The 50,821-nt window shown below is 40.6% G+C and carries 49 protein-coding genes, 1 tRNA gene and 1 pseudogene; 24 read left to right on the top strand and 27 right to left on the bottom strand.

All coding sequences use genetic code 11. The features are described 5' to 3' along the window. Positions 1-305 precede the first annotated feature (305 nt). A pseudogene (locus IQ236_RS28360) lies at positions 306-1,268 on the top strand (WD40 repeat domain-containing protein); the annotation flags it as partial. Further along, on the top strand, positions 1,248-2,630 hold the full coding sequence (locus IQ236_RS28355) for a WD40 repeat domain-containing protein (protein ID WP_456107206.1): 1,383 nt from the start codon (positions 1,248-1,250) through the stop codon (positions 2,628-2,630). The pseudogene IQ236_RS28360 and the gene IQ236_RS28355, both read left to right, overlap by 21 nt. A gap of 523 nt (positions 2,631-3,153) precedes the next feature. Here IQ236_RS28355 and IQ236_RS16175 read toward each other — a convergent pair. From IQ236_RS16175 to phaA, 5 genes are all read right to left on the bottom strand, one after another. Further along, a complete protein-coding gene (locus tag IQ236_RS16175; protein WP_193870248.1) occupies positions 3,154-3,879 on the bottom strand; it encodes a GDSL-type esterase/lipase family protein in 726 nt (241 codons plus the stop codon). Between the two features lie 382 nt (positions 3,880-4,261). Next, the gene (locus IQ236_RS16170) at positions 4,262-5,356 is read right to left on the bottom strand and encodes a class III poly(R)-hydroxyalkanoic acid synthase subunit PhaC (protein ID WP_193870247.1); all 1,095 of its coding nucleotides are present in this window, start codon (positions 5,354-5,356) and stop codon (positions 4,262-4,264) included. Positions 5,357-5,442: 86 nt separating this feature from the next. Further along, positions 5,443-6,435, bottom strand: coding sequence for a class III poly(R)-hydroxyalkanoic acid synthase subunit PhaE (gene phaE / locus IQ236_RS16165; RefSeq protein ID WP_190516701.1), 993 nt, complete (start codon positions 6,433-6,435; stop codon positions 5,443-5,445). Between the two features lie 144 nt (positions 6,436-6,579). After that, on the bottom strand, positions 6,580-7,302 hold the full coding sequence (gene phaB / locus IQ236_RS16160; protein ID WP_193870246.1) for an acetoacetyl-CoA reductase PhaB: 723 nt from the start codon (positions 7,300-7,302) through the stop codon (positions 6,580-6,582). A 45-nt stretch (positions 7,303-7,347) separates the two neighbouring features. After that, positions 7,348-8,538, bottom strand: a complete 1,191-nt coding sequence (phaA, locus tag IQ236_RS16155) for an acetyl-CoA acetyltransferase PhaA (protein ID WP_193870245.1) — start codon at positions 8,536-8,538, stop codon at positions 7,348-7,350. Positions 8,539-8,868: 330 nt separating this feature from the next. Here phaA and IQ236_RS16150 point away from each other — a divergent pair, with 330 nt between their 5' ends. Then, positions 8,869-9,081, top strand: a complete 213-nt coding sequence (locus tag IQ236_RS16150; RefSeq protein ID WP_193870244.1) for a hypothetical protein — start codon at positions 8,869-8,871, stop codon at positions 9,079-9,081. A gap of 112 nt (positions 9,082-9,193) precedes the next feature. On the opposite strand, the gene IQ236_RS16145 is transcribed toward IQ236_RS16150, so the two are convergent. Genes IQ236_RS16145 through IQ236_RS16120 form a run of 6 tightly spaced genes read right to left on the bottom strand, consistent with a single transcriptional unit; the run spans position 9,194 to position 12,225 of the window. Continuing rightward, positions 9,194-9,625 carry a heavy metal-responsive transcriptional regulator gene (locus IQ236_RS16145; protein WP_193870243.1) on the bottom strand — a complete coding sequence of 144 codons (432 nt, stop codon included), beginning with the start codon at positions 9,623-9,625 and terminating at the stop codon, positions 9,194-9,196. Between the two features lie 57 nt (positions 9,626-9,682). Then, on the bottom strand, positions 9,683-10,840 hold the full coding sequence (locus IQ236_RS16140; RefSeq protein WP_228041671.1) for an NB-ARC domain-containing protein: 1,158 nt from the start codon (positions 10,838-10,840) through the stop codon (positions 9,683-9,685). An 8-nt stretch (positions 10,841-10,848) separates the two neighbouring features. Further along, on the bottom strand, positions 10,849-11,211 hold the full coding sequence (locus IQ236_RS16135) for a type II toxin-antitoxin system PemK/MazF family toxin (RefSeq protein WP_193870242.1): 363 nt from the start codon (positions 11,209-11,211) through the stop codon (positions 10,849-10,851). Then, positions 11,201-11,680 carry a DUF433 domain-containing protein gene (locus tag IQ236_RS27795; RefSeq protein WP_228041670.1) on the bottom strand — a complete coding sequence of 160 codons (480 nt, stop codon included), beginning with the start codon at positions 11,678-11,680 and terminating at the stop codon, positions 11,201-11,203. Before IQ236_RS27795 ends, IQ236_RS16135 begins: the two co-directional genes overlap by 11 nt. An 18-nt stretch (positions 11,681-11,698) precedes the next feature. Then, positions 11,699-11,989 carry a type II toxin-antitoxin system VapC family toxin gene (locus tag IQ236_RS16125; RefSeq protein ID WP_193870241.1) on the bottom strand — a complete coding sequence of 97 codons (291 nt, stop codon included), beginning with the start codon at positions 11,987-11,989 and terminating at the stop codon, positions 11,699-11,701. Beyond that, complete coding sequence (locus IQ236_RS16120; protein WP_193870240.1) at positions 11,986-12,225, bottom strand: antitoxin family protein; 240 nt, start codon at positions 12,223-12,225, stop codon at positions 11,986-11,988. The genes IQ236_RS16125 and IQ236_RS16120 overlap by 4 nt, the downstream gene beginning before the upstream one ends. On the opposite strand from IQ236_RS16120, the gene IQ236_RS16115 reads away from it, so the two are divergent. Beyond that, on the top strand, positions 12,213-12,377 hold the full coding sequence (locus IQ236_RS16115) for an ammonium transporter (RefSeq protein WP_193870239.1): 165 nt from the start codon (positions 12,213-12,215) through the stop codon (positions 12,375-12,377). The two genes, IQ236_RS16120 and IQ236_RS16115, sit on opposite strands and share 13 nt — an antisense overlap. Positions 12,378-12,582: 205 nt before the next feature. Here IQ236_RS16115 and IQ236_RS16110 read toward each other — a convergent pair whose 3' ends face one another. Then, entirely contained in the window at positions 12,583-12,891 is a 309-nt protein-coding gene (locus IQ236_RS16110) for a hypothetical protein (protein ID WP_193870251.1), read from the bottom strand. A 339-nt stretch (positions 12,892-13,230) separates the two neighbouring features. After that, entirely contained in the window at positions 13,231-13,401 is a 171-nt protein-coding gene (locus IQ236_RS16105) for a hypothetical protein (RefSeq protein ID WP_186440269.1), read from the bottom strand. Positions 13,402-13,461: 60 nt separating this feature from the next. Here IQ236_RS16105 and IQ236_RS16100 point away from each other — a divergent pair, with 60 nt between their 5' ends. Next, positions 13,462-14,046, top strand: coding sequence for a DUF3611 family protein (locus IQ236_RS16100; RefSeq protein WP_190516705.1), 585 nt, complete (start codon positions 13,462-13,464; stop codon positions 14,044-14,046). Between the two features lie 83 nt (positions 14,047-14,129). On the opposite strand, the gene IQ236_RS16095 is transcribed toward IQ236_RS16100, so the two are convergent. Together IQ236_RS16095 and IQ236_RS16090 are read right to left on the bottom strand one after the other, a co-directional pair. Continuing rightward, positions 14,130-16,688 (bottom strand): glycoside hydrolase family 31 protein, encoded by a 2,559-nt coding sequence (locus IQ236_RS16095; RefSeq protein ID WP_193870238.1) that lies wholly within the window; start codon positions 16,686-16,688, stop codon positions 14,130-14,132. Positions 16,689-16,816: 128 nt separating this feature from the next. Then, a complete protein-coding gene (locus IQ236_RS16090) occupies positions 16,817-17,065 on the bottom strand; it encodes a hypothetical protein (protein ID WP_193870237.1) in 249 nt (82 codons plus the stop codon). A gap of 357 nt (positions 17,066-17,422) precedes the next feature. On the opposite strand from IQ236_RS16090, the gene IQ236_RS16085 reads away from it, so the two are divergent. Both IQ236_RS16085 and IQ236_RS16080 read left to right on the top strand, forming a co-directional pair. Further along, entirely contained in the window at positions 17,423-17,614 is a 192-nt protein-coding gene (locus IQ236_RS16085) for a hypothetical protein (RefSeq protein WP_190516709.1), read from the top strand. Next, a complete protein-coding gene (locus IQ236_RS16080) occupies positions 17,607-17,957 on the top strand; it encodes a type II toxin-antitoxin system PemK/MazF family toxin (RefSeq protein ID WP_193870236.1) in 351 nt (116 codons plus the stop codon). Before IQ236_RS16085 ends, IQ236_RS16080 begins: the two co-directional genes overlap by 8 nt. A 224-nt stretch (positions 17,958-18,181) precedes the next feature. Here IQ236_RS16080 and IQ236_RS16075 read toward each other — a convergent pair whose 3' ends face one another. Continuing rightward, positions 18,182-18,370 carry a hypothetical protein gene (locus IQ236_RS16075; RefSeq protein WP_193870235.1) on the bottom strand — a complete coding sequence of 63 codons (189 nt, stop codon included), beginning with the start codon at positions 18,368-18,370 and terminating at the stop codon, positions 18,182-18,184. A gap of 168 nt (positions 18,371-18,538) precedes the next feature. Here IQ236_RS16075 and IQ236_RS16070 point away from each other — a divergent pair, with 168 nt between their 5' ends. Both IQ236_RS16070 and rpsD read left to right on the top strand, forming a co-directional pair. Next, positions 18,539-21,772 (top strand): NACHT C-terminal alpha/beta 1 domain-containing protein, encoded by a 3,234-nt coding sequence (locus IQ236_RS16070; protein WP_193870234.1) that lies wholly within the window; start codon positions 18,539-18,541, stop codon positions 21,770-21,772. 136 nt (positions 21,773-21,908) lie between these two features. Further along, entirely contained in the window at positions 21,909-22,517 is a 609-nt protein-coding gene (gene rpsD / locus IQ236_RS16065) for a 30S ribosomal protein S4 (protein ID WP_072719552.1), read from the top strand. A 100-nt stretch (positions 22,518-22,617) separates the two neighbouring features. Here the strand turns inward: rpsD and moaA are convergent, their stop codons facing one another. From moaA to IQ236_RS16050, 3 genes are all read right to left on the bottom strand, one after another. Beyond that, on the bottom strand, positions 22,618-23,604 hold the full coding sequence (gene moaA / locus IQ236_RS16060; protein ID WP_193870233.1) for a GTP 3',8-cyclase MoaA: 987 nt from the start codon (positions 23,602-23,604) through the stop codon (positions 22,618-22,620). Positions 23,605-23,679: 75 nt separating this feature from the next. Continuing rightward, complete coding sequence (locus IQ236_RS16055; protein WP_193870232.1) at positions 23,680-24,162, bottom strand: DUF3368 domain-containing protein; 483 nt, start codon at positions 24,160-24,162, stop codon at positions 23,680-23,682. Beyond that, entirely contained in the window at positions 24,159-24,446 is a 288-nt protein-coding gene (locus IQ236_RS16050; RefSeq protein WP_228041669.1) for a UPF0175 family protein, read from the bottom strand. The genes IQ236_RS16055 and IQ236_RS16050 overlap by 4 nt, the downstream gene beginning before the upstream one ends. A gap of 153 nt (positions 24,447-24,599) precedes the next feature. On the opposite strand from IQ236_RS16050, the gene IQ236_RS16045 reads away from it, so the two are divergent. Both IQ236_RS16045 and IQ236_RS16040 read left to right on the top strand, forming a co-directional pair. Then, positions 24,600-25,589, top strand: coding sequence for an NAD-dependent epimerase/dehydratase family protein (locus tag IQ236_RS16045; protein ID WP_193870231.1), 990 nt, complete (start codon positions 24,600-24,602; stop codon positions 25,587-25,589). Positions 25,590-25,616: 27 nt separating this feature from the next. Then, complete coding sequence (locus IQ236_RS16040; protein ID WP_193870230.1) at positions 25,617-26,426, top strand: MBL fold metallo-hydrolase; 810 nt, start codon at positions 25,617-25,619, stop codon at positions 26,424-26,426. 21 nt (positions 26,427-26,447) lie between these two features. Here the strand turns inward: IQ236_RS16040 and IQ236_RS16035 are convergent, their stop codons facing one another. Then, positions 26,448-28,571 (bottom strand): PAS domain S-box protein, encoded by a 2,124-nt coding sequence (locus tag IQ236_RS16035; protein WP_322744205.1) that lies wholly within the window; start codon positions 28,569-28,571, stop codon positions 26,448-26,450. Between the two features lie 423 nt (positions 28,572-28,994). Further along, positions 28,995-30,491 (bottom strand): glycosyl hydrolase family 57, encoded by a 1,497-nt coding sequence (locus tag IQ236_RS16030; RefSeq protein ID WP_193870229.1) that lies wholly within the window; start codon positions 30,489-30,491, stop codon positions 28,995-28,997. A gap of 380 nt (positions 30,492-30,871) precedes the next feature. Between IQ236_RS16030 and IQ236_RS16025 the strand changes: the two genes are divergently transcribed. From IQ236_RS16025 to atpC, 8 genes are all read left to right on the top strand, one after another. Then, the gene (locus tag IQ236_RS16025; protein WP_193870228.1) at positions 30,872-32,860 is read left to right on the top strand and encodes an amylo-alpha-1,6-glucosidase; all 1,989 of its coding nucleotides are present in this window, start codon (positions 30,872-30,874) and stop codon (positions 32,858-32,860) included. Positions 32,861-33,064: 204 nt separating this feature from the next. Then, positions 33,065-33,793, top strand: a complete 729-nt coding sequence (locus tag IQ236_RS16020) for an HAD family hydrolase (RefSeq protein WP_193870227.1) — start codon at positions 33,065-33,067, stop codon at positions 33,791-33,793. A gap of 54 nt (positions 33,794-33,847) precedes the next feature. Continuing rightward, positions 33,848-33,920: transfer RNA gene (locus IQ236_RS16015), tRNA-Ala, on the top strand. Between the two features lie 114 nt (positions 33,921-34,034). Further along, positions 34,035-34,856 carry a septum site-determining protein MinC gene (gene minC, locus IQ236_RS16010; protein WP_193870226.1) on the top strand — a complete coding sequence of 274 codons (822 nt, stop codon included), beginning with the start codon at positions 34,035-34,037 and terminating at the stop codon, positions 34,854-34,856. 60 nt (positions 34,857-34,916) lie between these two features. After that, the gene (gene minD, locus IQ236_RS16005; protein ID WP_072719542.1) at positions 34,917-35,723 is read left to right on the top strand and encodes a septum site-determining protein MinD; all 807 of its coding nucleotides are present in this window, start codon (positions 34,917-34,919) and stop codon (positions 35,721-35,723) included. A gap of 58 nt (positions 35,724-35,781) precedes the next feature. Continuing rightward, positions 35,782-36,267 carry a cell division topological specificity factor MinE gene (gene minE / locus IQ236_RS16000; RefSeq protein WP_193870225.1) on the top strand — a complete coding sequence of 162 codons (486 nt, stop codon included), beginning with the start codon at positions 35,782-35,784 and terminating at the stop codon, positions 36,265-36,267. A 151-nt stretch (positions 36,268-36,418) separates the two neighbouring features. Next, positions 36,419-37,867 (top strand): F0F1 ATP synthase subunit beta, encoded by a 1,449-nt coding sequence (gene atpD / locus IQ236_RS15995; RefSeq protein ID WP_193870224.1) that lies wholly within the window; start codon positions 36,419-36,421, stop codon positions 37,865-37,867. A gap of 92 nt (positions 37,868-37,959) precedes the next feature. Further along, on the top strand, positions 37,960-38,373 hold the full coding sequence (atpC, locus tag IQ236_RS15990) for an ATP synthase F1 subunit epsilon (RefSeq protein ID WP_193870223.1): 414 nt from the start codon (positions 37,960-37,962) through the stop codon (positions 38,371-38,373). Between the two features lie 85 nt (positions 38,374-38,458). On the opposite strand, the gene IQ236_RS15985 is transcribed toward atpC, so the two are convergent. The 6 genes from IQ236_RS15985 to IQ236_RS15960 all read right to left on the bottom strand — a co-directional run bounded on the left by IQ236_RS15985 (position 38,459) and on the right by IQ236_RS15960 (position 45,456). Then, positions 38,459-38,806, bottom strand: coding sequence for a hypothetical protein (locus IQ236_RS15985; protein WP_193870222.1), 348 nt, complete (start codon positions 38,804-38,806; stop codon positions 38,459-38,461). 26 nt (positions 38,807-38,832) lie between these two features. Next, positions 38,833-39,195, bottom strand: coding sequence for a papain fold toxin domain-containing protein (locus IQ236_RS15980; protein ID WP_193870221.1), 363 nt, complete (start codon positions 39,193-39,195; stop codon positions 38,833-38,835). 198 nt (positions 39,196-39,393) lie between these two features. Continuing rightward, the gene (locus IQ236_RS15975; RefSeq protein ID WP_193870220.1) at positions 39,394-40,731 is read right to left on the bottom strand and encodes a serine/threonine-protein kinase; all 1,338 of its coding nucleotides are present in this window, start codon (positions 40,729-40,731) and stop codon (positions 39,394-39,396) included. Positions 40,732-41,268: 537 nt separating this feature from the next. Then, entirely contained in the window at positions 41,269-41,559 is a 291-nt protein-coding gene (locus tag IQ236_RS15970) for a DUF7734 family protein (protein WP_193870219.1), read from the bottom strand. A gap of 63 nt (positions 41,560-41,622) precedes the next feature. Then, the gene (locus IQ236_RS15965) at positions 41,623-44,226 is read right to left on the bottom strand and encodes an ATP-binding response regulator (protein ID WP_193870218.1); all 2,604 of its coding nucleotides are present in this window, start codon (positions 44,224-44,226) and stop codon (positions 41,623-41,625) included. Between the two features lie 312 nt (positions 44,227-44,538). Then, entirely contained in the window at positions 44,539-45,456 is a 918-nt protein-coding gene (locus IQ236_RS15960) for a histone deacetylase family protein (protein WP_193870217.1), read from the bottom strand. Between the two features lie 58 nt (positions 45,457-45,514). On the opposite strand from IQ236_RS15960, the gene IQ236_RS15955 reads away from it, so the two are divergent. From IQ236_RS15955 to IQ236_RS15935, 5 genes are all read left to right on the top strand, one after another. Further along, the gene (locus tag IQ236_RS15955) at positions 45,515-46,024 is read left to right on the top strand and encodes a hypothetical protein (protein WP_193870216.1); all 510 of its coding nucleotides are present in this window, start codon (positions 45,515-45,517) and stop codon (positions 46,022-46,024) included. A gap of 118 nt (positions 46,025-46,142) precedes the next feature. Beyond that, positions 46,143-46,754: a hypothetical protein gene (locus tag IQ236_RS15950; RefSeq protein WP_193870215.1), complete on the top strand. Its 612-nt coding sequence runs from the start codon at positions 46,143-46,145 to the stop codon at positions 46,752-46,754. 125 nt (positions 46,755-46,879) lie between these two features. Continuing rightward, positions 46,880-48,544, top strand: coding sequence for a glycosyltransferase (locus IQ236_RS15945; protein WP_193870214.1), 1,665 nt, complete (start codon positions 46,880-46,882; stop codon positions 48,542-48,544). Between the two features lie 10 nt (positions 48,545-48,554). Then, positions 48,555-49,709 carry an ATP-grasp domain-containing protein gene (locus IQ236_RS15940; protein ID WP_193870213.1) on the top strand — a complete coding sequence of 385 codons (1,155 nt, stop codon included), beginning with the start codon at positions 48,555-48,557 and terminating at the stop codon, positions 49,707-49,709. 48 nt (positions 49,710-49,757) lie between these two features. Next, entirely contained in the window at positions 49,758-50,660 is a 903-nt protein-coding gene (locus IQ236_RS15935; protein WP_190516755.1) for a succinate--CoA ligase subunit alpha, read from the top strand. The last annotated feature ends 161 nt before the right edge of the window (positions 50,661-50,821 follow it).

The raw sequence follows: 50,821 nt of genomic DNA, 5'->3' as shown, positions 1-50,821 counted from the left end.
TATAAGAGACAGCTAGGGGACTAGGGGATAAGGGAAGCAACAGGATTTTAGCGGGTGGTCAACTGTCAACAATTGTTGAAGATCGGGAGGAACCAGAAGCCTTTATTGATGTAATATTAGAATCCGGTTTGCTGTTACGAAGACGGGAGGAACCGGAAGATCGATATCAATTGCTGCATGATTATTTAGTCTTACCCATTCGCCAACGATATGCCTTGCAAGAACAACAGCGCCAGCAAGATATTCAGCAGCGTTTAAACCAAGTTCAAGCTGAAAAATATCAAGCCGAAGCCGCTTTAGAAAAAATGAGTCGAGAGCAATTGTTAAAACGCAATCAACTCTTACAACAGTTGTTAGGAGTTTCGATGGTCGTTGCTCTATTATTGGGTTTTACAACAAAAGTAGCAACTCATCAACAGCGACGGGCTGATCAACAAAAACAACTGGCAGATTTAGCGACCTTAACGGCTTCTTCTGAAGCGCTTTTCTTCTCACAATATAAGTTTGATGCCTTAATGGAAAGTTTAAGGGCGGCTCGACAATTTCAACAATTGAAAGCCACAACAGCGCTGAGTCCTGAACTGACCACCATGGAAACTCGAATTGCAGCCACATTACAGCAGGCGGTGTATGGTATTGGAGAACGCAACCGTTTAGAAGGACATCTGGATGTCGCCTGGGATGTCTCTTTTAGTCCCAATGGCAAAACCATGGCTTCTGGGAGCTTTGATAAAACCGTTAAATTGTGGACACCTGAAGGTCAACTTTTACAAACCTTAGTCGGTCATACCGCCAGTGTCACGAGCGTTAGTTTCAGTCCCGATAGTCAATTACTCGCCTCTGCATCCCAGGATGGAACCATTAAACTTTGGCCGTTAGAGGCGGGAATCACAAAAGTTAGGGGCCAGATCTCTGTTCCCCGGGTAACACTCCAAGGTCATCGCAAAAGCGTTTCCTCTGTCACCTTTTCACCGGATGGCCGTTTGATAGCTTCGGGATCTGAAGATCGTCAATTAAAATTATGGAGTCGAGACGGGAAATTATTACGAACCTTTGTGAATCGGGCGGCGTTAACGTCCGTGACGTTTAGCCCTGATGGTCAAGTTTTAGCCATCGCTCTTGCTAATGGCATGGTAACAATTTTGGAATTGGATGGAACAATTCTCTACAATTTAGACCATACCGAAGATCCGAAGGAAACGGTTTATAAAGTCCAATTTTCTCCGAATGGTAAATTTATAGCCACGGTGGGACAAGATCAAACCCTGAAACTGTGGAATCGTCGCGGTCAACTGTTGAAAACCTTAAAGGGAGATGGCTCCAGAGTTTATGGGGTTCATTTTTCCCCCGATAGCAAATTATTAGCGACTTCTAGTGACGATAAGAATATTTATTTATGGACAGTGGAAGGAACGTTATTAAAACAATGGCAAGGACATGGGGATAAAGTCACGAATGTTCGATTTTCTCCCGATGGCAAGATTTTAGCGTCTTCTAGTTATGACAAAACGGTGAAACTGTGGAATATTGATCGCATTCCTCTGAAAACCCTGACTGGACATCAACATCGAGTTTTAGGGGTAAGTTTTAGCCCCAATGGTGAGATATTTGCCTCAGCAAGTCAGGATAAAACCGTGAAGTTGTGGAGTCGTACAGGAGCTTTATTAACGACATTAACCGGACATCAAGATCGGGTGGCGACGGTGAGTTTTAGCCCGGATGGTGAACTGTTGGCGACGGCCAGCTATGACCATCGGGTGAAATTGTGGCAACTAGGTGCTGATGCCGAAACCCCCCAAACATCCTCTAGGCGGTTATTTCAGTTTGGGGGGTTCGGGGGAATTCCTGGGCTATTTCATCGCGGGACAACTGCCTTACCTGTTCAGAAAAAGCGGGTTTCCGTAGAATCCATTCAATTGCTCAACAGTTGGATTGCTCATGATGATAGCATTATGAGTGTTACCTTCAGCCCTGATGGGGAAACGATTGCCACAGCCAGTAAGGATAAAACGGTGAAATTGTGGAACCGCCAGGGGGAGTTATTACACACCTTAATGGGACATCATTTATGGGTTAATAGTGTTACGTTTAGCCCTGATGGTCGAGTGATTGTGACTTCTAGTGACGATGGAACGATTAAACTGTGGAATTCTCAGGGAACTTTGTTAAAAACCATTGCTGGCCATCAAGGTTTGATTCTCAGTGTCAGTTTTAGCCCTGATGGTCAAGTGATTGCGTCCGCCGGCTATGACAATACGGTTAAACTTTGGGATCGCAAGGGGAACTATCTCAAGACATTATTAAAGGGATCAAGTGATAGTGTTACCAGTGTAGTGTTTAGTCCTGATAGTCAGTTAATCGCTTCAGCCAGTTTCGATGGCACGGTTAAACTTTGGAGTCGTCAGGATGGCACATTACTCAAAACATTAGTCGGCCATCGGGATAGCGTCATGGGGATTAGCTTCAGTCCCGATGGTCAGGTTTTAGTGTCCGCCAGTCGGGATAAAACCTTAATTATGTGGAATCTCGATTTAGATAACCTGATTGATCGCGCTTGTGATTGGGTTTACGATTATCTGCGAACAAATCCTAAAGTTGGCAATAGCGATCGCTATCTGTGCCATCTATAGTGTTAGGGAACAGGGAACAGGGAACAGGGAACAGGGAACAGACGCGCCCTGTAGAGACGCGCCATGGCGCGTCTCTACTACAATTTTAATGCGTAGTGCTATACCCTTATATCTTCTTATAAAAGCAAGGAAAGTAATAGAAAGCCGAAGAATAGGAGGGCAGATTCAAAAAATACTTGAAATTCTAATTTGCTAGTCATGGTTCCAACTCCTGATGGGGGTTAGTCTGGTCTGGGAGTATCCCACGAACATTGCGTTTGTGGGAAATCCATCTATTTTTACTGTTTTGCTCACCGCCTTATCTTTAATCGGGTGTTAGTTGAGGAGAATTAACCCCATAGTGGAGTAGAAATAGAACGTTGTGACTCAGAAATTAAGTAGGTTTAATTTTAAATGACTTAATCTTCTGAAATCTAAACAACTTAGCTTTTCTCCTTACCTTATATTGTATATTTTTTTTTCACGTCTGTACCTTAAGTTTTCCCCCTATTTGCCCTTCTCTGATTAGTTTTATTAATCTGTATCAAGCGCTGGTTTCCCAAGAAGGCAGATAGGTGTGAAGACCAGACATAGGTTCCCAGTTAAGAATATCGTGTAATAAAGCTTGATAGCCTCGGATATTGGGATGAAGACCATCAGCACTTAAATGTAACCGTCGCCAATGTTCTCCTCGTTTCAACCACAGGTCAAAAATATCGAGATAAGGAATCTGACGTTGTTCACAAGCTAACTGGGTGGCTTGTTTGTAGCGATACTGGTCAGCGTGATTATAATAAAAACAATCGAGAAATGGCATCTTACTTTCATCCACAGGCACCATTCCCACAAATAAAACCGGACACAAATTGACGGCCTGATCTAACAAATGATTCATTTGGGTATGAAAGTGTTCAAAGTCTGTAAACTCCCGTCCATCTGCTCGTCCTAACCGGGGAGAATCATTCACCCCAACCGACAAAATCATTAATTCAGGCTGACGATTTCGGAATTCTCCTCGGTGACTCCATTCTTTTTCTAACCGTTGGGAAACCTGAGCCACACCATTTCCTCGCACCCCTAAATTATAGAGGGCATGACCGGGATGGTTGGGAGACATCCACAGGCGACGTAAGCGTTCTACCCAGCCACCCCCAACGGGATCACCAAATCCATAAATTAGACTGTCTCCGAGAGCAACAATCCTCATGGGAAGATGGGGGTGATAAGGCTTAGGAAAATGGGAAAAAGATTGAGGAGAAAGGGTTCGCATACAAGCCTTCTTTTGAGGTCACATTAAAACCGAGTTGTTAAATTTTAGCACCCTAAAATCCCTCACTAGCAGGCATAATGCCTGTTTTACGGGATTTAAAGTTGCTCCTTTTAACTTGAATTTAGTCTAGCCTTGTTTGAGTTAAAAAAAAAGTTCCTGATGAACCTTTAAGATTAGATTTTTTTATGTTTGCTTGCTGCCGATTCGACAAAGTGTTGTTCAAAGATAAACTCTGAATATTAATTAATAAAATAATGTTCTGATTTTGAACAATTTTATTGACAGTTCTTAATCTTTGAAAAAATATATTAAAAAAGGGGAACTGAACTTAAGGTTTTTTCAGTATCCCCAGGATATTGTTCTCTAAAAACGGCTTATTCCGCTAACTTCTGGCTTTTAACCAATTGGCAATTGTAGGGGGTAAATCCCGTTGCACTTTCCCACTCACATACATTCCAATATGTCCGACGGGGAAAGATTGGACGGTATAATCTTTACTACCCACATATTGTTTTAAGGCAATAGATGATGATGGATCTACTAAATGATCTTTCTCCGCATACAGATTTAAAACAGGCATATTCACCGCTTTTAAATTCACCTGTTTCTCCCCAATCACAACTTCACTTTTAATTAATTTATTGCCTTGGTAGAAATCTTTTAAAAACTGCCGATAAGCTTCTCCCGCTTGATCTGGACTATCAAAAATCCATTTTTCCATCCGCATAAAATTAAGCAATTTATCTTGACTGCTCATAATATCTGGTAAATCCAAATATTTTTGATATCCCAATTGCAACGGTTTAAGCATCAAAAATTCAAGATTGAGGAAATCCCCTGGAACATTCCCCATGGCATCAATCATTAAATCCACATCTAACGCATCAGAACCCAGGGTACAACCTCCCCGCATATTTAATAGGGTATTTTTCATTTTAAAATCAACGGGAGTCACCATCACAATTAAGTTCTTCACCTTGTCGGGGTGCATGGAACTATAACACAAACTAAAGGTTCCCCCTTGACAAATTCCTAACAGATTAATTTTGTCTAATTGATGGGTTTTGCAAATAAAATCGACACAGTTATCCAGATAACCATTTAAGTAGTCATCTAAGGTTAACCAGCGATCGGCGCGAGTCGGATATCCCCAGTCTAGTAAATAAACATCTAATCCCAATTTTAACAAATTAGCAACTAAGGATCGATCTTCCTGTAAGTCAACCATAAACGGACGGTTAACTAAGGCATAAACAATTAAAACCGGAATTTGAAAGGGTTTTTCGACCTGGGATTTAAAGCGATATAAAATCACTTTATCTTCCTTATAAACCACTTCTTTAGGAGAAAAACCCACTTCAATATCTTCTTCTCGTAAACGGCTTAAATTTTCCATACCTTTCACGAGTTTTTGCGTTAACTCTACATATTCGTGGGTGGTATCTTCCAAGCTTAATTGAGTTAAAAAAGGTAACATAAGCTGAATTAGGGTATAGAGTGTGTGGAATGTGGAACAGGCATCTTGCCTGTTAATTAAAACCTATTAACAAAACAGGTCAACCGTTAACCTTCTGGTTCATACTTTGCTAAGGTTTTTTTCAACCGTTTAACTTCTTTCCGCAGTTCATAAACCGTTTTATGAATTTCATCCACTTCGCTGCGAGAGGGCATATTCATCGCTTTCATCCAAGATTCCATTAATTCTTGTTGTTGAATGCGATAGGCATTTAAAGCATTGAGAAAATCTCCATGAACTTTAAGATTTTCTTCCGAAACAAAAGTCTTCTCAAAAATATCGTCAGAAACGATACTCCAGAGATCTTGAAACTTCCGCCAGTCTGTAACGGGTTCGCCTTTTTCAGCTAATTCAACTAACTTTTGAATTAACGCTTCAAAGGACTTAACTTGAATATCGGATAATAAAATTTGATAATTGTTACTGGCGCGATAAAGATTGGTCCATTGATCAAATCCTTTGAGAATTTTATTGTTAAACTCCCGTGTAATTCCTAGGGTCGGACTTTGCAAGAAATTCCCAAAGGTAGGTTGATAAAACATCTCCCAATACAGGTTATTCAGTTCGATCCAAGGTTGACTATTTCCTGTCCAAGTTTGGTTTAACGGGCCAAGGGAAGACTCCATATAAGCCATCCAAACTTGATTAAACTTTTGGATTTGTTGAGAATATAATTGCCAAAGTTGAGTGGTATCTTGATTGATTTTTTGATTTCCTAGGGAAAAATCATCTAATTGTTTGCGAATTTGTGCGGTATAATTGGTTAAGGTTTTTTGCCAATCATCCCCCGCTTGAACTTTCGGTAAAATATCTTGCCAAGCCTCAAAAGACAGCTTCAGAAAACGCATTAATAATTGTTGATTTTGCGTAAACCGTTCTGTTAAAGCAGTCATATTGGGTTTGGTTTCCGCATTTCCGTTTTCTGCGGTTGCTACTCCCATTTGATTAAACCAGGCTTTCCAAATTTGAGTTCCTGCATCCGTCCAAGCATTCACCCAATTTCCGGTTAAATCATTCCAAGTTGCGGTTTCTTTATCCATTTTTTTCACCATGAATTCAATTGTTTAAGAAGAACTCCACCCACCCTACCCTTGAAGACGGGAGGAGTTTTTAATCATTTCCTGGAATCAAACAAAATAGGTATAAAACAGGCAAGATGCCTGTTCCACTTTCTTGAGTGATGTTTAAGTATGATGGGCTCCATTAACTCTTAGGACTTCTCCGGTTACATAATTACTAGCAACTGGAGATAACAGAAATGCACAAGCCCAAGCAATATCTTCGGGTTCTCCAAAGCGACGGAATGGGATTTCTGCAATAATTTTTTCTTTGATATTATCGGCGATCACTTTGGTCATTTCTGTATTAATAAATCCAGGGGCGATCGCATTTGCCCGTACATTATAACGCGCCGCTTCTCTAGCTAAAGATTTGACTAAACCAATCACAGCCGCTTTCGTTGCGGCATAATTCGTTTGACCTGCATTACCGCGATCGCCCGAAATCGAACTAATGGCAACAATTGACCCGGATTTTTGTTTATACATTCCGTCAACAAAGGGTTTAATCGTATTCACAACCCCTTTTAAATTAACATTAATCACCGCATCCCAATCAGCCGGAGACAGTTTACCAAAAAAGTTATCACGGGTAATCCCAGCGTTAGCCACAACCCCATAAACCGGCCCTAATTTTTCAGCAATTTCTTTGCCAACAGCCTCCATTTCTTCTAAATTCGTGACATCGGCTTTCATTGCAAAAGCAGCCGGATGATCATCGGGAATATTAATATCTACAAACGCGACTTTTGCCCCTAATTCGGTTAATAAAGAGACAATGGTTGCTCCAATTCCTCGACCGCCACCCGTGACAAAAATGACTTTATCTTCTAAACCTAAAGAAACCATACTGTTTACTCCAATTCAAGTGATTAGTCTTAATCTTTAAATCCTTTAAACTCGTTCAATGGCTAAAGCCGTACCGCCTCCCGTTCCATGACATAAGGCGGCTAACCCCAGGGTTTTATCCTGCTCTTTTAAGGCATTCAACAAGGTGACAATAATTCGGGTTCCTGATGCGCCAATAGGATGTCCTAAAGCGATCGCACCCCCATTCACATTCATTTTGTCAAAGGGAACGCCTAACATTTGATTGAATAAACAACTACTGACCGCAAAGGCTTCATTATTTTCTACTAAATCAAAATCAGCAATTGTCATATTCAATTTAGTCAGAAGTTTCTGGGTTGCGAGTATCGGAATTTCCGTAAATCGCCAAGTTTCACCTCCGGCTAAAGTCCCTGACATCAGTTTAGCTAAGGGTGTTAAACCGTATTTTTCCACCGCTTGAGCACTGGCTAAAACGACAGCCGCAGCACCATCGGAAAGTTGACTACTATTTCCCGCCGTTAATATTCCCTCTTTACTAAAAGCCGGACGTAATTTAGCTAAACTTTCTAAGGTTGTTTCCGGGCGAATTCCTTCATCTTGATCGAGAATTTGTGTGCCTTTTTTGCTGACAATTTCTATCGGGGCAATTTCCGCTTTAAATATTCCCCGTTGAGTCGCTTCGTTGGCGCGTTTGTGGGAATAAAACGCCACTTCATCTAAATTTTGCCGGGTGAACCCATGTTCAGCAGCCACTCGTTCGGTTTCATCCCCCATTCCCTCTCCAGTGGTGGGGTCAGTTAACCCGTCATACACCAGAATATCAATTAACTGTTCCGGTGCACCCATGAGGAATTTATATCCCCATCTCGCCCGTTGGGAAAGATAAAATCCGGTTTGAGACATGGATTCTATGCCTCCGGCTAAGACGAGATCGGCTTCTCCGGCACGAATGGCGGTTGCGGCATTAATCAGGGTCATCATACCGGAAGAACACACCATATCCACTGCATATCCATCCACATGGGCGGGAATTCCAGCTTTCAGGGCAGCTTGGCGAGGAATGAGTTGTCCGTGTCCGGCGCGGAGAACGTTTCCCAAAATGTAGAGGTCTAAGGCATCACTGGGAACTCCCCCCCGTTCGAGTGCAGCTTTCATAACGTGGGCGCCGAGATCGGAAGGAGAAAAACCTGCTAAGAAACCGCCAAAGCGACCGAGGGGGGTGCGGACTGCTGAAACGATATACACATCAAGCACTAATCCCTGCTCCTCTTGCTAAAACTTTTAAGAACAATGATTCTTTTTTATCATATTTGAGGAGTATAAATTCCTAAATAAAGTATTAAGAATCGAAGAATAATGATTAAGAATCAAGACGTTAATGTTAAGAATTGAACATTAAATATTAAGTTTTGAAAAAATAAGCAACGGGAGAACGGATCAGCAAAGCATAGAAAAGCCTGATGTTGAATTGTTTGGATGAGTTGCGATCGCACAGCACTATCTTTAAAATAATTCCTTTTTGCTTGACACAAACCAGAAAATTGAGCTATACTTAATAAAGTTCGTCAAAAAATATAGGGAAAAATGGCACAACAACTAAAACGTTGGGAATCTCCCCGTTCCCAAGGCAGAAATATTAAAGGAAAAGGGGGATCGGCTAGGGCGCGACAACTGAAAAAACAACGGCAAACCCTCAGAAACAAACTTAATCAAAACCCAAGCAACGGGAAGGATCAATCAGATACCTTCCCGATTTTTTTAGCTTCTTCCGTAAGAAGCCCCACGTCTGACCCGTAGGGCAGCGTGGGATGAATTGCGGTAGGGGTCTGTGCAATTCACCGATTACTGATTATGATCAAAAAAAGAAAAGGAGGTGATGCAAAAGTGTTGAAAGCAATTCAGGTTAGGATTAACATTCTCCTTGAATATTGGGACAAATCGTGGTATCCTCGTGATAGTTTGAGGGATGATCTTGCCAATGATTGAGTAATTGTTGTAACTCACTTTTTAAGATTTCTAAGGCGGTTATTTGGTGATTAATCTCTTCAACTTTCATCGCTAAATGTTGTTTAACCTCCTCACAGGGAAGTTCACCGCGATCGCTAATATTTAAAATCTCTCGAATTTCACTTAAACTTAAACCCAAAGATTGAGCCCGTTTGACAAAGGCTAAACGGTTAACCACCGAGGGCGTAAAAAGTCGATACCCGGAGTCAGACCGTTCAACGGTAGGTGCTAATAAACCAATTTCTTCATAATAGCGAACCGTCTTCACCGATAAGCCACTCCGGGTGGCAACATCACCAATTTTTAAACGTTCCTCTGTAATTACAGCACTCATTTTCAGTGATAAGGTATTGAACAGTTCATTGGCGGATTAGATTGGGTATTTTTAAAACTATTCGCTAACCATTTTAACATATTTTTTTAATATCGGTTGAATGGTGAAAACGGTTTCATTTTCATAGCTGAATTTCTCGATCATTCCCCTTCTTACTAAAGATTGAATTGCTTTAAATAATTCGCCTTGTGATCCTTGACATTTTGCCATTAATGGGGTAATTGAAACGGGTTTACTTTCGTTACTGAGTTGCGCGATCGCGTGTTTCTCACACTCCGATAATCGCTGATAATGCTGCTGTAATATCGTTGTCAATTCATCGCTTAAAAATACTGATTCGTAACTCAAATATTGAGATACTCTACCGCTAAATAAGTTATTAATAGTTTGAGCGACTAATTTTAACCAGAGGGGATTACCTTCATAAAGGTTAATCAATTCTGGCCAGCGATCTTCATCTAATAAACCTTTTTCTCTAATAATTTCTGTTGCGGTTTCACCTAAGCCAGTTAATTGTAATAAATGTACTGCTAAATTATCATCTGTAAATGTTAAAATATCTGAAGGGGGTTCCCAACTATTGAGGATTAAGCAGCTATGATGAGGAATTTCGCCGATCAGTTTAAATAGGGTTCCATAATTTTCATATCCGGGTTTATAATTGCCGGCAAGTTGGCTGCTGTTGAGGATTTGTTGCACGTCATCTAGGATAATGAGACTGCGATGGGTGCGTAAAGATTCTATTAGTATTTCTAGTTGGGTATCAACATTTTCTGGTAAGGTAATTTCGGGTTGATTTGAGAGAAATTGAATCAGGTTTTTGAGGGTGGTTTCCAGGGGTGGGGAAGTGCGAAGACTGCGCCAGATAATGCGATCAAATTGAGTTTGAATTAGGGGGATGAGGTGACGTACAATCGCGCTTTTGCCGATGCCACTCATGCCTGTGATGGTGAGGAGGCGACAGTTTTGGTGTGCGATCGCATTTTCGATGGTGGCGAGTTGGGAGGTGCAGTTGTAGAAGGTTTTGATATCCGGTGCATCTCTTAAGTCAAGTTTTTGTTGCGTGTTGTTTTCATTTGAGTTTTGTGTTGGGGGTGAGTTTTGTGGAGGTTTGGGACGGTGTGGGGTTTCTGTGCAGAAGTTATTTATATTACCTTGTTCTATAAAATTTAAGTTAAGGAAATTAGAAGATTGAGAAATTTCATACCTTTCCATATAAGTAACTACTGATACTCTACCACCGCCGCGATCGCCCTAGCAACTTCCTCCATATCAATAGACGAAACTTCTCCTATTTTACGAATGAATCTTTGTACATCCATACCCCGCAACTGCAACACATCAACTGCCGAAACTTTCGTTAAACCATTAGCAATATCTGGCTCAATCTTAACGTGCCAGATATTGCCAGCATAATATTCTTTCCAATCTGTAATCGGTGCAGCCAATTTCAGTGGTAACTTGCCAACACTATTAGAACTTACCACTACAGACGGACGAATTTTTTTAATTTCTGCTCCCATTGTTGGGTCAAAATTAGTCAACCAAATATCACCCCGTTTAGGAAAAAGAGAGTTAGTAGTCAATTAAATCTCCTGCTTCTAATTCTTGCCATTCTCTATCTTCCTGGTAATGCGACAACATTGCCTCAGCTTGTTTTGCTAGAATGTTTCGCCTCTCTTCTAATGGCAATTGCATAAATTCTCGGCGACTGGGATAATTAGCTAGTGTTGGTATTTCTAAATCTATATCAGTCTGCAAATTGTGAATCTGACGCTTAGAACTCAATGCTTCTATTCGATCCGCTTCTGCTTCTTCGGCTGCAATATCAGCATCAATTTCCTCTTTGTTAGCGTGATAATAAGTCAAAGCTGCATAGACTTGAGTTAGAGTTAAAGAACCGATACGATCAGCAATTTCTTCTGCGGTCAAACTTTGCTTATACCAAATAGCAATGCGCCGGACTGTAACACCCGTTCCTGCAATAATTGGACAGCCACCATGTATGTCAGGCTGACTGGTAATGAGAGTGCCAATATCGGTGATAGTTGACAAGATTTTTTCCTCGCCAATTTATGATTGTTCTCGATCTAGGATAGCACTGTAGACTTGCCAAGTTAATAGAATATCGTCTTCTGTCAGATAATAGACAGTAGCAATTTTACCCGTAAACAATCCTTCTCCTAAAGCCATCGCTCGTGAATTATGTCCACGAACTCTCAAAAGGGTTAGTGTTTCATCTATAACATAATCAGTTGTTAGGAGAAGCTGGGTATTTTGGCACATCCAAAAGGTAGCCACCTGATGATCTGTATCTGAGGGGACTACACTAGCAAACCAAGCACTTGTATCGACCAAGATCATAGGGAATTTTGATCTGGATAAAGAACTTTATCATGTTCTCGACCAGAGAATGTATCTGCATTATCTTCTAATGGTAAAGCCGCGATCTCTGCGAGAATATCGGCAGGACTTTTAGGCTGAGAATGAGACGTTTTCGGAATAACAATTATTTCAACGCTGGTTCCCTCGGTAAGTTCGATTGGCTGCATTAGCCGCAACACTCCCTTTTCATAAATGGCTGCAATTGTCATTGTCATTTGATTATCCTCTCTTAAACTTTAAGAACATAACATTTAGCGTCGAAGAACAAGGTTTAGATATTGATCAACATGGAGAGGAAGCCTATGGCGAAGACTTGGCTTCAGGTTTAAGTTTTATAACTGAAACCTTTGCTGGAAAAGAAGGTTAATTTTAGGATAGGGCCGTTTGATTCGACCTGGTAAATTCTAAAACCTAACCCGCCAAATTCCTTCCCCCAAACCCCAAGGGAAGATAGATTAATTAATATCTTTCCCTGATCGCTATTTTTAAAATTTTTTAACTCATTGAGAACAATTTGATCCAGAAACCGAGTTTCTGAACCTTCCATCTGTATTTAATCCTCTCAAAAAGGCTTAAAAACCCGGTTTTTTGGATCGACGAGAACGTAAGTCCTGGGTGAGTTGAGGGAGGGGTTGTCTGGAAGAACTAGGGGGGAGAGCATATTCTGGTGCGGTTTCAGGTTGTTCAATTTTAGAGCGTTGTAACATCCACCAACGCAAGACCAAAATCACCGCCACGCTGGAAAGTCCAAAGGTTAATAACGATAAACTTGAACTCACTCCACCAATCACAGCATCTACAGTTCCAACCGTTACCACAAAACTCACAATAGGTTCTCGACGATAAGCAGACCTGAGAACACGCGGCCATAAAGCATTCATCACAGTTTTACTCTAAATTTCAATTGTGTTAACTTTTAGTACAATCTCTCGGAATAGGAGCCGACAGAATCATTCTCTAATCTTCTTCACTTCAAAGTTTATCTAATCCCAATTTAACTTAATCTCCAAACTTTTGCTGCATTTTACCCCTTGCGGGGTCAGTTGTCATCCGTTATCAGAGTGATCAGAAACTGAGGATTTGACTGATTCTGTTTAGCCTGAATTCCAGGGAAATCCCAAAATTATGGCTCCACAGGAGAACCCTGAATTAACTTTGACCCATCAGACGAATGACAACTTCTGTAATTAACGGTCAACTATGAACAGTCTTCGCTAAAATTAACTCAACCCCAGCCAGGATAACAAACCCTGTCCGCTAAAATATTCAATTGCCAAGGTGATCAAAAAACCAATCATGGCCGCTCGACCGTTTAACCGTTCAGCATATTGATTGAAACCAAATTTGGGTTCATTTAGGTTGGGGGTTGTCGTCGGTTGTGGTTGATTCATGCTTGAGTTCCTTGGATTTTAAGCGCGTTCATTATGATTTTACCCCTGATTGTATAAACAATGTCCTATCCATCCGACTCCTCCCCCCCTTCAAATGCCATTCAACGGGTTGCCTTTGCCCTGCGTACCACTGGCTGGGTTTGCTTTTGGACACAGCTTGTTTTAGCGGTGGTTTCTGCTCTTATTCAGCTTTTTGCGATTTTTGCCTTTAATCCAGGAAGAACAGCACAAACTGGCGCAACACCAGGAATGGGTGGCGGTTTAGTTTTTGCCTTAATTGGACTGGGTATTTTAGGGTTTAGTATTTTTCAAGCCTTTCGTTACACTCGTTTAGCCCGCAGACTGAAAGCACCGGGAATGGCCCGCCCTAGCCGTGCAGAAACCATGAAGCAAATTCGCCTGGGTTTAACCAGTAACTTAAGCGGAATGGCTGTCACCTTAATTGCATCAGAGGCCATTAACGGCATTTTATTAGCAAAAGCAATCTCTCAACCTCGAAATTTTTTAGCGACCGCAGGCAGTCTGCAAGATTTTATCCAGCCTGTTGATTTTTTCGTAGTTCTCGCGAATACCCACACCATTGTTGCTCACTTCGTTGGAATTGTCGCTGCTTTGTGGTTAATGAGAGAGATTTATAAGAATTAGGAGAAAGCCATAGAATGAATTGGCATGAGTATGAGTAATCGATGGGGAAATGGTGCGTGCGCTGCGCTTACGCACCCTACTTTTTAGAGGGTAGCGATTAAACGAGCTTGTTGAAAGGGGCGATCGCAAATTATACTATTATTTTTACAAGTAATTTCAAGATCATCAATCCAGGCTTTTTGTAAATTAAAACCATGTAATTGTAACTGAATTTGCTGATATGAAAAGGGATAATCCCCTTGTTGTTCCCAAATTAATGTCATTGAATTTCCATTTTGTTTCATGCTATTTCCTGAAGACTCAATCTGATCAGATTCAGTGTTTGCTAGTAAGACAGGAAGCAGTTGATTGGTTGTTGCTGAGGTGAAACTGGGTTGAAGTTGAAATTGATCAATTCTGGAAGTTTCATATCCATCACCTGCATCACTATATAATAGTCCTTGCGCGTTTCTTTCACGGGTGGGATAGAGATGTAAGATTAAGGTTTTTCCCTCTTCCATTGGGATAATACTTCCGGCTTTTATTAATAAAGGAATTTGTTCTAAAGGAGCATCGAATTCAACAATTTGGGAACCTGTTAATAGTTGATCATCCCAAAAATAATACCATTCTCCTGGGGGTAAATAGACATTACGCGATCGCATTCCGGGTTCATAAATCGGACAGATCATTATAGCATTTCCTAATAAAAACGCATCATCAATATCCCATAAATTACTATCCGTTGGATCAAGCCAAAATATCGGACGGACTGGGGGATATCCTTTTTGATGAGTTTCCCAAGTTAAGGTATAAATATAGGGAATTAATCGATAACGTAATTTCAAGAATTCGCGTAAAATACTTAAGGTTGGTTCTCCATACATCCAAGGGGTTCGATGTTCGACGTTATTAGAAGAATGGGTGCGATAAAACATCATAAAACTCGACATTTGAAACCAACGTAAATACAATTCTGCACTGGGGTTTCCTTGAAAACCTCCGGTGTCTGAACCACTATAGGGAACACCCGATAATCCTAACCCAATAACTGTTGAAATGTTTTGACGTAAAGCCGCCCAACTCGACTCAATATCCCCCGTCCAAACCCACGCATAACGTTGTAAACCAGCCCACCCCGCACGAGATACAATAAAAGGGCGTTGATGGGGTCGAGACTGACGTAAACTTTCAAAAGCAGCAGAGGCTTGTAACATTCCATAAACGTTATGAATTTCTCGATGATCTCCGCCTCGACCTTCAACAAAATGACGAGTTACTTTTGGTAATGAACGATCTCCCCACGCAATAAAAGCCGCAGGTTCATTCATATCATGCCAAAACCCACCAACTCCAACTTCTAATAAATATAAATATTGTCGTGTCCACCAACGGCGTACCATTGGATGAGTAAAATCAGGAAAAACTGTCCATCCTGGCCATACCGGGGCGACTACTAATTCACCATTAGGATATTTACAAAAAGCATGAAGAATTTGCCCTTGTAAAAACATTTGATTATGGCGAGTATATTTAATTCCAGGGTTAAGAATACTAATAAATTTAACGCCATGTACTTCGAGTTCTTGAATAAACCGTTGTAAGTCAGGAAATCGTTTAGGATCAATAGTAAAAGCTTGATAATCTACCATGACATCAATATCAAGATGAATGGCACTTAAAGGCAGATCATTTTTTTCAAAATTACGATAGGTTTCTCGAACTTGGGTTTCAGTTCCAAACCCCCAACGAGAATGATGATAGCCTAACGCCCAACGGGGAGGAAGGGGAGAACGTCCGGTTAATTCGGTATAATTTTTGATTAATTGAGGAACAGAACCGAGGGTAAAATAATAGCGCAATGCACCGCCACTAAAATTAGCTGTTGCTGTGTCTGAAAATTGAAAGATAGCTTCATAGGGATTTTCATAAAAGATTAAATAACTCCCTTGTTCATGTAATCCTAAATAGAGGGGAATACACAAATACATGGGGTCAGAACCCGGACTATATTGTCCGGCTGCATCAAAATTCCACATTCTAAATTTTTTAGGTTCTGAAGTAGGTTTCCCTTTTTTATTGACTTCTTTTGCTAATCGTAAATTTAAGGGAAATGAACGCTCTCCTAACCCATAAATTCGTTCTTCGGGTCGTAAATTAGCTCGATGTATTAATTGTTCATCTAACTTTTCTGGGGGATATTCTTCACGAATTAACTGATGTTGAGAATCGAAAAATTGAAGATGACCTTCATTCTGAACCTGGATCGTTAATGTTGCGTTTGGAGAGGTAACAGTCCAAGCATTTTCAGTTTGATTTAAAACGGGGTTGATGGTTTCCCAGTCGTGGCGTTCAATGCCATAGGAATAGGGTAAAACGCTGGGTTTCCAAGTAATTCTAACGAAATCATCGGTTAAAAAGGTTATTTCTAATTCTGCTTTATCAAAATAAAATATTGTGCCTTTTTCTGTGTTTTCTGCTCTTAATAATTTTCCGGGTGTTTCTCCCGTTTCTGAGGAATGGGGTTGCAGGGGGGGAATATTGCGGTCAGCGCGATCGCGTTTATAAGAATATAAGATAGCCTTGGGAGTGTAGGTTAAATAGAGTAAATTGACCCAGAAAAATTTCCATTTTAAGTATAGTTTTTTGAAAAAATTTTTCATTTTATTAAAATAATAAACTTTATGGATAAAAGAATAAAACGCTCACCTATTTTAACCATGGAAAAACTGGGGACAGCCCTACAGCCCCCAGGCATAGCCTGTTGATAAATTTTTCAAGTTTAACATCCTTAAGCTGCTTTTGGTATTTGTTGATCTTGAAATGCGGGTTGGGGAGTGGGTTCTAATTTCCAACCTGCTTTAAATAATTTTTGATAGGTAGCCCACCCTTTGGAACCCCCCGGAATGGGATAATCAGGAACAGAATAATGAGCCATTAAATAATAAGGAACCCAAGGTTTATTGGCCTCAAGGCGCAAATGTAGAATTTTTTTGCCATCGCCTCCACACCGGGAGAGCCAGCACATTTGTCCAGTCATAATTGACTCCTTTTTTAATTAGAATCTTGATTGATATCAAGGTTAAACCATCACACATTCTTTAAATGCTTACTTTTATTCTGTTGCCACAAAAATCAATTGACCTCTACATAAGGTTGGATTTACCTAGGAAAATAAATCTATCTTCTGATATCATGGGTTAGTCATTAACCGTTGATAGTTGATCAAGATCATCTTTAACACTCCCTGGCGTGAATACAGGGTGATTCTTTGTGAAGCAGAAATTCACTCTGTATCAATCTCACGGCAAAGGCGCGATCCTTTGGGGTTTGCAGTAAAATAAATTAATCAAGGAGTTTAGTCACAATGCTTTACTCATTAGAGGAGTGAAAAACTATGACGGCTTTAGCTCAAGAAATTCTTAATACTTTTGATAGTTTGGCTGACGCAGAGCAACTTGAGATTGGGCTAGAAATCTTGAGGCGGCTCGTCCATTTTGACTTTCCACCATTGACAGATGAAGACTTTATCTTAAATGCTGAAGAGTTATTCTTAGCATTAGATCAACAAGAAATTGATTATGAATAGTCCTGATCGTGGCGAAGTCTGGCTTGTCGATCTGGGCTATGTGGCAAAAGTTAGACCCTGCTTAGTGGTTAGTATTCGGTCTCTCAACCAGGATCGAGCCTTAGCGACTCTAATACCTCATACTACAAGCCCAAGGGGTTCACGCTTTGAGGTAGATGTCAAAGCCAGATTCCTGAAGCCCGGAGTGTTCGATGTTCAGAATATCATCACAATTCCTCACGCAAAGCTAGTCAGGAAACTGGGCGAATTAAACTCAGAGCAGTTAGCACAAGTCGAAGAGGCTTTGCTTTTCTGGTTAGGATTTGAGGATATGGATTCTGGTGAAGATCCCTCGATGACGTGAAGGGCGATATGTGCTATACGAGACAGCGCGATCGCGTTTGGGTGCATGGGGTATGCCTTATCGCGCCAGGAAAATCGCATCATTTTTCCTATTTTTGCTGAACTTAATCTCACAGTTAATCAAGTTTTACATAGATAGGGTTTAAGCGCAGGGAACACAGAAAAAAGGGGTTGGGTGTTTGGTTCGATGGGGCGGCGGTAGCCGCCCTGTAAAGATTATCAGGTTTACTTACAAATGAGAATTACCACAACTTGTGGCGGCTGTTGTTTTTTGCTTGAAGTTTTGTGCTGAGTTCCATGCTTAGTTGTTGATGCAGGAGAATTATCGAGAATTTGTTCCTCGCCCCAAGGGAAAGCAAGTTGCACGGCGGTAGGTTGCGATTTGGAAGATGCGTATTTGTTGGAAGTAGCCATCTGTTTTATATATGGGGTTAGGGTTTGCATTGAGGAGAAGTTAGTTGGCCAACGTTGCTTTCCACATTTCTACAATGATTAATTTTTCAAAATTTCACTAGAGTCAGTTTCAGATCATGAGCTATGATCTAAAATTGATCTTGACAATGAGTTAATTCAGGTGTACTGATGGCAAGCCTCAACGCTTCTGAGCAGGGACAAGCAAAGATTAAGCAGGCTAGGAAAGAAAAAGGGTGGAAAGTAGATGATCACAGATGGCTTGTGGAAGCAAGTAATGTTCTGGAGCCAAGCAAAGTTTGGCCCGAATTAGGCCCTTATGCTGATGGTTGCTCAGAAGGGACTTGGAAACGCTTTCTGTACAAAAGAGAAGGGGTTGATACCGATGTCTTCAAGGCTTTCTGTACAGTTTTAGGTCTGCCTTGGGAAGAGATTGTCGATCGCACGGATGTCAGTCAAAGTAAGTCCCTGAAACCAACGGCTATGATCGCACCTGACTGGCGACAACTTTGCCTTACCATGCTTGAGCGTAAAAGACAGCTTACCGTCGATTATTGGCTCAATGGTGCGGATAGGCTACCCTTTGAACAACTAGATTTTGCGCCACTGGGATTGCTACAGCAGAAAAAAGATCAGACTAACCGAAGTATTGGTTATGCGGTAACAGAAAGCTTTGACACAAAGGAAAAGTTTTTTGATGAAGTTCTGCGGGATGGAAAAAATAGTCCGAAAAGCCAAGGGCGACGGTTAGCGATTATTGGAGAATCGGGGGCTGGAAAAACTACCCTATTGCTCAAAATTGGGTTTTGGATGTTGGAACATACCGATGAAATACCGCTCTGGATTGATGGGAGAAAGATAGGCAAAAAACCGCTACACCAATATTTGAAAGAGTGGCTGCAAGCCGCTTCTGGAAAGCTAGTAGATTTACCCCCAGAATGGATTGCAAACCTAGAGCAACGCTTGGAAGAAGGTCGTATTTGCTTGTTGATGGATGGAGTTGAAAAACAGGGAACAGACGTTCGCGAACAGTTGACTGATTGGGGAGTGACTGATTGGGGAGGAAAGTGCCGAGTAGTGTTAACCTGTCGGACAAGTATCTGGAACACCAGCAAAGATCCTTTAGAAGTTTTAGGGTTTGATATTTATCAAAATCTAGGCTTTGGAATTGAGCAAATCAAACAGTGCATTGATGCTTGGTTTGCCAACGACGCAGAAGATTTATGGGCTGAGTTAAACCAGCCAAGATATCACCGCATTAAAAATTTAGTTAGTAATCCTCTATATTTAACGTTTTTGTGTCGTACTTGGCAACCAAAACGCCAATTGCCCAGTACCAAAGCCGGTCTAATTCAATGGTTTCTTAATACAGACTATGACCGGAGCATTCCAGAATCTAAAAAACCCCAAAAGCAAGCCTTGATAAATTCTCTCGAACAATTGGCAAAACAGGCAATTGAAAGAGGTGAATATTTGTTATCGCATTCCCTAGTCTGTTCTAAATTAGGGGAATCAGATGAGGATTTATTTAAGTTAGCTATCAACCAGCTTGGATGGTTGCAGCGTGTCAGTCCTTACTCAGAGGAATATGAATTCTTACATGACTCATTTAAGGAGTATTTTGCAGCGAAAGCTATACCTCATAGGGACTACTTTTTAAAGCACATCCCTCAGAACCCAAATCAAGGTACTTATCTCATTTTTGATCCCAAGTGGAAAGAGGTCATTTTGCTATGGTTGGGACGCGAGGATGTGGACAATGAGGAGAAAGAAAAATTTATTAAGTTATTGGTAGAGTTTGAGGATGGGTGTCAAGACTTTTATTTTTATCGAGCGTGTTGTTTAGCAGCGTCGGCAATAGCTGAATTTAAAGAGTGCAGACGTAATAGGGAGATTGTGTTGTGGCTTGTTAGATTAGGCTTCAGTTCTCAAACATTTGACGCTCCAAGCGCACAGTTAGCGAGAGAAACACTTATAGAGACAGATCGTACCCTTGCTGTCACCATTTTGATTGACACAATCAACAATAGGCTAAATCTTTGTGTCGGTTATTTGTTGGTTTGGGCATTAGGGCAAATTGGTGGGGGTTCACCAGAAGCTATTTCTACTCTCCTTTCCTTGATTTGCACTAGCACCCCTGATGCCACCCATTATGAATGTAACTCTAACCACTATCAAGCGATTGATAGTTTAGCACAAATTGCTTTTAACGACTCAGAATCAATCAAAGTTATAAGTGACCTGATTGATAGCAATACTGATATGCTTACTCGCGTTAAAGCTGCTAACTGTTTAGTTGAAATCGCACCGAGTCACAAGTCAAAAGCTATCAATACTTTGATTGAATTAATGGATTCTGAGCAAAATGCTGATATTCGTTGTAGAGCAGCTTATAGCTTGGCTAAGATAGATAGTCAATACTTAAAAAAAGCAGTTGAAACTCTGAGCGATATCATTGATAGTTATAATGATTTTAATCCTAATAATTTAATTCATCATTTAACAGCTAGTCGCTTAATAGAACTTGCAGATAAGCACCCTAAAGCAATTGCGTTGGCTCCCTTACTTGAAATAACATCGAACTATCCAGAATCAATTACAGAACTAATCGATCTGATTGGCAGCAGTTCTGACTCATCTATTTCTGTTGGGGCAGCAAAAAAATTAGAAGAAGTTGGAATAGGTAATTATGAAGCAGTCAAAATATTGATTGAACTGATTCACTCTAATATCGATTCGTCGAGCCGTTTTCTAGTGGCTGAATGTTTGGGTAAAATACTTCAAACCCATCAGTTTGAGTTGGCAATTTCATCCATGAAAGACTGTCTATGCGATCAGATTGCTGAAAGTGATTTTAATCTATATTACAACTGCTATAAAGCGATTTGGCCTTGTGCCCAAAACATGAGCTACCCAGAATTTTTCAGAGTTTGGCATGGCGAACCGCAAAGCCACAAATGGGAACTGTTTCCTCAAGACATTCTCCGTGCGCTGTCCACTGATTCACAATTAAGGGATTCTGTAAAGCTAATTTGTATTGACGGTAACAAGTTTATTGAACGTGATAACCCATCAGGTAAAATTTATAGCGAAATGGTTAAGCATGGCTGTTCTAAAAGCGATGATGGAATACCTAAAACAATGCTTGACCTTCAAACTTATTGGGATTTGCTAGACAGCGAAAAACAGATGGTCTTAGTCTTATACGAAAACCATAAAGGAACAGAGCCAAAAGACTTTAGTAAGTGCTTTCTTGATGCCATCAGTAAATTTGATGGCTTGATTTGTGTTGTCAGCAGTAAACCAGAAGACAATTTGCTCCTGAAACAGTTCTCATCTCACGATCCTAATCTAATTGAGAATATCATCAAGTGGATAGAAGCGAGCCTTATCGAAAGTCTGTAAAAGCGATTACCCATCAAGCGATACTCATTTTCAGCAAGCCGGATTTCGAGCATTACTCAAAAACTAGACCATTCTAGTGAGATACATACTATAATAAAAGATTGGTGCAAAAAATTTTATGCGGAGAAGAAGTTAGATGGCTCGATATAGAGGCCCCCGTCTGAGAATCGTTCGTCGTTTGGGCGATTTACCCGGATTAACCCGGAAGACCCCCAGAAAGGCCTATCCCCCTGGACAACACGGTCAAGCTCGTCGCAAACGTTCAGAATATGCGATTCGGTTAGAAGAGAAGCAAAAACTGCGCTATAACTACGGTGTTTCGGAGCGTCAACTGTTACGCTATGTCCGTAAAGCTCGCCGCGCTTCTGGTTCCACTGGACAAGTGTTGCTGCAACTGTTGGAAATGCGGTTGGATAATACCATTTTCCGGTTAGGAATGGCCCCTACAATTCCGGCGGCTCGTCAGTTGGTCAGTCATGGTCACGTTACCGTCAATGGTCATCGCGTGAATATTCCCAGCTATCAATGCAGACCGGGCGAATTAATTGGGATCAGAAATACTGAAAAATCCCGTGAACTGGTAAAAGCCAATTTACAATATCCCGGTTTAGCCAACGTTCCTAGCCATTTAGAGTTAGATAAAGAAAAATTAACTGCGAAGGTGAATAGCGTCATTGAACGGGAATGGGTGGCTTTACAAATTAACGAACTGTTAGTGGTTGAATATTATTCACGTCAAGCCTAAGAGTTCCTCACCGTTCTATTTTATGTGGGGCGTTATCGGCTAAAAATAACGTACCCCACCCGGTTATTATTAAACCCTAAATCCAAAATCAATCAGGCTGCTATCCCCCAATTTGGGACATGGTTCGAGAGTAATTTCCGGTTGTACCAGAGTCCCGTTGTTTAAAATTAATATCGGGTTTAATTATTAATAGGTTATTCACCTGTTCTCGTAACTCCTCAAACGTCGCACCTTGACGCAGAGGAGTTTTTAAGTCAATTTGTCCGGTTTCATTGAGTAAACAAGGTCGTAACCAACCATCGGCGGAGAATCTCATTCGGTTACAGCGATCGCAAAAACATTCTGACATCTGACTAATAAATCCTAATGTTCCTTTTGCCCCCGGTATTTGAAAGACATCCGCAGGGCCGTTTCCCCTCACCTGTGAAGTTTCTAATCCCCATTTATCTCGAATTTGTTGTCTTAGTTCTTCTGAAGAAATCCAACCGCGATCGGCAAATAAATCGTTATTTCCAATGGGCATAAATTCAATAAATCTGACGTGCCATTGTCGTTCAATTGTTAATTTTGCTAACTCCACAACTTCATGATCATTTACCCCAGGAATTACCACAACGTTTAATTTTAAAGGGTTAAAACCAACTTGATAAGCGGCTTGTATTCCCTCCCAAACCTGTTGCCAACGGCTACGTCCTCGGTTTCCGATAATTTGATCAAAAATATCAGGATCGAGGGAATCTAAACTAATATTAATCCGTCTTAGTCCAGCCTGATATAAATCCTCTGCCATTTCTGCTAATAAAAAGCCATTGGTTGTCATCGCCACATCTTGGGTTTCAGGAAAGGCGTTAATTTGTTTCACCAATTCTACAACCCCAGGACGTAATAAAGGTTCACCTCCGGTTAACCGAAATCGAGTAAACCCAACGGGAATAAATACCTCTCGCAACAGCGTTAATAGTTCATCCAGAGTCAACAAATTCTGTTGCAGAATATAATCAATTTCCGTTCCTTCGGGCATACAATATTGACACCGAAAGTTACAACGATCAATCAAACTAATGCGAAGATAATCAACAAGGTTCATGGAATTTTAGGAGAATAACAGAATATTGTTCTTTCTGTATTATGTCGAATTTTTCTATTGTAGGGTGAGTTAGAATTAGGATTGTGATGGATATTGTCTTAAAAGGGACTGAATAATTTGTTTTGAAGCTCGAAAGGTGGTACTTTGTAGACGATTAATAGCTGTCGGTAAGTTCAACAAATTTTGTTTAGCGGCTTCATCTAATATTCCTAACAAACCTGTGACCTTTAAACCCCGTTCTTGAGCAATTTTTCTACCTAAAGCATCATCAATAATCACCAAACTAGCTTCTATCTGTTCTGCTAAAATAATAGCAGCTTGCTCCCCAGCATCTAAAGCACTTAAATCTTGATTAAATATCACATCAACGGTTTTGACAATTAACCATTTAGGCGGATTTTTAATCCATGTTTTTACAGGTTCAGGAGAGCCTAAATGAGATAACTCTTGTTGAACAATACTAGGAATCATTACCTGACCATAAAGTTGATGTAATATCTCAATTTCATCGATCAGAATCAGATAACAAATGGGTGATGTATCGGATACAACAATCATAAAGAGTTTAATTTTCCTAGTTCTTTCAATTGTTCATGAGTTTGGCGATCAGCTTCTAAATCCGTTTGATCATAGTTAAGATCAATTCCTTTTTCTTTAAGAAAACTATCTACTTCTAAGCGGGTAGACATTCCTAATAATTCTCGAACTTTACCAATACTAATTGAACCTTCACGATAAGCTTCTGTAACAATCATTTCTAAAATGTGTTGTTCTAAACTTCCCCATTTTGTCTGTAGGGAAAAAACAACTTCATCAGGAAGTACAATTGAGACTTGCATCATGGTTTCCTTGGAAAGTCATCAGGAATATCCAAGTTATAGCATAAAATTGTATAACGTGACTTGTCCTCAAAAAATATCGGATTTCACGAGATCATTCAACTTAATCTTTGTTCTTCGAGTAAACATCACTCAATATTATACAGGGTTTCAGTTATGAAAAAGGTTTTAGTCACGGGTGGAACTGGATTTTTAGGTCAGAAATTAGCCTTGAGATTGCATTCTTTAGGTCAGGATGTGACAATTTTAGGACGTAACTTAATTATAGGCGATCGCTTACAACAATTAGGACTCAAATTCTTACCCGTTGATATCACTAATTCCGATGCTATATTATCAGTAATGTCTGGACAAGAAGATGTGTTTCATTGTGCGGCTTTATCTTCTCCCTGGGGACGAGAAGAAGAGTTTTATAAAACGAATGTTATCGGAACTCGGAATATTATTGAAAGTTGTTTCACTCATCATGTCAGACGTTTAATTTATGTTTCTACTTCGGCGGTTTATTTTAATTTAACCCATCGCTTTAATATTAAAGAAACCGATAATTTAGCTCAAAATCCTATCCATCCTTATATTAAAACAAAGCAATTAGCAGAACAAGAAATTAATCGGGGGTTTCAACAAGGTTTACCTGTGATTTCTATTCGTCCCCGTGGTATTTTTGGCCCTGGGGATACGGTAATTTTTCCCCGACTATTAAAAGTGAGTGAAACAACGGGTATTCCCTTAATTAATGGAGGAAAAGCGATATTAGATATGACTTATATTGATAATGTTATAGATGGGTTATTATTGTGTCAAACTGCACCCGCTCATGTATTAGGAGAATATTTTAATATTACCAATGGAGAACCGACGGAATTATTAACATTATTAGAAAAATTATCACAAAAATTGAATATTTCCTTAAAGTTTAAACCTTTACCCTATGCGATCGCCTACACTTTAGCAACGGGGATGGAATGGTTTTATCAATCTTTTTTACCAAATCGAGAACCTGCTTTAACGCGCTATACTCTAGGATTATTAGCTTTTAGTCAAACTTTGGATATTACATCGGCTAAAATCCAGTTAGGGTATAAACCTCAAATTTCGATTGAACAAGGGTTAGATGAGTTTGTTAGATATTGGAAATCTTTATAAAATAAGGTTAAAGTACAACAACAGAATATGGTAGAAATTACATTTTTGAAGGCGGGATATTGTACACACCCTGAAGCGATGGTACTTCCGGGGGAAAGTTGGAAATCCATTATTTTTCCGGCGTTATTTGCTTTAATTCGTCACCCTATGGGGTGGATTTTATTTGATACGGGATATTCTGAACGATTTTATCAAGAAACACAATATCTACCTAATAAGCTTTATGCTTTATTAACCCCGGTTTATTTAAAACCTCAAGAAACTGCAATTTCTCAACTCAAACAGTTAGGAATTGAACCGGAGGAGATTAAATATATTATTATTTCTCATTTTCATGCAGATCATATTGGGGGATTAAAGGATTTTCCCAAAGCAGAATTTATTTGTTTTCAATCGGGTTATAATAAAATTAAAAATATACAAGGTTTGAGGGCATTAAAAGCTGGTTTTTTAGCAGGTTTAATGCCTAATAATTTTGAAGATCGAGTAATTTTTGCGGAAAATAGTAATAGGATAAAATTACCAGAAAATTTAGCTCCCTTTGAACAGGGGTTTGATTTATTGGGAGATGGTTGTTTAATTGCCATTGAATTACCGGGTCATGCTGTTGGACAACTGGGGTTATATTTAACCGATAATAGCGGAAAACAGTATTTTTTAATTGCCGATGCTTGTTGGTTAAATCGTGCCTATCAAGAATTAATTTATCCTCAACGCATTGCTGATTTATTGTTTGCAGATAAAACGGCTTATCGAGAAACCTTGAAAAAAATCAATCAGTTATATCGAAATAATCCGAAGGTTAATATTGTGCCATCCCATAGTTCAATTGATTAGCAGAAATAGCTTAGTTTCTATCTAACTTTTTAACGGAATTGTAATTAAAAACTCAGTTCCTACTCCTAAGCTAGAAAAACAATTGAGTTGTCCTTGATGTTTATCCGTGACTAAATGATAAGCCAAAGATAATCCTAAACCTGTTCCTTTTCCCTGTATGTGTGAGGTCATCAACGGGTCAAAAATACTTTTACATTCAACTTCTGACATTCCAATTCCATTATCAGAAATCGAGATAGCAACGGTATTTTTATCTTGTAAATAGGTACGAATGATAATCTGAGGTTGAGTGGTTAAATCTCCTTTAGAACTGGTTGCTTCTAACTGATCAATGGTATAGGTGAGTAAATTCATAAACACCTGATTCAATTGTCCGGCGTAGCACTCCACTTTCGGTAAAGCACTATATTCTTTAATTAAGTTAATACTCGGTCGTCCCGCTTTAGCTTGCAGACGATTTTGTAAGATTAAAATTGTACTATCTAAGCCTTCATGAATATCCACCAATTTCATTTGAGCTTCATCTAAACGAGTGAAATGGCGCAGCGATCGCACGACATCCCGAATTCGTTCTGACCCGACTTTCATCGATTCTAAAATTCTCGGTAAATCTTGTTTTAAAAAGCTCAAATTCATCTCTTCTATTTCATCAGCAATTTCAGGAATAATCTGAGGATAATGCTGTTGATATAAAGCCAATAACTTCATTAAATCCTCAATATAATTTTTGGCATGGGCAATATTTCCTGAAATAAAATTAACCGGATTATTAATTTCATGGGCAATTCCCGCCACTAACTGACCCAAACTTGACATTTTTTCGGTTTGAATCAATTGAGTTTGAGTGCGTTGAAGCTGATTTAAAATCTCTTCTAATTCCGCTCGTCGTTTAGCTTCTTGTCCTTCACTTTGGCGTAAAGCCTCTTCCATTTTTTGCCGTTCTGTAATATCTAATCCGACGAAAACCGCCGCCGATCCGCGATGATATTTTTGAGCCACGATTAAATAAGTGTAAGGAACACCCCGAACATTAGCCGTAATTTCCCTGGAGCTTTTCCAAGCATCTTGGGCAAAAAATTCATAGACAAATTCATTAAATTTGGGGCTATTTTGCAGAAATCCGACTTCTTTCCCAACAAATTCTTCCGCCGGAACATTGTAAGAATTGGCTAAATGGCGATTGACCCCTAAATATTTTAAATCAGAACTAATCCAAGAAACTAACCCCGGTACTGCATTTAATACGGCTTCTAATTGATCTTTGGATGCGACCACCGCAGAGGATGTGGCTTTTCGGTCAGAAATATCCGTCGCAAAACCACAAATTAATGGGGAACAGAGAACACAGGCTGAACCAAATTCCGTTTGAACGGTTAAGTCGGGTTTAGTAGACTGTAATTCTAAATAATTAATCGTAAAGTCAACGGGAAAAATAAAACCAGATTTTTTTTGATGACGGGACTCAAAAGTTAATGATCCTTTTTGCTGTAATTCTTGGCAATATTCTCCCCAAACTAAAGGGGTTAAATCTCGATCAATATCATGAATATTCAGTTGTAGTAATTCACTTTGAGTATAACCCAACATCCGACAGGCGGCTTGATTCACATAACAAAAACGACCTTCTAACGTCATCCAAAAAATCGCCGTTGCTGCTTGTTCAAAGGCTTGTTGAGTCAGTTGTAATTTTTCTTGTAATTGTTTTTGAGGGGTAATCACTTCCAGGGATAACATTAACCCCCCAATGGTTCCTGATGCGGTTTTCCAAGGTTGAACAACCCATTTTTTCCACTCTAGGGCACCATTGACCAAAGGTTGACAAATTTCCAGTTCCCAATACGGTAATTTTCCTGCTAAAGACTGTTCAGCATTTTGATACCAAATTTCCGGTAAATGGGGAAACCCGTCTTGATGAGAACAACCGATTAAATCAGGATGTCCCCCTGCATAGTTTTGTTGCCATTGACGGGACACGGCTAAATACCGCAGTTGCGAGTCAACCATTGCCACTGCCGTTGGTAAATATTCCACAAAACGACGGAAATAATCTTCCTCGGCATTGGCAGAAGTCGGGGAAAGAATCAACTTCCCTGGGGGATCAGGAGGGTTAGAAATGATAATGGGTAGAACTCGCCTTTTGTTCACGGTTTGGCACTCCCTCAGTCAAGGTTGGGTCAAATAAGTTGATCCATTTCTGAATACAAGATGGAAGAAATTGATTTCTGAAATAGACTTTTAAATGGAAGTTTACCCGAATGAGGGGTATTACCCTCCATTGTATGATTAATTACACCCTGTTGTCTATAAGTACCCTCGATTTATCGTCGAAATTCTCGGCTGTGAGGGCTGGCTAGACAGTTAATCATTCTTTTTTTAAATTAATTGTTATCTCTGATACTGAAATCTCAGTAACTAATTAATGTAACTCACGTCCAGTAGAGATTTCCTCTATCTGGGGTTAAGTAGAGTATGGCATTGTTTTGTTCAGTTTCCGAGGAAGTTAGAGATGACTAACTTCCTATAACACGGTCAATAAGATAATTTCAGCGACTTTTATCCCAAAATGAATTAATTTAACAATTCCATTCCTCGACGATAAAGTTCTTGAGCATAATCTGTCCAGGTTCCCTGTCCCCAATAGCGAAAACAACTGGTTTGTAATAACAAGTTGTACAATAATGCTTGTTGATAATGAATATCTTTTGTTATATTTGGGTTTTGCTGCACTAAGGAATCATACTTTTGATGAAAAGCAATACTCAATTGTTTCATCGGTTCTAAAACATTTTCATAGCCTTGCACCCAACTTAAATTATTTGTCCAGGATGCACCCTCCATTTGAAATGAATGATCGGTTTGTTTTAAATGAGCGATCGCAACTTCAACAGCTTCTGGTGTCGCTTGATTAGGATCAATTTTTTGCCAAATTTTATGCTGATGAACCGCTTGACAAAGGGGATAATCTTCTGGGTTCACTCCTGATGCTTCTAATAATTCTAAATATTCCGTTCCATTCAACGCTACAACCCCAGAATTTTCTGGATTTTGATCCCGCATTTCAAAGTAAATTCTAAAGAAATCACGGGGATATTCATTCATCATCACCCCACCATTTTCTCCATCGGCAATTTGTGTTACTAAAGCCGGAACCTCAACCCCAGAAATAGATTGTTTTTGCTTAGTTTTAGCTTCAAAATAAGGCTGCATCTGGGCGACTAATTTGGTATCCGATCCTTGAGTTTTAATTAAAGCAATGATGCTTACCGTTTCCCCCTGAGAATTCCGGGCAATTAACCGATTAGGACTATATTTTTGCTCTTGAGGGAGTCCGCCACCTTCTAAAGTTTCTACCGAATGTTCCTGAACCAATAACCAGCGATAACCACAATCTTTTAAGGCTTTTATATATTCATATAAGGTATCAGGATGATTGGGTAAGTGCATTTCGGGAGGTGAAAACCCCTTAACTCGCTTTAAAGCTTCTTCTCCAAAAATAGCGGCAAAATGATGTTGCCAAGCTTGAATTTGTAATAAAATATCAGGAATCGGAGTTGAAGGAACCACCCCATGGCTCCACAGAGTTCCTAACCATTCCACATAAGGTTGATAGTCGGGATCGCAGGTAATTTTTTTCAAAGAATTTAGAATATCCTCTCGCCCCATTTGCTCAAATGCCCATAATAAATTCCCGGAATAATCCAACATAATTCGAGGGTTACATCCTTCAGCGACTAATTGAGGAATAAACTCTCCCATCCGCCGATAACACCAAGCAAAGGGTTCCGCATTATGGTTATCCCCTTCCTGGGGATGCTCATACATATATTGAAGATTACTGATTAATGCCCCATTTTCCCCCGCCGGAATCGTCGGTTGATGAAAATGTAAGGCACAAGCAAAGCCAGCCGTGATTTGATCTAACTTTAAATTTGTTTTTGGAGAAAATATGGGATAATTATGATTAACAAGATCCTGGATTTGGGCTTCCCAACCACAAATGTTAGGGAGGCTAGAATCTAAGTGTTCTAAAATAGAAAAAGGAGTTAAAAATTCGGGCTTGGTCATAAAACTAAATCTTCAGCAATTGGAACACAAAATTTAATAATCCCATCATACTTTTGAATACAAAAACTCAAAACAGGGCAGTTAATACACCGCAATATTTTGAGAGAGGGGAGGAAGGGGTTTAGTCAAGGTTCAATTTGAGCAAATGGGGGTTTTGATTTAGACGATAAAACGTTATAGTAAATAACGCTGGTACTTGACGTGGAGTCAACAAGGACAACCTTTTTGAGTCGTAAACAGTTATTACTGACATTCTATCCTGAAATTGGACAAATGATCCTTCATCTGTTGTAGAGGTTTAAGTTGTGAATTGAGAGGGTGAAAGGCTTCTAAATCTTTAATTTTATTGTTGATGCAAAATTTTGAGTGTTTAAGGTAGTATGAGTATTAATTTTGGACGAGAAACTTGCTGTAATTTGCCCAGTGCTGAAGCACGAGAATGGTTAGTCACCAATGGGATCGGTGGCTATGCTTCAGGAACAATCGCAGGTGTACTAACACGCCGTTATCAAGGGTTATTAGTGGCGGCTTTAAAACCTCCCTTGGGTCGTACCTTACTGGTGGCGAAAATAGATGACCTTGTAGACTATCAGGGACAAGTTTATCCCCTGTATACGAACCGTTGGGCTGGAGGCTCAATTGACGGTTATGGACATCACCAGATTGAACGGTTTCAGTTAGAACGAACGATCCCCACCTGGAAATTTGCCTGCGCCGATGCGTTGCTGGAAAAACGAATTTGGATGCAGCCCGAAGCGAATATTACCTACGTTCGTTATAGTTTAACTCGTGCCTCTGGCCCTATTACCCTGACCTTAAAAGTTTTTGTTAATTATCGAGATTATCATAGGGATACCCAGGCCGGGAATTGGCAAATGCAGATCGAACCCGTTGAAAACGGCCTGTGTGTGACCGCCTTTGCAGAAGCAGTACCTTTTTATTTATTAACCGATCGCGCTAGTGTTACCTCCACCCCCCAATGGCACTATAACTTTGATTTAGTACGGGAACGGGAACGGGGCTTAAAAGATTATGAAGATCATCTGCAAGCCGCCACCTTTACCGCCACCTTAAACCCCGGAGAATCTTTGTGTTTTGTTGCGAGTACAGAACCCAATCCTAGTTTAAATGGAGAAGCCGCCTTAGAAGTCCGTCGCACCTACGAACGCAAATTATTAGGATTTTGGCAAGATAGCTGTCCGGCCAACATCCGAGAAACGCCTCCATGGATACAACAGTTGGTGTTTGCGGCGGATCAATTTATTGTCAATCGTGCCATTCCCGAAAATCCAGTCGGTAAAACCATTCTAGCTGGCTATCCTTGGTTTGGTGATTGGGGACGGGATACCATGATTAGTTTACCCGGTCTGACCATCACCACAGGTCGGCTACAAATTGCCCGTGCGATTCTTTATACCTACGCCAAATACGTTGATCAAGGGATGTTACCCAACCGTTTCCCCGACGAAGGAGAAATCCCAGAATATAACACCGTTGATGCGACCCTTTGGTATTTTGAAGCCATTCGTCAATATTATGACATCACCGAAGATCTTGATGTGATCGAAAATTTATTTCCTGTACTCACGGATATTATTCACTCTCACTGTCGGGGAACTCGCTACAATATTCACCTTGATCCAGCCGATGGTTTACTGTATGCCGGAGAACTGGGAACTCAATTAACCTGGATGGATGCCAAAATCGGAGATTGGGTTGTTACGCCCCGCATCGGTAAACCCATTGAAATTAATGCCCTTTGGTATAATGCCCTACGAATTATGGGGAAATTTGCCCGTCAAATTGGCAGACCCTATCAAGAATATGATGCCCTCGCGGATCGGGCTTTAGCTCGGTTTGAACGGTTCTGGCATCCTGAATTAGGCTATTGCTATGATGTGATCGATGGGATTTATGGGGATGATGCCACCTTGCGTCCGAATCAAATTTTTGCTGTTTCTCTGCCTAACAGCGCCCTCCCCCCTGAACAGCAACGGGCCGTTGTTGAAACCTGCGGACAGTTTTTGCTGACGTCCTTTGGGTTGCGATCGCTCGCCCCTAATCATTTTCACTATCGAGGGTATTATGGGGGAAATCCGATTCAACGAGATAGTGCTTATCATCAAGGGACAGTTTGGGCTTGGCTGTTAGGGTCGTTTGTGATTGCCCATTTGCGGGTATTCCAAAATCCTAATCTAGCCCGTACTTTTTTAGACCCCATGATTAACCATCTTTCCACAGCCGGACTCGGAAGTATTAGCGAAATTTTTGATGGTAATGCCCCCATGCACCCCCAGGGCTGTATTGCCCAAGCTTGGTCAGTGGGAGAAATTCTTCGGGCTTGGTTAGCGATAGAACGTTTTAGATAATCAGTTATCAGTTATCAGTTATCAGTTATCAGTTAATAATTGGCAAATCCTATAGCAATTCGCGCCGAAGTTGTAATCATTTACAACTGAAATAAAACAGCCAAAAGTATTATCTAATTTTGCCCATTGCCCATTCGTAATTCGTAATTCGTAATTCGTAATTCGTAATTCCCTGTTCCCTCTTTTAAATTTAAGGTTTGGACGATGAGTTTAAAGGCGGTTCTATTTGATTTTAATGGAGTCATTATTAATGATGAACCCATCCATGAACAACTAATAGAAGAATTGTTGTTGGCAGAAAACCTGCGTTCTAAACGGGAGGAAATTCACAAATTTTGTTTGGGAAGAAGTGATCGCGCTTGTTTAACAGATTTGTTAACTTATTGCGGTCGTACTGTTACCAATAGCTATTTGGATCAGTTAATTGAACGTAAATCCCTTGCCTATAAACAGCGTTTAGAACAGTTAGAACAACTTCCTATCTATCCGGGTTTGGAGGAGTTTATTCAACACTTGCAAGCATCTGATCTAAAATTAGCCTTGGTGACGGGGGCGATCCGGCCAGAAGTGGAACTGATTTTAAATAAAATCGGGCTGATGGAGGTTTTTCCGGTGATTGTAACGGGGGATGATATTATCCTCAGCAAACCCGAACCCGAAGGCTATTTATTAGCAGTACAAACCTTAAACCAAGTCTACCCCCAGTTAAATTTACAGCCCTCGGACTGTCTCGCCTTAGAGGATACCTTTGTTGGGATTATCGCGGCTCAACGGGCTGATATTCAAGTGGTCGGGATCGCCCATACCTACCCCCTGCATCTTCTCCAACGCTGGGCTAATTGGGCTGTGGATCGATTCGGTGATCTGGAATTAGACAGAATTCAAAAAAATTTTTTACAAGAATCTTTACAATCTGGGGTTCCGTTGTGTTAGAATAATAAATCGGAGTCAGACATCATTCCTCACACTGGATTGTTTGACTCGCACGGGGAATTAGCTCAGTTGGTAGAGTGCTGCGATCGCACCGCAGAGGTCAGGGGTTCGAATCCCCTATTCTCCATTTTTGGTAATTCTAGTTCTACCCCCTCAGCTAATTTCCTAAAGTGATTAGATCTGTCCCTGATCCCTTAGAATAACCAATTGAGTTGAACGATTGCCCATTACATTTTTATCTATGTCTTTGGATACCCCGACCTCCGAGTTGATCACCACTGAACCTGAATCTCCTGCGAGTGTACTGGAGGTTGATCCGAATTTACAAGTCCGGTTTAAGCGCGAAGACGGACGATTACTCTTATTTTTACCGCCGGAAAATAATCGTGAAGACAGTGAGACTAACCTCAATAATACCTGGACAGAACTTTGGCAACAACTCAAACATCGTCTCAATGGCAGTGAACACGCAGAACAACCCCAAACCGAGGTGCATCTGATCGCCGAAAATCGGTTATTAGATGGCCGTCAACTGCAAGATATCGCCGAAGCCTTAAACGAAGTCCAACTGCAACTGAAACGGGTTAAAACCAGTCGCCGTCAAACCGCCGTCGCCGCCGTCATGGCAGGATATAGTGTTGATCAAGATGCAGAACGGGAAACCTTAACTCAATCTGTCTCGGAACCTTCCCCATCCACCTTAGCAGAACCGTTATATTTGAAAAAAACGGTGCGGTCTGGGGTGGATATTCGTCACCCGGGAACCATTGTGATTTTTGGGGATGTTAATCCGGGTAGTTCGATTATTGCCGATGGCGATATTATTATTTGGGGACGTTTAGGGGGAAATGTCCACGCTGGAGCTAAAGGCAACCGTAACAGTTTAATTATGGCCCTGCAAATGGAACCCAAGTTAATTCGGATTGCGGATCAAGTAGCACGGGGGCCAGAAACATCACCCGAACAAGTTTATCCTGAAGTGGCTTATATTAATGCTAACGGTATTCGCATCAGTCACGCCAGGGAAGTTGCCAAAGCCAGAGTATTGACCCTTGAGCCTTAACCGATTAAGCACGTAAATACGTTATCCTAATCACCGGATCAATTATTGCTGAATACAAATATGAGTCGTGTTATTGTAATTACCTCTGGAAAAGGAGGAGTCGGAAAAACAACCTGCACCGCTAATGTGGGGATGGCATTAGCAAAACGAGGACATAAAGTTGTCCTGATTGATGCCGATTTTGGATTAAGAAATTTAGACTTACTCCTGGGTTTAGAAAATCGAATTGTCTATACCGCAATGGAAGTTTTATCCGGGGAATGTCGATTAGAACAAGCTTTAGTTAAAGATAAACGAGAAGCCCGTTTAGTGTTATTACCTGCGGCTCAAAACCGGATGAAAGAAGCCGTGACCCCGGATCAAATGAAACAATTAGTAGAAATGTTAGAGGGGAAATATGATTATATTTTAATTGATTGTCCGGCGGGTATTGAACAGGGATTTCAAAATGCGATCGCTCCCGCTAAAGAAGCCATTATTGTCACGACTCCAGAGATTTCAGCCGTTCGAGATGCGGATCGAGTGATTGGGTTATTAGAAGCCAATTCCGTTAAACAAATTCGGTTATTAATTAATCGAATTAAACCCTTAATGGTGGAAGCTAACGATATGATGTCGGTGCAGGATGTGGAAGAAATTTTAGCGATTCCTTTAATTGGGGTGGTTCCCGATGATGAAACCGTAATTGTTTCTACTAATAAAGGAGAACCATTAATATTAGCAGAAAACGCCTCTCAAGCTGCCCAAGCGTTTAATAATGTTGTGCGTCGCATTGAAGGGGAAAAAGTAGCATTCTTGGATCTCAATCCCCGTCCAGAAGGGTTTTTTGCAAAACTACGTCGTTTGTTCACCTCTAAAGTGGGTTAAAGGTTTTTCTCTTAGTTTTTTGATTTTTCTGCATCTGTATTTACCCTGCAAACACCCCATGAAAATTAATGAAATCCTAGAACGACTTTTTCCTCGAAATAATCAAAGTAGTCGAGAAGCAGCTAAACGACGTCTGAAATTTGTTTTAGCCCATGACCGGGCTGATTTACCACCGGAAATGGTGGAAGCCATGCGAAAAGAAATCCTGGAAGTGGTGTCCCGCTATGTAGAAATCGACACCCATGATTCTGAATTTAATTTAGAAAGCGATAACCGAGTCACCGCCTTAGTTGCTAATTTACCGATTCGCCGGGTTAAACAAAAAGCATTAGTTGATTCGGTTGAGCCTGAAGTTACTCCAGAACCTCAACCTGAACCGTCTCAAGCGGAAAAAACTGACAAAATAGAAAAAAACCCCGAACCTCTAACGGAGAGTTCTGAACCGTCCCTAACCCCTCTGGGGAAAGCAGGAGCAGCAGAAGAGGAGAAGCAGGGGAAGAAACCGAAAGCAGAAGAAGAGAAGAAAACAAGAACACAGGAGTAGGATTAGGTCTAACCTTGCTTATAGCCAATAGCCAACTCTTTGTTAACGGGTGACTGATAGCGTGATACCCTAAAAGATGGCAATATTAAATTCTTCTAAAGCTTTCCGAGATGAATTCGGAATCAGCTTGTATTAACCCATAGGCAAACCCATGGTCACCACCGCAGAAAAAACACACGTAGGCTACATTACTCAAATCATTGGCCCGGTTGTAGATGTTAAGTTTCCGAGCGGTAAATTGCCGGAAATCTACAACGCATTAAAAATTAGTGGCAAAAACGAAGTTGGTCAGGAAGTTTCCGTTGTTTGCGAAGTCCAACAACTCCTCGGCGACGGCCAAATCCGTTCCGTCTCCATGAGTACCACCGATGGCTTAGTCCGAGGGATGGAAGTAGTGGATACGGGCGCCCCCATTAGTGTTCCCGTTGGCCCTGCTACCTTGGGACGGATTTTCAACGTGGTGGGCGAGCCCGTTGATAGCTTTGGCCCGGTTCAAACCCAAGAAACCTCGTCTATTCACCGTCCCGCCCCTGCATTTACTCAGTTAGAAACAAAACCCGCCGTATTTGAAACGGGGATTAAAGTGGTAGACCTGTTAGCTCCCTATCGTCGGGGGGGTAAAATTGGTTTGTTCGGTGGAGCCGGAGTGGGCAAAACCGTTATTATTATGGAACTGATTAACAACATCGCTAAAGCTCACGGTGGAGTATCCGTGTTTGGCGGTGTGGGTGAACGGACTCGTGAAGGAAATGACCTTTACAATGAAATGATTGAGTCTGGGGTTATCAACACCAACGACCTGACTCAATCTAAAGTGGCTCTCGTTTATGGCCAGATGAACGAACCCCCCGGAGCTAGAATGCGGGTGGGACTGTCGGCTCTGACGATGGCTGAATATTTCCGCGATGTCAGCAAACAAGACGTGCTGCTGTTTATTGATAATATCTTCCGGTTCGTGCAAGCGGGTTCTGAAGTGTCCGCTCTGTTAGGTCGGATGCCTTCTGCTGTGGGATATCAGCCTACTCTAGGGACGGAAATGGGTGAACTGCAAGAACGCATCACCTCCACCACCGAAGGGTCTATTACCTCAATTCAAGCGGTTTATGTCCCTGCGGATGACTTAACCGACCCCGCTCCGGCTACAACCTTTGCTCACTTAGACGCAACCACCGTATTATCACGGGGTTTGGCGTCTAAAGGAATCTATCCGGCGGTTGATCCCCTGGATTCGACTTCGACGATGTTACAGCCGTCTATTGTCGGTAGCGAACACTATAACACTGCCCGGGCTGTCCAATCGACCCTGCAACGGTACAAAGAACTGCAAGACATCATCGCCATTTTAGGGTTAGATGAACTGTCTGAAGAAGACCGCATGACGGTGGCTCGCGCTCGGAAAATTGAGAAGTTCCTGTCTCAACCTTTCTTCGTGGCGGAAGTGTTCACGGGTTCTCCGGGTCAATATGTCACCCTGGAAAAAACCATTAAAGGGTTCAATATGATTATGTCTGGGGAACTCGATGACCTGCCAGAACAAGCCTTTTACATGGTCGGCGATATCGACCAAGTGATTGCTAAAGCTGAAAAATTGAAAGGCTAACTTTCACCTGCGTTGTTGGGCTTTAGCGATTTGGCACCAGTCCAACAACGATTCTGTTTTAATCTCCACAATATTTTTTTACCTCTTGACAAATGACATTAACTGTGCGTGTAATCGCTCCAGATCGGACGGTCTGGGATGAAACTGCCGATGAGGTGATTCTTCCGAGTACCACAGGACAAGTAGGTATTCTGACGAATCACGCCCCCCTATTAACAGCCTTGGATACCGGAGTGCTGCGGGTTCGGTTAAAAAACCAATGGACTCCCATTGCTTTAATGGGTGGGTTTGCTGAAGTTGAAGCCAATGAAGTCACCATTCTGGTTAACGGCGCCGAACGGGGTGACAGCATTAATTTGGAGGAAGCTCGTACTGCTTACACCAAAGCTCAGGCTGATTTAGAAGCGGCTGAAAGTAGTGGTTCTGAAGAAGCCAAAATTAAAGCCAAAAAAAGAGTAAAAAGAGCCAGAGCACGGTTACAAGCGGCGGGTGGTTCTGTCGAGTAAACCCACTAGCATCTCCAAGAAACCGGGTTTCTGTCTTAACATAAGTTACTAACAGGAAACCTGGTTTCTGACCCGCATCAGTAATTTAAACCTTTAAAGATAACGACTCTTTTTTAATTGTTTCTGAATCATGTTGCTGATTTCTAAACTCTGATAATAAATCAAAGAAATTCTTAAAAGCGTCGATTTCATCACTAGAATACAATAAAATAATTCTAGCCCAAGATGCCGAAGTATTGACCCCAAATTTAGCTTGTAGCCAAGGCTGGAATTGTGCAAATTCTATTTCTTGTTGGCTTTCAGGAAATTGCATGGCTTCACAGGCGTACTGATAACCACACAAAAACATCAATAAATTATTAATATTAGGACTCCCAATATACATTCCCGGTTTTTGTTTAATTTTTTCGAGTAAGTCGTAGAGGTTGGTCATGTTTTTTTTCTCCAGAAATATTATAGTTAAAACTTCTCAATTTCTTCTATTATAAACTTTCCACTTGGACAGTCAAAATCTGCAATCCACTGTTCTCTAGTTAATCCGAAAGTAGATAGGTTATCGAAGACTTTACCTCTGACTTCAATACCATAGTGTGTTCCGTTTTGGGTAATTGATGTCTGACCGTTATCCCAACGCTTACTAACAATAAATAACCCCCGACCTATAAGTTTGATTTTCAGATGAATACCCTTAATTTGATTTGCTTTTAACCAGTTTTTAATCGCCTCAGCACAGTCCGCACATTCTAATAATTTGTATTTTAAGATAATTTGAGCAATTTGTTGGTAGATTTGTTCATCGGTAAATTGTAAATTATCAGACATTATTGGAAATTAAAAACAATTACAAATAAATTATGTTTACCCCCAGCACCGCCAAGAAACCGGGTTTCTGCGTTAACCTTTATTACTAATAAAAAGCTCAATTAAGAAACCCGGTTTCTGACACTATCGGAAACCCACAACTCGCAAGACTTCGAGGAAAATGTCGATATCATAAATCTTTACGAAAATCTGTAAGCCTTATATGTTACAGTCTACAAGTCTCGACGCGAGGGCGTCGAGACTAAACCACCACACACCACGCGAACCCCACAACGACGAATAAGACCAAAGACCAGCCACCCAAACGAATGGGAGGTAGCCAATTACCTTCTGATTGAATTTTAGATCTTTATATTTCAACCAGCTACCTCCTACACGCCAACCCACCTGATCACCAAACGCTTCCCAGATTTTACGATCATAACTCCGGGTTCCTCCCAGACTTTTATAGATGCGCTTCTGTACTGAAAAGCCGAAGCATCCATTGCTATATTTTACCCAAAGTTGGTCAATCGTGCATAAATCTTCACAGGGAAAATTATCAATATCTTCAATCCTTAACCATCTTTCCTTTGTTCTCCCTGCGACTTCTAACATTTTATCAGACGTTTCTCGGTCAGCTTCTTTCCAACTTCCAGCTTGTAAAAGTTGTTCTAATTGCCGATAATTAACACCTCTGGCTGACTTTAATTCGATATGAGGTTGGGGAATTTGAACAGGTTGGGGTTGAATATCTAATAATCTCAAAAACTCCGCCATTGTTTGAGGACGTTTTTCCGGTTCTAGCCCCAAGCCCTTCAAAATAGCATCATTAATTTTATCACTAATTCTAACAAGTTTATTAGGGGGAATTAAGGCTTGATTTTTCAACTTGCGATTTAAAGATTGGGTTGGTAATTGTCCCGTAATGGCATAATATAAAGAAGCCGCTAAACAATAAACATCAACCGTCGGTTTCCCACTGCCTTCTAAAAATTGTTCATAAGGGGCAAAATTCAAATTAGCCGGATGTTTAGAACTCATCACTCTGGGCATAATTTCCGCAGCCAGTCCAAAATCAATTAACACCGCCGAGGTATTATTCCTTAACATAATATTCCCCGGATGAGCATCTCGATGAACAATTCCAGCGTTATGAATCATCACCAAAGCATCAGCAATTTGACGAATAATATTAACGGCTTCCGCTTCCGATAACCTGCCATTGTTTTGTACAACATCCCATAAACTCTGCCCCACAATTAAATCCATAACTAAGCAGTGAAGCTTATTTTCTTCAAATAAATCACTAACTCGGACAATATGGGGATGGGAATTTTCACAAAGGTTGGCTAAGGTTTGACCTTCTTTAATAAACCGTTGAACATATTTAGGATATTCCGGGTCATTTTGTAGACCCGCATTCGGGGTTTTCAAAACAACTTGATGATTTAATGTTAAATGTTTGGCTTTGTAGGTAATGCCAAACCCCCCTTGTCCCAGAATTGTTTCAATAACATAGGGACGTTGACGCAACTGATAGCCCGGTGTCCACATAAGAATTTTAAAGGTGAGTGGATGGATTTATTATAAGCGATGAAACCGGGTTTCTGCACTAACTTTTACTACTAAGAGTAAAGATAAATTGAGAAACCCGGTTTCTGAACCCCCCGCACCTCCAAGAAACCGGGTTTCTGCCCTAACCTTTATTACTAACAAAAAGCTCAATTCAGAAACCGGGTTTCTGACCCCCACCCACACCAATATACATTCGGTGGTTTTTGTTTAATTTTTTCGAATAAGTCGTAGAGGTTTGTCATGTTTTTTTTCTTCAGAGACATGACAGAAATTCTATGAGCCCTGAACTAAAGTTCGGGCTGTAGAGACGTTGCATGCAACGTCTCTACGTTATCTAAAGATAACTAAAGACTTAATTTTATTAACCCGTTTCAACGGGTTTTAGCTTTTAGCCTGAAATTGATTTCAAGGCTTCTGGTCTGGTTATTGATAATAATAGCGGTGCGTGCGCGGAGCTTACGCACCCTACTATTAAGCTAACAGAAAGATGAATTGAGAAACCCGGTTTCTGAACTTCTATACCCCTACTTCAGCTAATAATTCCTGCATCATTTCCCAAGTTAATCCCTGTTGAATATAACGGGGTTCGGTGGGATTGTAAGGACTTAATAAGCGATCAATTTCAATGATTTTAGCGGTATCAGGAAGAACTGGAACATCAGGGTCAAAAGCAGTCGGACGCATTAAGGAACTCGAAAATCCTTTAAAAATAGCAATTTCATCCGTGTCTCCCTCGATTTCAATTTTAACAATTAAAACTTCTTGCGGACGTTTAATAGTATATTGTTCTAAGCGACGTGATATCATAATTAAAACCTGTATTTTTGTCAAAACTGTATTCAGAAAATAGTTCGATTTTGATTCATTTAATTAATTGTTGGAATTAAGAGCAGCGAAATAGGATGATTTTCTCAAGGGTAAAGTCACTGTAAAAGTTGCTCCTTTTCCTTCGCCTGCACTTTCAGCTTGAACGCTTCCGTGCTGCAATTTGACTAACTGTTTAACAATAGCTAATCCTAATCCTAATCCTCCATGTTGTCGAGTAATTGAACTATCAGCTTGTCGAAAGGATTCAAAAATAGAGGGTAAGTATTCCTCTGGGATACCTTGACCCGTATCCTGAACTTGAATAAAAGCTTGAGTTAAATTTGTTGTTAAACTAATCTTAACCTGTCCCCCTTGAGGGGTAAACTTAATCGCATTATCTAAAAGATGTTCTACAATTTGTTGTAATCGTTCTGGATCTCCAATGACATTACTAACGGATTCATCCACTTGTACTTGCAAATTAATTCCTTTGGTAATTGCGACAGATTCAAAGTTTTTTAATACAGATTCAATCACCGCTTGTAACTTAACAGACATTAAATTAATTTTGGTTTTGCCTTGTAACAAATTAGAAATATCTAATAAATTCTCAATTAACTTCGTCAAAGCCTTAGCGTTACGTTCCATCGTTTCTAAGGCAGCTTGGGAACGTTCAGGAGTTAAAGAACGGGTACGCAAAAGATATAACCAACCGAGAATCACATTTAATGGAGTTCTTAATTCATGGGAAACTATCGCTAAAAATTCATTTTTTAATTGATTAGCCTGTGTCAATTCTTCCGTTTGTTGTTGGAGTCCTTTTAAAGCAATTTGTAATTCTCGTTTTCTTAACGCTAATTCCTGAGCTAAGGTTTCTAAATCTACACTTTGAGTCGCTAATTCTTGCTGTAATAACTCTCTGGTTCGCTTGATAATAATCCAATTACTTATCCTGGCTCTTAATTCTTCTACCGAAAAGGGTTTCATTAAATAATCTTGGGCTCCTTCTCGTAACAATTGTACCCGTAATCCATCATCCACCTTAGCCGTTAACATCACAATGGGAATCACATTCAGTTCAGGATAGGTTCGGATTTGATGTACCAGTTCATCCCCAGTCATTCGTGGCATCATAATATCACTAATAATTAAATCAGGATGTAGGGCGAGCGCTTGCTGTAAACCTGTTTCTCCATTGGTTGCAATCGCAGTGTTATAATCCGATGCTAAAGTCGTACAGACAAACTGACTCATTGTGGGATTATCTTCTACCACCAAAACTAATGGTTTTTCCGGTTGAGAAAGTTGAGATAAGGACTCCGTAGAGATTAAAGTTCGCAGTTCATCTAACCAAGGTTGAATTTTCTTTTCACTCCAAATTTGGGAATGATTGTTGATATTAGTAGAGGGGAAAGGCTCAACTTCAACCTCAGAAATAATTTTTAACGGAAATTCTACCGAAAATAAAGCACCGCCCTCTGGTGCTTCTTGAACCGTAACAAAACCCCCTTGCAGTTCCACAAATTCTTTAACAATGGCTAATCCTAATCCCGTCCCTCCAAACTGCCGACTTAACCCCGTATCTACTTGACGAAACCGTTCAAAAATTTCCTCCCGAAGTTCTGGCGCAATCCCAATTCCACTATCTTGAACTTGTATAATTGCCCAAGGGACATCCATTTTTTCAGACACAGATAAACGACAGGAAATTTTACCTCCCTTTGGCGTAAACTTAAAGGCATTTGAAAGTAAATTTAATAAAATGCGTTCCATTTTTTCAATATCGATTTCTGCTAGAACACCCCCTGGCGTATCCACAATGAAATCAATATTTTGTTCCCGGGCAAATCCGTCAAAATTTGCTGCCATAACTCTTACCAGATGAGCAATATCTACCGAGCTATAGTGAAGCTGCATTTGACCTTCTGCTAATTTAGAAACATCTAGCAGGTCATTCACTTGTTTAAGTAATAAACGCGCATTACGTTCAATAATTTGGATATCTTTATGGTGTTCTTTAGAAAGTTTAGGTGAAGCTAATAACTGTTCTGCTGGCCCCAAAATTAATGCCAAAGGAGTCCGAAGTTCATGGCTTATATTAGCAAAAAATTGTGTTTTGAGGTGATCTAATTCTTTGAGTTGCTCATAAAGTGTTTCTAATTTTTGATTGGCAGATTGTAAATTTTGATGGCGTTGTTCTGATAAATGAGCCGATTCAATTAAAGCTAAAGCTTCGGGAACTAAAGGCGGTAATGCTAAAGCCGTTACCACTGAAACAAAGGCTGTAATGACTTTGATGACTCCCGCTAACCAATACATCGGATGCCAGAGTGTCCAAACCTCCATGAGATGAGTCATTCCACAGGCAATAATAAAGGCTCCAAACGCTAAGAACATCCAATGAAAGGGAATTTCTCGACGAGATTTATGAACAAAATAAACCAATGTGAGAGAAATGGAAAAATAAGCTAAAGCAATCAGAACATCAGAACTGACGTGCATCCAGACCAGGCCGGGTTTCCATAAATAACAATGACCATGAGGAATAAAACCAGACCCATTAAACAGGGTTTGAAAGACTTCTGGTTTAAAGATGCCAACCAGAATCGGAATCGATAGAATAACAATCGTACTTGAAACAATAGAATTAGATTGAGTTGTGATCATTATCACTTCGGAACCGTTGGGACGGGAATTTAGGGGACATATTCTTTAGTTTAAACTACCCCAGGGGAAGTTGTAAGTCTATCTTTAAAGTTAATAATGACAGCCGATGGAAACAAGAGTATCTTCAAGCCGGGATATTGCGTTATTTTAGGCTAAATTAAATAGATTGATTAAATCAGAATGAGGAATTTTAATGAAAACAACAATTTGAGCTAATTTTTGAATATATTTAGAGTTTTAACGTCGAAAATCATTGTTTAATTTTAAATAATTTTTGTGGGTTTTTGATTGAATACTAAAGCTTTTATTCGATTAAAGACGATATTGATGATAAACTTGGGAAGCAGCGCGATGCAGTAAAGAATGGCGATAAACTAATGCTTCTAAATCATCGGAATAACCTCCACCAATGATTCCAGCAACCGGATAACCTAAACTAACACAAGTGCTTAAAACTTGCATTTCTCGCCGCCAAAGTCCGGTATCCGTTAACGCTAATTTTCCTAATCGATCCTCCAAATGGGGGTCAACGCCTGCATCATAAAAGACTAAATCCGGTTTCACTTGAGATAATATATCCGGTAAATAATCAGCTAAAGTTTGTAAATATTCCTCATCTTCCATGCCTATCGGTAAGGAAACATCTAAATCACTGATTTGTTTTTTAGCGGGAAAATTTGCTTCACAGTGCATCGAAAACGTAAATACATTCGGATCATTTTGAAAAATAACGGCGGTTGCATCTCCTTGATGTACATCCAAATCCACAATTAATATTGTTTTAGCCAGTCCTAACTGTTGTACCACACGAGTCGCGATCGCGATATCATTAAAAATACAAAATCCCGATCCAAAACTGGGAAACGCATGATGAGTTCCTCCAGCCGTATTACACGCTAATCCTTGAGATAATGCTAATTTTGCAGTTAAAATTGACCCGCCCACGGCAATACAAGTTCGCCTTGCTAAAGCCGGACTCCAAGGTAAACCGATGCGACGTTGTGCTTTAGGCTCAAGAGTTCCCTGACAATACCCTTCTACATAATCTTTATCATGCACCCATTCAATCCAGGCTTGAGGCGGTAATTCTGGGGTATGAACTTGAGAAATATCCGTCACTCCATCCCGCAATAATAACTCATATAATAAGCGAAACTTAGCCATCGGAAACCGATGTTCTGGGGGTAACGGAACAACATAATCAGGATGAAAAACGATCGGTAAATCCATACTGGCTAATTGTAGTTAAAACGTTAGAGTTAAATCAAATAGAATTGAGTCAAAAACAATGACAACCCTTTGGCAGTATGGCAGTAGTAACCCTGATAATGCAACCCATCTCGATACCATTCGTCAGTGGTGGGCATCCTTACAAGATCAGGACATTCATTGGCAACAACGGTTACTCCCGACCGATGGAGATCTCATCCATTTAGACTGGGAACCCCAACGATTTGATGAAATCTTTACCCTTAAGACCCCCCAAGTTCGGGGAGCTACCCTTTATTGGTTTAAACCCGAACAACCTCAAGAACGAAGTATTACCCCCCATAAATTAGAACTGGATTTACACCAAAAACGATTGTATATTTTTCCTGAATCTCAACAACAAATTGTGATTCGAGTGGAACGCTATAAACCACCTTATCAACTGATAGAATTAACCGATCCAGATTTAGCAGTCGGTAAAAATGGTATGATTTTATTACGAGATCATCAACAGTTAATAGAAGTTAAAATCAATCTCAGTTTAGATCGGCTGAAGCTGTTAAAATCCAAACTGAGTTCGGATCAATAACTGCACCCAGATCTGATTCAACCCCTGATCAGTTCCTTGACATCCCTGAGATTGATGCACTACCATGTCCTCTAATCACAAACCATTTGATAAATACTGGCAAGTTAGGACGTTTCTGATGTCAAAAATCTATAGTACAGAGGAACTGATCCACATCTTAAATCAGGAGCGCGAAGCTTGCCTGAAAGGGGAGCGTTTGAATTTAAAGGCAACTCCTGCTGTCGGAAATCCAGTGATTGATTGTTTTTTGAAGCCGGAGGGAATTCAAAAGTTTACAGCCTATCAAAATTTTAAAGCCACCATTCACCAGTACCAAAAAGAGAATCAAGTTTCTGGGATTCTGGAGCGAGAAATTACCGTCAAGGGAAAAACCCTACAGTTTCCCTTTGTTAATGAACAATTAATCGCCTTACCTTGTGATTTTGAACAGTTAAAAACGGCAAAAATTCGAGTCTTAGAATTTTGGAACGAGGTAACGGCTGGAATGGATTTATATTTAAGTTTAAATAGTGGTAAAGATCATCGACAAATTTGTATTGAAGAAGTAGATGCTATTGTTCAACGCACCGAATGGGCTTGTATTTGGAAATGGGAAAAATCCAGTTTTTTAGAGATGTTATTACAATTAGGTTGGGGACAACCCGCAGAAGCCGGAGATCGAAGAGGATGGCCTCAATCAGGAAGTGAAAATATTCATGCCGTTAAACCCGGTCAACAGCCCATTTGTTGAAGAAGAGCAGAGCTATTTCATCGGGTCTGCCTGTATATAACTAGGTTTAAACCGCGAAGAAGTGCCACAATATTGGATACTAGATAGCAGATTGGACGAATATTGAGGGTTAAATCAGATTATCTATGCCAAAACAGTCTTGGCCAGAAAAGGATGCTGACAGCTTATGCAACGGTGATGTAAAAGCGCTAACCAGTGATCAAGACTATCCTGATTCATCTCCGGCTTGGAAATCTCAACGGAATCAGCAGGATAGTGGGGTCAGTGGGAATGGAGCCTCAATGGTTTATCCCTCGGTAAATGTCGCTACTCCACACGCTGGCACGAGTTTTTCCCCCAAAGAGTCAGACTTCAAAGTTTGCTCCCAGTGGTATCAAGGTCGTAGACAGAAAGCGGCCGTTGCCCTTAGCTTAATTTGGGGTGGAATCATTATTCTACATTTTGTTTCTTGGGGAATGGGATTTATCCTCGGTTTAACGGGTTTATTATCCATTCATGCCTTAAGAATATTTTTAGCCAAAACCCGATCTTTTGAGGAAATTTTACCAGAACAATCCCAACAACATTGGCCCTATGTTTCCTTATTAGTCGCGGCTAAAAATGAAGAAGCCGTCATTGGTCGTCTGGTTAAAAACCTCTGTAGCTTAGATTATCCCAGTGATTGCTATGAACTCTGGGTTGTTGACGATAATAGCAGCGATCAAACCTCTGTTATTCTGGAAAAACTCGCCCAAGACTATCAACAACTTAAGGTATTACGGCGTTCAGGAAATGCTACGGGTGGAAAATCAGGAGCTTTAAATCAAGTCTTACCCTTAACTCAAGGGGAGATTTTAGGGGTTTTTGATGCCGATGCTCAAATCGCACCGGATATGTTACGCCACGTTGTTCCCCTCTTCAATACCGAACAGGTGGGGGCTGTCCAAGTGAGAAAAGCCATAGCCAATGCCTCAGAAAATTTTTGGACTCGTTCTCAAGCCGCAGAGATGGCTTTAGATGCTTATTTTCAAGAACAACGAATTACCATTGGTGGCATTGGAGAACTGCGGGGAAATGGGCAGTTTGTCCGACGTCAGGCGTTGTTAAGTTGTGGGGGTTGGAATGAAGAAACCATTACCGATGATTTAGATTTAACAATCCGATTGCATTTGGATCAATGGGACATTGAATGTTTGTCCTTTCCCCCGGTAAATGAAGAAGGAGTTACCCATTTTAAAGCCTTATGGCATCAACGCAATCGTTGGGCAGAAGGCGGGTATCAACGCTATTTAGATTATTGGCGTTTAATTCTCCGTAATCGCATGGGAACTTCAAAAACCATCGATTTGCTCGGTTTTTGGATCACTCAATATATCTTACCGACGGCGGCGGTTCCCGATTTGGTACTGTCTTTAATTCAACGCCGTTTACCCTTAACAACGCCCTTAACTTGTTTTACCGTCACCCTTTCTTTATTGGGAATGTTTCTGGGCTTACGACGAATTCGCCAAACCCAACCCATCAAGGTCAAACCCAATACTCAACTCAGGAGAACCGCAGAATTGACTTCCCCAGAGTCAACAAACGCGACCTCGCCTCAACCTGCATTGACTCAACGTCCAGGGTTGCGCCTCCGCGAACCCTTAACCCTTTGGATTGATACAGTTCGGGGTACGGTTTATATGCTTCACTGGTTATTAGTGGTGGGGAGTACAACGGCTCGGATTTCGATTCGTCCCAAACAACTGAAATGGGTCAAGACCGTTCATCAAGGAACCCGTACAGACGCGCCATGGCACGTCTCTGAATGAGGAATACTGCATGGATTTGCTAGAGTATCAGGCTAAAACGTTATTTCGTCAAATGGCGATTCCGGTTTTACCGTCACAACGAATTGATCAAGCTCAGGATTTGAAGGGTTTGACCATTCCCTATCCGGTGGTGCTTAAATCCCAAGTCCGGGCGGGGGGACGGGGAAAAGCCGGAGGGATTCGGTTTGTGGAAAATACCATTGATGCGGTCGCCGCTGCTCAAATGATTTTTAATTTACCCATTCGCGGTGAATGTCCCCAAGTCCTCTTGGCCGAAGCCAAATATGATGCAGATCGGGAATTATATTTAGCCGTTACCTTAGATCCGGGATCACGGCGTCCGGTGTTATTGGGCTCACAACAGGGAGGGGTGAATGTAGAAGCCACCCTCTCCAAAATTCAGCAAGTGATTGTCGATCAGGATTTTTCCCCGTTTTATGCTCGACGGTTAATGTTGAAAATGGGATTAGAGGGAGATTTAATTCTCTCGGTGAGTACCATTGTTGAAAAAATGTATCGTCTGTTTGTTGAGAAAGATTTAGATTTAGTGGAAATTAATCCGTTAGGGATTAGTCCGACGGGTGAAGTCATGGCCTTAGATGGTAAAGTCATCGCCAATAGTGGCGCCTTGGGACGACATGAAGACTTGATTTTGCTTTTGAAAGCCCAACAAACTTATCATGCGGTTTCCCTACCGAAAATTGCAGATGAATTGTTTCATCCCCAACTGAATTTAGTGGAATTAGAAGGAAATATGGGGATTTTATGTAATGGGGCTGGCTTAACCATGGCAACCTTAGATTTAGTCATGCAATCTTCTGGTAAACCTGCAAATTTTCTCAATTTAGGTGGGGCGGATCATTATGAAATTACAGAAGATTTTCGCCAACGATTATATCGGGGAATTGATTTAGTAACCCAATCCAAACAGGTTAAGGTTGTGATTGCAAATCTCTGGGTTCAACCTACGATTCGTTTCCCGATATTAGTGGAAATTGCCGGGTATTTAAAACGCAAAGCTCGGACAACTAATTTACCTCAATTTGTGTTTCGGTTAGCTGGAATTGAACCCGAATCCTGTCGAGAACAGTTTGCGGATTTACCTGTAAATTTATTTGATCGGTTAGATTTAGCTGTGGTTGCAGCGATTAATTTAGCGAAATAGTTTGTGATTCACTGTTGTAAAACTTCCCCCGAATTTGGATGATCAAATATGAATTTAACTCCTGATAGTAAAGTGATCGTACAGGGTACAACGATCTCGCCCTCCTTAACCCAAGCGGTTGTACAAATGAAAACCTACGGGACTCAGATTGTCGCCTGTGTTAGTCCGGGTCAGGGAGGGCAGGAGTTAAGTGAAATTCCAGTTTTTGATTTAGTTGAACAAGCCATTGCCAGTGTCGGAGAAATTGATATTAGTGTGATTTTTGTTCATCCTTATCAAGTTTTAGATGCGGCTTTAGAAGCAATGGCGGCGGGAATTCGTCAGTTAATTATTGTTACTGAAGGAATGCCGCCTTTAGATATGGTGCATTTAGTTCGCAAAGCGGAAGTTACAGAAACTTTAGTCATTGGCCCTAATTGTTCAGGGATTATTATTCCAGATCAATTGTTATTAGGAACTCACCCCAGTGAATTTTATAAACCGGGAAATGTAGGATTATTAAGTCGAAGTAGTACCTTAACCTATGAAGTGGCGGCAGAATTAACCCAAGCAGGATTAGGTCAATCGGTGGCGGTGAGTATTGGGAGTGATTTTATTGTGGGTTCTTCTTTTTTACAATGGTTAGAAATTTTAGATGAAGATGAAAATACAGAGGTGATTGTCTTAGTAGGAGAAATGGGGGGAACGAGCGAAGAAGAAGCGGCTTCTTATATTGCTGAAGCGATTGATAAACCCGTTGTTGCTTATATTGCTGGGTTACACGCTCCAGCTACTAAACTTTTAGGTCATGCTAGTTTATTAATGACTTCAAAAGTTGTTAGTAATATGGTAGATGCAGGTACGGTTGAAAGTAAAATTGCGGCTTTTAAAACGGCAGAAGTTCTCGTTGCAGAACGTCCTTCAGAAATTCCTATTTTAGTTAAAAAAGCACTCAAAAGACGGAAAAAATAATGGGACAGGGAATAGGGAATTACGAATTACGAATTAAGCTGCTACGCAGCTTGATTTAATAAACGGCATTGCCTTTGTTTTTAATTTTACGATTCCAATTAATGATTAGTTCTCCTTCATTTAATAATTTATGTAATAACTCTTCTAACTGCTCAACGGAT

Source organism: Planktothrix mougeotii LEGE 06226 (assembly GCF_015207485.1).
Lineage (GTDB): Bacteria > Cyanobacteriota > Cyanobacteriia > Cyanobacteriales > Microcoleaceae > Planktothrix.
The sequence above is the reverse complement of the archived record's forward strand: the minus strand, read 5'-3'. Positions and strand labels throughout refer to the sequence as shown.

Coding starts and splice junctions, on each gene's coding strand:
- IQ236_RS16040 (WP_193870230.1), top strand. CDS start 25,617: ATGGTAGAAATTACATTTTTGAAGGCGGGATATTGTACACACCCTGAA.
- IQ236_RS16145 (WP_193870243.1), bottom strand. CDS start 9,625: ATGAGTGCTGTAATTACAGAGGAACGTTTAAAAATTGGTGATGTTGCC.
- IQ236_RS16170 (WP_193870247.1), bottom strand. CDS start 5,356: ATGTTACCTTTTTTAACTCAATTAAGCTTGGAAGATACCACCCACGAA.
- IQ236_RS15935 (WP_190516755.1), top strand. CDS start 49,758: ATGAATTTAACTCCTGATAGTAAAGTGATCGTACAGGGTACAACGATC.
- IQ236_RS16070 (WP_193870234.1), top strand. CDS start 18,539: ATGGCAAGCCTCAACGCTTCTGAGCAGGGACAAGCAAAGATTAAGCAG.
- minE (WP_193870225.1), top strand. CDS start 35,782: ATGAAAATTAATGAAATCCTAGAACGACTTTTTCCTCGAAATAATCAA.
- IQ236_RS16095 (WP_193870238.1), bottom strand. CDS start 16,688: ATGAAAAATTTTTTCAAAAAACTATACTTAAAATGGAAATTTTTCTGG.
- IQ236_RS16055 (WP_193870232.1), bottom strand. CDS start 24,162: ATGATTGTTGTATCCGATACATCACCCATTTGTTATCTGATTCTGATC.
- atpD (WP_193870224.1), top strand. CDS start 36,419: ATGGTCACCACCGCAGAAAAAACACACGTAGGCTACATTACTCAAATC.
- IQ236_RS16045 (WP_193870231.1), top strand. CDS start 24,600: ATGAAAAAGGTTTTAGTCACGGGTGGAACTGGATTTTTAGGTCAGAAA.
- IQ236_RS15960 (WP_193870217.1), bottom strand. CDS start 45,456: ATGGATTTACCGATCGTTTTTCATCCTGATTATGTTGTTCCGTTACCC.
- IQ236_RS15980 (WP_193870221.1), bottom strand. CDS start 39,195: ATGTCTGATAATTTACAATTTACCGATGAACAAATCTACCAACAAATT.
- IQ236_RS15965 (WP_193870218.1), bottom strand. CDS start 44,226: ATGATCACAACTCAATCTAATTCTATTGTTTCAAGTACGATTGTTATT.
- minD (WP_072719542.1), top strand. CDS start 34,917: ATGAGTCGTGTTATTGTAATTACCTCTGGAAAAGGAGGAGTCGGAAAA.
- IQ236_RS16090 (WP_193870237.1), bottom strand. CDS start 17,065: ATGACTGGACAAATGTGCTGGCTCTCCCGGTGTGGAGGCGATGGCAAA.
- IQ236_RS16100 (WP_190516705.1), top strand. CDS start 13,462: ATGTCCTATCCATCCGACTCCTCCCCCCCTTCAAATGCCATTCAACGG.
- IQ236_RS15955 (WP_193870216.1), top strand. CDS start 45,515: ATGACAACCCTTTGGCAGTATGGCAGTAGTAACCCTGATAATGCAACC.
- IQ236_RS16150 (WP_193870244.1), top strand. CDS start 8,869: ATGGCACAACAACTAAAACGTTGGGAATCTCCCCGTTCCCAAGGCAGA.
- moaA (WP_193870233.1), bottom strand. CDS start 23,604: ATGAACCTTGTTGATTATCTTCGCATTAGTTTGATTGATCGTTGTAAC.
- IQ236_RS15940 (WP_193870213.1), top strand. CDS start 48,555: ATGGATTTGCTAGAGTATCAGGCTAAAACGTTATTTCGTCAAATGGCG.
- IQ236_RS15975 (WP_193870220.1), bottom strand. CDS start 40,731: ATGTGGACACCGGGCTATCAGTTGCGTCAACGTCCCTATGTTATTGAA.
- minC (WP_193870226.1), top strand. CDS start 34,035: ATGTCTTTGGATACCCCGACCTCCGAGTTGATCACCACTGAACCTGAA.
- IQ236_RS16140 (WP_228041671.1), bottom strand. CDS start 10,840: ATGGAAAGGTATGAAATTTCTCAATCTTCTAATTTCCTTAACTTAAAT.
- IQ236_RS16075 (WP_193870235.1), bottom strand. CDS start 18,370: ATGGCTACTTCCAACAAATACGCATCTTCCAAATCGCAACCTACCGCC.
- IQ236_RS16125 (WP_193870241.1), bottom strand. CDS start 11,989: ATGATCTTGGTCGATACAAGTGCTTGGTTTGCTAGTGTAGTCCCCTCA.
- IQ236_RS16120 (WP_193870240.1), bottom strand. CDS start 12,225: ATGACAATGACAATTGCAGCCATTTATGAAAAGGGAGTGTTGCGGCTA.
- IQ236_RS15945 (WP_193870214.1), top strand. CDS start 46,880: ATGCCAAAACAGTCTTGGCCAGAAAAGGATGCTGACAGCTTATGCAAC.
- IQ236_RS15985 (WP_193870222.1), bottom strand. CDS start 38,806: ATGACCAACCTCTACGACTTACTCGAAAAAATTAAACAAAAACCGGGA.
- IQ236_RS16025 (WP_193870228.1), top strand. CDS start 30,872: ATGAGTATTAATTTTGGACGAGAAACTTGCTGTAATTTGCCCAGTGCT.
- phaB (WP_193870246.1), bottom strand. CDS start 7,302: ATGGTTTCTTTAGGTTTAGAAGATAAAGTCATTTTTGTCACGGGTGGC.
- IQ236_RS16105 (WP_186440269.1), bottom strand. CDS start 13,401: ATGAATCAACCACAACCGACGACAACCCCCAACCTAAATGAACCCAAA.
- IQ236_RS16175 (WP_193870248.1), bottom strand. CDS start 3,879: ATGCGAACCCTTTCTCCTCAATCTTTTTCCCATTTTCCTAAGCCTTAT.
- IQ236_RS16085 (WP_190516709.1), top strand. CDS start 17,423: ATGACGGCTTTAGCTCAAGAAATTCTTAATACTTTTGATAGTTTGGCT.
- rpsD (WP_072719552.1), top strand. CDS start 21,909: ATGGCTCGATATAGAGGCCCCCGTCTGAGAATCGTTCGTCGTTTGGGC.
- IQ236_RS15950 (WP_193870215.1), top strand. CDS start 46,143: ATGTCAAAAATCTATAGTACAGAGGAACTGATCCACATCTTAAATCAG.
- IQ236_RS16080 (WP_193870236.1), top strand. CDS start 17,607: ATGAATAGTCCTGATCGTGGCGAAGTCTGGCTTGTCGATCTGGGCTAT.
- IQ236_RS16050 (WP_228041669.1), bottom strand. CDS start 24,446: ATGATGCAAGTCTCAATTGTACTTCCTGATGAAGTTGTTTTTTCCCTA.
- IQ236_RS16110 (WP_193870251.1), bottom strand. CDS start 12,891: ATGAATGCTTTATGGCCGCGTGTTCTCAGGTCTGCTTATCGTCGAGAA.
- phaE (WP_190516701.1), bottom strand. CDS start 6,435: ATGGATAAAGAAACCGCAACTTGGAATGATTTAACCGGAAATTGGGTG.
- IQ236_RS16020 (WP_193870227.1), top strand. CDS start 33,065: ATGAGTTTAAAGGCGGTTCTATTTGATTTTAATGGAGTCATTATTAAT.
- IQ236_RS15970 (WP_193870219.1), bottom strand. CDS start 41,559: ATGATATCACGTCGCTTAGAACAATATACTATTAAACGTCCGCAAGAA.
- atpC (WP_193870223.1), top strand. CDS start 37,960: ATGACATTAACTGTGCGTGTAATCGCTCCAGATCGGACGGTCTGGGAT.
- IQ236_RS16030 (WP_193870229.1), bottom strand. CDS start 30,491: ATGACCAAGCCCGAATTTTTAACTCCTTTTTCTATTTTAGAACACTTA.